Raw genomic sequence first — 57671 nt, 5'->3', positions numbered from 1 at the left:
TGGCCGACGGCTCCACCGCAGGCCAACAATGTGCGAAAACGTAACTCGTATGACGTCTGACGTCAACGGTCGGACGTACACTGACCACCGGACGTCGTGCCACGGCAAGCAAATCGGAGGGGACATGACGCCATCGCAGGAGACGACCGTGGATGCCACGGCCGCCCCGGCCTGGACCCGCCGGCCGCAGAACCTGGCGCGCGCCGTCACCGCCGAGCTGGTGCAGCGGATCGTGCGCGGGATGCACCCGTCCGGGTCTCCCCTGCCCCCCGAGCCCGTGCTCTGCGAGACCTTCTCGGTGAGCCGGACCGTGGTCCGGGAGGCGGTGAAGGTCCTCCAGGAGAAGGGCCTGGTGCAGGTACGCCAGGGCGCCGGCACCACGGTCACCGAGCCCTCGAACTGGGACATGCTCGACGAACTCGTCCTCGCCGCCACCATCGCCGAGGACGACAGCCTCGCCATTCTCGACGACCTGGTGGTCACCAGACGGCTGCTCGAATCGGACATGGCGCACGTCGCCGCCCGGCAGGCCGACGCCGAGACCATCGAGCGCCTGCGGGCCCTGGTCGACCGGATGGACGAACTCGTCGACGACACTGTCGCCTACCACGAGCACGACCGGGCCTTCCACGACACGGTGATGCAGGCGTCCGGCAACCGGATCGCCCGTGGGGTGGTCCGCTCGCTGGAGAGCCAGGTCGCCAACACCGCGCGGTACATGGGCCGCACCCAGCGCTCGCTCTGCGTGGCGTCCAACCGGGGACACCGCCGCATCTACGAGCGGATCGCCGCCCGCGACCCGGCCGGTGCCGCCGACGCGATGTTCACCCACATCACCGAGGCGTGGCTGGTCCGCCGCAAGGGCTCCGGCAAGCCGACCCGACTGCAACGCTGACACCGCCCCTCCACTCGCCGCCGGCAGCCGTCACCGGTCGTCGACCGGTGACGGCTGCCGTGGTGATCCCGCTGTCCTGTCGAGGTCAGGAGAACTGCGCGAAGAACCGCCAGATCTCACCCTTGGTCCAGGTCGTGATGCCGCTCTCGCCGTACGTCCCGTCCACCGGGCCGGGCATGTGCCCGTTGTCGAAGGCCGCCCACTGCACCGGGTAACCCGACCGGCAGCCGGAGTACGCGGTGGTGATGTGGGTGCGGCTGCCGCCACCGGGCTCGGGCGGGTTCTGCGCCGCGCACCCGTTGTTGCGGACGAACGTGTCGCGCAGCGCGCGTCCCTGACCGATGTTGAGCACGTTGTCCGTGATGCCGTGCAGCCCGAAGTACGCGATCGGCTGCGTGCCGCCGGAGCAGCCGCTGATCTGGGCACCGGCGATCACCGCGACGGCCCGGAACACGTCGGCCCGCGCGCAGGCCAGGGCGTAGCTCATGCCGCCGCCCCAACTGAAGCCGGTGGCGAAGCGCTGCCTCGGGTTGACGCAGAGGTCGGCCTCGATCCGCCGGATCATGTCGTCCACGAACGTGACGTCCTCGCCACCGGCGTTGCCCCAACCGTTGCCGAGCCCCTGCGGCGCGACCAGGATCGCGCTGTTGTTGGACTGCTCCTGCTGGCCGTAGTACGACCAGGCGGTCCCGCTGGTGCCGCCGTTGGAGATCTCCTGCATGGTGCCGCCCCGCCAGTGGAAGGCGAAGATCAGCCGGTACGGGTTGTTCGGCTGGTAGTTGGCGGGTACGCGCAGGATGAACGACCGGCTCTTGCCGCCGCTCTGGATCGTGTGGGTGCCGCTGGTCAGGGTCGGCGTACGGCCGCATCCGCTGCCGCCCGTCGGCGGCGGGGTGGGGTTGCTCCCGTCGACGCGGACGAGCTGCCACTGCTGGTTGCCGCCGTTCCAGTCCGCGTACTGGACGATGTTCGCCCCGTCGGCGGTCGACGCGCCCTGGACCTCGACGACCTTGCCGCTGTGCCGGCTGACCAGCCGGACGTGACCGCCGTCCGAGTCGGCCAACCGGAACTGCTGGTTGGCCCCGTTGTTGTCCGACCAAGCGACGATCGGGGCACCGTCGGCGGTGGACTGGTTCTGCACGTCGAGGACCTTGCCGGAGTGCCGGGACTTGAGCCGATAGAAGCCGCCGCCCGAGTCGACGAACTGCCACTGCTGGTTCGCGCCGTTGTTCCGCGTCCACTGACTGATCCGCGCGCCGTCGTTGGTGGCCGAGGCGTACAGGTCCAGCGCCTTGCCGCTGGTCCGGTTCACCAGCACGTACCACGCGGTGGTGTCGACCGTCGCGGCGGACGCGGGCGCGGCGTTCACCGCCACGACCGTGCCGGCCGTCATGACCACGGCGAGCGCGGCGGCCAGTCCGGATCGTCGACCGCGTCTCGGCGGGGAGGCGGGACGGGCCTCGCCGATGACTGTCATGGTCCACTCCTTCGGTCGGGGTCGCTCGCGGGCGGGACCGCCCGCGCGCGCCCGGCTGGGGGTGCCGGCGTCGGGTGGTGGCGTCAGCACGTCGGTGTGTCGTGGGGATGCCCGGACGGCGGCGCCCGATCCGGCGACACGAGCCCACGAGGGAGCGGTCCACCAGGTCGGGACGCCGTGTCGACGCCGGACGACCGGACCGCTCGCTCATCGAAATCTAACGATGCAAACGTCATACGTCAAACGACAGATGTAGGGCTGGCCCGGAAAGTGGCTGCACTACGCCTCGCCGGGGACCAGAATGGCGCGGTGCGGATCACCGAGATCGACCCCGGCGCAGACGAGACACTGGCCCGAACGCTGCTGTCGATCCAGCACGCGGCGTACGCGGTGGAGGCATCGCTCATCGGCGACGACCGCATCCCACCCCTGCACGAGACGCTCGACGCGCTGCGCGCCGCGCCGCTGCGCTGGCTCGGCGCCCACCACGACGAACGGCTCGTCGGCGCGGTGGCCTGGTCGGAGAACCCCACCGAGCTGGACATCGACCGACTCGTGGTGGACCCGACGGCCCACCGTCGCGGCACCGGCACCGCCCTGGTGCGGACGCTCCTCGCCTCGGCCGGCGACCGGCGGACCGTGGTCGCCACGGGCGCGGCGAACCTCCCGGCCCGCCGGCTCTACGAGCGTCTCGACTTCCGCCTGATCGGTGAGCGCGAGGTCGTCCCCGGCCTCCGGATCGCCGAGTACGTCCGAGAACCGGCGACCTGAACCACCCTCCCGTCGTCACCTGCTTCGCCCCGGTCCAGGGAGACGGGTGGCGCGTCGGGCTCCGGGACAGGAACGGGTGGTCAGACCAGCCCGAGGCTGATGGCGAGTTGGGTGATCGTCGTCGACGCGTCCTGGTCGCGGGCGACGTGGGCGACCATCTCTCGTACCGCCGGTCGGTGTCGGATCTCGGCGGGCGCGGTGGCGTCGGCCTGGATCAGCACTCGGGCGGCGTTGGTGGCGTCGTCGGTGTCCAGGTAGGCGCGAGCGGCGTCGACGAGGTGCGCGGCGCGATGCTCGACGGGCAGCCACCGCCACTGGTCGCGGCCGATCGCCTTCTCGTGCCGCGCGACGGCGTCCGAGGTGTCGCCGAGTGCGATGGCGGCGGTGACCCGGGCCAGTTCGACGGCGGTCGGCCCGAAGGCGGTGCGGTGGTGGTCGTGTCCCTCGCCGACCCGGGCGGCCATCTCGGCGGCTTCGTCCAGCAGGTCAGCGGCGGCGCGGTCGTTGCCGCAGGTCGCGGCGATGAGGGCGGCCTGCACGAGCAGGCTGCCGCAGAGCGACACCTCCGGTGGTTCGCCGGTGTCGGGGTCGGGTGGGGCGATCTGGTAGGCGGCGGCCAGCATCACCGAGCGCGCCCGCGCCGACGTCCGGAGCACCTGCCCGAGCTGGACCGACGCGCACGCCAGCAACAGCCGGTCACCGGTGGCGGCGGACATGGCCCGGTCGGCGGCCAACCAGGCAAGCTGATGCTCGTCCAGCTTGACCAACAACGCCGTGGTGACCCGGTACGCCTCCACCACCAGCGCCCGACCCGCCTCCGGGTCCTGGGCGTACGCCCGATGCACGGTGGTCAGCAGCCCCGGCAGCAGGTCGATCAGGTGCGGGTATCGAGCGTGCTGGTAGGTGGTCCACGCGTGCGCGACCTCCCGCGCCACCCGCTCCGGCGGCATCACCTCGCCGCGCGCCGACGGTCGACCGAGAGCCATCTCGTACGTCGACATCGCCGCCCTGATCCGCGCGACACCCTCGTGACGCTCGACCGCATCGGCGGGCTCGACGTCACGGCCGAGCAGAGTCGCGGCGTCCACCCGCAGCACGGTGGCGATGTCGCGGATGACCGACAGCCGCTCCAACGACCGCACGCCGCGCTCGACCTTGTCCACCCAACTCTTCGACTTTCCCAGGCGGTCGGCGAACGTCTGCTGCGACAGATTCCGCCGCGCTCGCAGGTAGGCGACCCGCCGCCCGATCGGTACCGGGTCACCGGGCACGACGCCACCGCCGATCCGGCACCGCCCGGGTGGTCTCCTCGACCGGTATCCGCTCCGCCTCAGCCTGCGCCAGGATGCGCTGCTTCGCGGCCTCCCGCTCCGCCGCTTCCGCCTGCTCGCCTCGACTCTGCACCGGCTCGCGCTGTACACCGTCCACCCGCTACCTCCTCGAAAGGCACGGCAAGGTGCGCTCGAAAGACGACCTTCGCTGTGCTGACAGAAGGGGCGCGGCTCACCTGTGAGCTGGAGGCGGCACCTCACGCGCCGGTCGCACCCCGTGATCCCATGTTCACGGGGCGCAATGAGGGTGGACAGGTACACGGCAGGCCACGCCATGCGACCTGCGGGAAAGGTGGTACGTGTTGTGCGACTACGCCCCGACCAGCGACGCCAACTCGGCCAACTCCTTGGTCATCGCCCGCCGACGCTTCTCGGCGATCGACTGGACGATGTCCCGGGCGTACCGCTGCTGCCGCAGCCAGGCCGGTGCCCGATCCCGGAGGTCCATCAGCACACCGGTCGCGTCCGCGTACGCACCCGTCTGGGCGTGTGACCACGCGACGTCCAGGTAGTGCCGCTGCCGCGATGACGGGGTCACCTGCGGAGACTGGTGCACCTGCTGCGCGAGAGCCAATGCCTCGTCGGGACGGCCCGCGATAACCGCCGACTCCACCCGCATCAGGTGCACACCCTCGGCCGAATAGTCGTTACCCGTGATGTCGGCGTCCGGATTCGGCCGGTCACCAAGCCGGTGCGCACCCGCCGCCGCCAGGTCGAGCATGTCCCGGGCGTCGTCGTGCCGGGCATCCCGCACCGCCGCCGACGCGCCCTTGATCAGCAGGAAGCCCCAGGCGGACAGGTGGGCAGGTGAGGCGGTGGACAGTTTCGGCTCCACCTGATCGGCGGTCCGTACCGCCAGCACCTCGGCCTCCTCGAACCGGGCCTGCCGCAGCAACAGCCAACACATCGGTGCCACCGCTGCGGCACCGACCATCTGATCCCCGCTGCGACGAGCGTGATCAAGTGCCGCAGTGAGCGCGACATGCGCAAGGTCAACACGGCGTAGCTGGATGAGGAGCCGACCCGCCAACTGGTGCGCCTGTGACGCCAGCGCATGCGCGGCCAACCGCTCATCACCGTCAGCGACGTCGACGAACGTCCGCGCCTCGTCGAGCAGGCCGGGGATCAACGTGAGGGCTGCCGCGTAGTCATTGGCGTGGTAAATCGTGTTCGCCGCCTTGATCGACCGCCGCACGTCAGCGGCAGTCGGTGGGCCGATCTCGGGGTCGTCCACCACGGAACGCCCATCGAGGCCCGAGACCGGCGTCAGAGCGCGACGGACATCGACAAGACCCAGCGGCGCGGCATCGGGCTCACGCATCGCCTGCGCCTGCGCAGCGGAACCCATCAGCGCGGACGTCGGTACGCCAAGAGCAGTTGCTAACTTGTTCAACGTCGACATACGGGCGCTGGTCCGCTCGTTTTGCTCCAGCTTCCGAATCGTCTCCACGCTGACGCCCGCCCGCTCCGCCAGCCGCTCTTGAGTGAGAGTGGACTCGCTGCGCAGTCTGCGTAGGTGATCACCGATCGTCGTGAGCATGGCAGCCTCCCCGGAGAACCGACTGAGCCCGAACCCGCCGACCGCCCGACGGGCCACCACTCCGGACGGTACACCTCATCGACTCGAAGGCCGGGACACCGAACACCCGGGGGCCACGCTGCCCGCGCGCGGGCTGATGGCATGGGCAGCTCGAGGATCAGGGTTTGAAGCGGAAGGTGCAGCCACGTGCGACAAAGCGACAGTCGAGCCGATCACGGCAAACTACTACGCGGCCAGACTCATCCGCTCGCACAGCCCCCGCAACTCGGGCGACGTCGCACCCTTACGCAGCAGCGACCGTGCCGTATCCCGCGCCGACACCGACGAGCGGGCATGCTGCGATCCGACCCGTTCCGCAGCAAGCAGCATCCGCACCGCATCCCGATCCCGGCCGACCGCCTCGGCGGCACGGCCCATGTCGAGCCAGAAATACACCTGCCGTACGGCAGGCAGGCCCGCCAGATCCACGCCCGACGCCGTCTGCAACGCCGCCTCCGGACGACCCGTGTCCAGCAGGAACGCCATCAACCACAACGCCACGTTCCGTGGCCCCCAGGCGAGGTCCCAACTGTCGGTCTCCCCGGTGTGCGCCGCGATCCGCCCCGCCTCGGAAAGGTGCTCCTCCGCACCCGCCTGATCCCGCAGCCCGGCGAGGTGATGCGCCCGCGCCAGGTGCAGGAATCCCAACACGTCCAACGCGCCATCAGCCGCGCTGCCCGCAAGATCGGCAGCCGCGACGTCACACAGCGCTTGCGCCGGACCGTACGCGCCCGAATAGGCCGACACCCGCGCCCGGTTCGCCGCCGCGACCCCGGCCGCCACCGGGTCATCGAGCAACCCGGACGCCTCGGCGCACCGCTCTGCCGCCAGCCACGCATGCGCCGGGTAGCTGACGTTCAGCAACGACCCCATCGCCACGCCGTACACCGGCACCATCTCCGTCAACGCCACTCGCCGATCGGTGAGGCCGTGCATCGCCGGCACCAGGTCGACAAGCCGCCGCAACGCACCCGCGTAATCACACCGCCCGTACAGACCGCGCACGAGCGCCGCCTCACGGCGGACCTGATCGACCGTCGCCACCGCATCGGAACGCTTGGACATCGACGTGTCCATCATGATCCGCCACACTCGCTCCGCGTCGATGCGCGCCGCGTCGAGCTGCCGATCAGCCGGTGTGTACGCCTGCCCGGTCAGGTCCACTACCGAGTACTCAAGAGCCGCCGCCAGATCCACCACCATGTACCGGTCGGTGCGCTGCTGGCCACGCTCGATCCGTGACCACGAGGTGTGGGAGATCCCCGCCCGACTGGCCGCGTAGCGCACACTCCAACCACGCAACTCCCGACGAGCACGAATACGATCACCAATCGAGGGATCAACAGGTATCGGCCGACGAGCCATCAGCGGGACTCCCAGTCATACGAGAACTCCTGCCGACCGTCTCTGGCAGGGCTGCCACTCCGGACGGTACACCGACCAGCACCGACAGCACCCGTTCCAATCTGCGCATAGCGATGCGCACACGCCCAAACTCAATGCATCGATGGGATTTGTATGGGTGTGTTCAACTAACATCAACCGCGACAACAACGTCATCGCATCACACGGAGGGCGCCCACCCTCGGCCACGACCGGCACTGGCCGATGCAGACACTGGCCGTGGCCGCATTGCTCGACTGTCTCGTGCTCACGACCAGCTCGCCTTTGACCGCCGCTGCCACTCCGCCGGGTAGGACTCTCCGACGTCAGCTCAGCCCAGCCCTCGGCTCCGGCAGATACGCCCCGTACTTCTGCTTGATAAGGGAGTTAAAGGCGTAGCCCCACAACCTCGTCCCGCGGAAAGTAAACACCTGACCGGCCCGCACATCTACGATCGCGGGCTGGGCCATCGCCGCGAAACCCGGCAGATTCAATCGGTATGCCTGCCCGGTGAGGGCTACGGCGGCGGAGTCCACCGAATCAGACACCAGGACGGGCAGCACTATGACGCCCGACTGCAGGCCGCGCCACTGGCCCTTGCGCGCCAGTCCCAGGTTCACCACGCCCTCGACGAAACCGCGTAGGAGTTCCTCGTCGACGCGCTCAAACTTCGCGGCTACCGCGAAGACGTGCAGCCGAGTCAGCGCCCGGAACTGCGTACGGTAACCAACCAACACCGGCATCGATCCGATGCTCTCATCGGTAACAGCACAACCGTCGGCGGCGAGCCTTCGCCGGAAGACTTCCAGATAGCCATCCTTCGAAATCATCTCACTGACTCTCCTTTCCGCCTCGCCACCTGTCGATCAACGCGAAGTAGGTTGGTACACCCACAACAACCCTGAACAGATAAACAAGGGCCACCACCAACAGGAAGAAGCCAACGGCGTTTCCTAGAATCCGGAACAGGCCGTAGGATAATGACCAGTGAAGGGCAACCGGCTTGCCGTAGTAGCAGCGGCTCGCTCCGGGGCCCGCACACGCTTCGCTCAACTCGGTCGTCATTCCGACGTCCTGCGGGCTGGCGACGGAACCACCGAGCACCGCTTCAGTCACTCGCCCGTCGTCATGCCTGACAGCGAACCGGCAGACCCACCAGTAACCCAGTCCTTGGTCGCTCACAGGGCCGACCTGACGGCATTCTTCCACCGTCGCCTGCACCGGCCGCTCGGTCGGGCCGTAAGGGCGGACGAATCCGGTACCGGGATAGAGAGTGGCGACTGTCAGGTACAGCAGCACCAGCACGTACGCGACAACGAGGGTGATCGCCATAAAGAACAACTGCCGGAAACGGTAGAGAACAGGTCCGCACCGTTGCCAGACCAGCAGTTCGCGGGACCGAAAATCCCGCGAACTGCTGGCCTGATCGGATCGATCGGTCACCTGAAGCCGCTCCCGAGCAGCCCACCTACGATCTGCGGCACTCCAGTCGCCGGATTGAAGGAGTAACCCTCATTCCAGAGTTGCACTAGATCATCTCTCGTCGTCGGGGCGACGGCGCCAATCGTTGCGGCCGCGGCACCGTCCATCGAAGCAGCACCCTTTATTAACAAACGGCCGGTATCAAGGGTGACCGCAGCGTGTCCGCTGAATCCTCCACCGGCGTCGGCTGCGTCATCTAACCACGTGCGCGCAGAGCCCCTGACGAACTGGCCGAGGTTCCTGTGCGACGTGCCACCGATCACCCGACTGATCGCCGCTGGCGTAGCCTGCTGCGCGGCGCCGAGAGTACCACGCCCCAAGGCGGTGAGGGCAGAGAAGGCCCCGGACCCTGCACCTCTAAGGCCTCCTCCGACGAGTCCACCCACGGCACCCCCGAGTGCGGCGCCTACGGCTCCACCTCCAAGTCCGAGTAGTGCGCCGACACCCGCGTCGAACGCCAAACTCTTGGCCGAACACCGACTCTGATCACCGCCGGCGCACTTGAGCCCACCACTGACCAGCCCGGTAACTACACCACCGAGAGCACCACACAGGAGTGCCCCACTGCCGCCAGTCACCACCGTGCATGTGAGCCCGACAGCGACGCCCGCCACCACGCCCACCACGTCGGCGTTCTGCACTGCCCAATTTCCGATGCCGGAGGCGACACTTCTAACCTTCTGGCCGCTTCGGCACCAGAAGCTGGCTTGGCATTCGCGTTGTTTGCGTTCTGCTTCGGCGCGTTCGTTGCTTGCTTTACGGAACGCTTCGCGCTGCTGCTGGCAGCTGGATCCGCAGGCCGGGGGGACGTACTTCTTGACGATCCTGGTTGTGGTCTCCCCGGAGGGAGTGGTGTCGACGTAGGCGCGGTCGCCGGTGTCCTCGTTGTTCTCCGTGAAGTACATGCCGGTGGGGTCGGCGTTGTCGATGGGGTTGTTGCCGCCGTACTGGTATGCGTTGTACTGGGCCGGATCGTCGGCGACGAGGACCGGGTCCACGGAGATAAACCGGCCCAGTGTCGGGTCGTACTGCCGGGCGCCGACGTTGGTCAGCCCGGTGGGGTCGATGTCTCCACCGACGAATCCCTTGTTGTTGACCCAGACCGGGTTCGCGCCGCGGGGCGCCCCGTATGGGGTTTGGCGGCGGATGGAGACGGCCTGGGTTCCGGCGTTGACGGCGGTCTGTTGCGTGCCCTGGTGGTCGTTGAAGAGCCAGGTCAGGTGGTCGCCGAGCCTGCCTTGCGGGATGCGCAGATAGTGCCGGCGAAACTGTAGTAGCGAGTACCGGTGTTGACGCTGCCTTCGCGGCGGATCTCCTGCCCGGGAAGGTAGAGGGTGGTGCCGTTGCTGTCGCGGCGGATGATCCTGGTGCCGTCGGCGTCGTAAATGTTGGTTTCGATGGTCTGGCCGCCGGCCGCGACCGTGGCGAGCTTGCCTTCGGCGTCCCATCCGAGGGTCTGGCTGTTGGTGCCGGTGCCGCAGTTGTTCGCGGCGGTGCCGGTCGGCCGGCAGAGGGTGTTGCCGGCACCATCGTAGGTGTAGCTGTTGACGACGCTGCTCTGACCTGGCGCCTGGGTCGTCATTGCGGTAACGGCGTGTGGGCGCACGACGTTCTGGCCGCCGGTCGGCACCGTGTAGGTGCGAGTGGTGTCGCCGCTGGCGGTGTGGCTGGTCTCGGTCAACCGGGAGCCGGTGCTGTTAAAGGTCCAGTCGTGCCAGTACGGTGCCGGGCCGCCCAGGTTCGCCACCGTCGGGTCGGCCTGGCAGTCCACCCCGGCCTTCGGCGTCCAGGCGGTGGATAGCCGGCCCAGCGGATCTTGCCGGAAGCACTGAGTGTCGGCCTGACCTAGCTGCGGCCTCTCCTCGATCGAGGTGATGTTGCCGCTGTGGTCGTAGCTGTAGTTGCGGTCGGAGACCGTATCGGCGGTGGTTTCCCGTTCAACGGTGGTGCGCTCGATGCGGCGGGTGGATTCGTCGCGGAACACGGTGTCCTGAGTCCAAACGCCGCCGGGCATCTTGTAGATCGAACGTCTGCGCTCGCCATAGGCGGTGTAGCTAGCGGTGGCCATCGTGCCGACCGAGCCGGTGAGGCTGGTGTCCAGCCGGACGGGCATCCCGGTGGTGGCGTGGTAGTCGGTGGTGACTTCCTCTGTGACCAGCCCACCACCAGCCGGGTAGGAGATGGAGGTCGGCGCGCCGGTCGCGGCCGAATAGTTGTAGGCGTAGATGTAGGTGCCGCTCAGGCCGGTCTCGTTGCCGGGGACGACGTAGTTGGCGCCCTTGGGCTGGTAGCGGTCATCGAAGCTGCGCACCTGCCACCGGTAGGCGTTACTGCTGCCAGCCGGCTCATAGCGGACCGCCTGGGTCAGTTGGCCCCTGAAGCCGCTCTGCCCGGTGTAGAGGGTGTCGTACCTCCATTCGGCGCGCAGCGCTCCGTTGGCGGAGTCGTCGCGCAATTCCTTCTTCCGGCCCAGCGCGTCGTAGACGTACCAGAGCACTTCACCGCGAGCGTCGGTGGTCTTGGTCAGTTCGTTTATGTCGTTGAAGGTGCTGGTCGTCGTGCCCTTGTCGGGATCGGTCGTACGCCACAGGCGGCCCTTGGCGTCGTACTCGTTGTCCCACCTGTTCCCTGCCGGGTCGACGGTCCTGACCAACTGGCCCTTGCGGTTGTAGACGTACTCCGTTTCCTGGTACGCACCGCCGACACCGGCGGTGGTGGTGTGCTGACGCAGCTTGGCTACGCGGCCCTCGATATCAGTCACGGTCGTGGTCGGGGTACCGCCCTGTGGTGGAGTCACCCTGGTCAGGTCACCCTCGTGGACGGTGATCGTGCGCCACTTCTCTACCAGGTTCGATACTCCATCACCGGCCAGGAATATCGTGTTCGTGGGGCGCGACCCACGGTCGAACACGGTCTTGGAAACGGCGGGGACAGACCATTCCGGCTCCCACCACAACGTGCCGGAGGGGGCCCCGGGTTCGGCGTGTGCCCCGTAGAAGGTCGCGGCGCGGCCGAGACTGTCGTAAATCGTGTCCGAGACCACTCGGTTTCCGGTGTCGTCTACCGCCAGGCTCTGCGTCTGCCGGGAGCGCAGCAACCCGTCGAGGATCTCGTACGAGGTGACGTAGTTGCCGTCCGCGTTCAGAACCTGTGCCCTGACGAACGGATAGGCATTCCTGCCAGCGGCGAACGTGTAGGTGTACTGCGCGGATGGGGTGGTCGGGTTGGCCGCCTTGGTCCAGCCCAATCCCCATACCTTGCTGACACGTCCGAGCGCGTCGTACTCGACGTCAGAGACAATTCTGTTGTTGGGATCGATGGCCTTGACGGTGGCGCCCCAGTAGGGATTGGTGTCCACGGACGAGGTCCAGTTGAACGGCTCGGGGCCCGTCGTCGTCACCTTCGTGACAGGGCCGCCCACGGCCGGCGTGTACGCGGTCGTGGTGACGTTGCCCTTGATGTCGGTCGCGCTCACCGGGCGGCCGGTGGTGTCGTAGCTGCCCTGTGACACGACCTGCCAGACCGTGCCCGTTCCCGCTGCCCAGTCCTTGAGCTGTTCGGTCCTCGTCACCAATCCGAAGGTCGGTGCATCGTCGACACTGCTGGCCCCGTCGTAATAGGTCCGCCCGTCGGAGATCACGTCGTCGATGGTCGACGGGTTCGTGCCGCAGGCCAGCGCGGTGGTGGTCGTCTGCTTCACCATGGTGGTGAGGTTCTTGCTGGTGTTGCGGTTGTAGCGGTAGGTGATGCACTTCTCGTCACCGGTGACGGCGACGTCGCCGTCGTCCTGCGACCAGTTGACCGTGCCGTACGTGTGATCCAGATTCTTGGTGCCCCGCGAGGTACGCCAGCCGCGGCTGCCGTCGACACCAAGAGCGGTCGCCGTGTAGGTGGTCTGCGTGTCGACGAACCTGGCCTCGACGGTGTCACCGTTGATGGTCCGGCTCGCCGTGGGGTTAGATCGCCACGGCACGTTCACCGTCTTCGACACCGGCCTGGTCTCGACCCCGTTGTAGACGACCTGCTCCCGCATCTGGCCGGCGAACTGGTCCTCGTCGTAGACGGTCTCGGTGCCCAGTGAGGCCGGAACCGTCACGCTGCGAGTGCCACCACTCGGGCTGGCCTTGTCGCCATGCATGCCCCGCATGAAGGTCGTCACCGCGAGCGTCTGGGTCGGCGAATCGTCACCGACACGGGTCTTGACCTGCGCGTAGCCACGCCATTGCGACCACGTCTTGCGTTCCGGCCTGGTCAGACCGTCGTCGTCGGCGTAGTGCCACGCCGGCGCTCCCACGTACTCGTACCAGGTGTGCTTCGAGGGCGCCTGGTGGCCGTTGGCCAACTGTACGTCGTCCTCGGCCACGTGCTCGACCCGGTGCTTGTGCCACCATTCGGTGATCAACCGCTGCCCGGTCGGGTCGGCCGGGTCCGGCACTCGCACCGGGTAGCACCGCTTGGTGTTCGTGTGCGGATCCAACCCCGCCACCATCGCCTCGGTGCACTCGGGCTCCGCGTAGTCCACCTTGATCCGGGCACCGGTCTCCGTCACGATGCTGGAGATACGCAGCCAGTTGTCGGTCGTGCCGTTCGCGGTCAACACCCGGTTCGGCAACGACACCGCCTCGAACGTCACCGGCGGTAGGTTGACGGTGCCGCCAACGTGCCCCGCGTGGTCGATCCTGTTGAGCCACAGCCCGGTGTGCGTCGAGTCTGCCGTCGCCGCGAACGTGTGCGAGAGGGTCCAAGACTCCACGTCCTGCCACGCCGGAGTGGTCTTCGTGGTGTCCCACACTCTCGCGGTGATCTTCTTCAACCGCTTCGTGGTCCAGAACGTCGGCGAGTACTGCTGCGGACACGACGTCGCCGACGCCTTGCACTCCTGGTCCCAGGGGGTGTCTTTCCACGATGCTTTCACCGGGTTCGACTCGGTGCCGCAGTTCGAGAAGCACCGCATGTCCGTCTCGAACAGAACCTGCCCGTACGGGGTGATGCTGCGCTCGGTCACCCCGTGGATGGCTGATGTGCGGTCGTACGTGCCGTAGTCGATTCGGTTCAGATAGCCGTCCCGGTCGTAGGGCGCGTCATCGGAGTCGGTGTCGTTGCGGGCATACTTGTTGGTGTTCTTGCCATACCACAGCGACATCGTGTTGCCGCGCACGTCGACGATGTAGTCCAGGTTCCACCGCCACGCCTGCTGGCAGTGTGAGTTGGCGAAAGCAGTCTGGTAACACGGTTCACCTGAGTGGTTGCCGAACACCGGCACCGACAACGTCGATCCGGTCTTCGCCGTATGGCCGGGCAACGAGTGCAGGCCGAAGAAGTACTGCGTGCCGTCGGTGGTGGTGACCTTCCAGTGCTCACCGTTGTTGTCGCCGTTGCCCGTCGCACCGATCAACTTCTCGATCTTTGAGCCGTCTTCTGAACGGGCGTGCCAGCCCTTGCCGGTCTCGAACACCAGCTCCGTGCTGCGGCCGTTCAGGTTCATCGTCGCGTTCTCTGAGCGCCAGCACAGGTCGCCGGTGTCGTTCGTGTTGTTCGCGCCGCTCTTCTTCCGGTCTTCCGCGCACGGCACATACCGCCGCTCGATGAACCCGGGCGAGTAGTCGAAGCCTTCACCGATCCACGACGGCTGGTTGTTCGTCACCTCCGACCGACCGTCAACGGAGGCTGAGGAGTACGCGAAGCTGACCGACGGTTCCGGGCCTGTCGCCGGAGGCGTACGCAGGGGGTAGCTCCACGAGAAGTCACCGGAAGACCCACCTGCGGACCACGTCGACGAAGGCGCGAGACTGGTAGCGGTGAAGTCCCCGTCCGCGCCCGACCCCGCTGCCGCCAGGGCGAGGAAGGGACCATTCGCCTGGGGCGTCAACTCCCCCGACAGCCGCGCCAGTTCCCTCGGTACCGCCGAGGTGGGACCAGCGACCACCTCGGCGGTCGCCACTCCGGTAGCGAGGTCGTTTGTCGTCGGCAACAGCACCGATCGGCAACCTGGCGCATCGGGTGTGGAGAGGGCACAGGCCGGAACCTGCCACAGCCGCAGCCGCGACGCCCAGGACCCGCCCACCGCATGCCGGAACGAGTTGTAATCCACCGACACCTTTGCCGTGCCGGCGCCAGCCCCGGCCGGCGTCGTCACCTTCAATACCAGACCGTCACGCCAGGTGTCCGGCAGTGATTCCCGGTCCACCACCTGAACGTCCACACTGCTGACGCGCGCACCGGCCGCACCAACACCGCGGGCGACCCATACCGGCAGCGCACCCGCCCTCATGCCCCGACCAGCCACGCTCTGCGAATCGAGCGTCACCCGAGCGGTACTGGCTGCGGGCCATACCGGTTTCGGAACCGTTGTCTCCTGCACTTGCTTTTGCGTCCACGCACGCCCCGACACCGGGCCACCGTGGGAATCGAGCTTCTCCACCGGCGGCCGTGCTGGTTCTGCCCTCGGAGCAGCGGCCTCAGCCGGCAGACTCACCAGCAGCGACGCCGCCACGGGAACCACCGTCAGGCCTGCGATCCATCGGCGAAGGCGGCCCGCTCGATGAGTACTCCGTCGAAGCTGCTGCAAATCGTGAACAGGGCGTGCAGACAACATGCTTTCTCCCCGGTAAGGACAGCCGCACGAAGCAAGGCGTAGGTAGGTCTTATCGGCGGTGCAGTATCTAGACGTCGGATCCATGCGATCGCCCCGAACCGACACAGGGCGTAAGCGACACCTCAGCCGAGTCAGCCGTGCCGGAACTCTGAGCGCACCGCTACCCGGGTTGGCCGGGTTACGAGTCGTACAGCAGATACACCGCCGTGTCCGTCAGCGCTCCCTGGAACACAGCGACCTCATCGATGCCGCCGATCCACGGATCGACCAACTGGCCTTGCCACAGGGTTCGGCCCACCAGCAGCGGGCCGGTCGATGTCATCGGGGTGAACGTGATGTTCTGCGTGATCGCTTCGAGCTCACCGTTGACGTAGAGGCGAATCTGCTTCCGCCCGGCGTCGTATACGCCGACAAGGTGCGTCCACACGCCTTCCTCCGCGGCCGATGTCGAGGTGGTGCTCGCCGTGGGGGTGGTGGTGTGGTCCTCGTCGCTGATGGCGAACTGCCACTTACCCAGCGTGGAGTTGAACTTGAGCCAGCCGCCGCTTGAATACTGCCCTCGCTGGGACAGCGCTGTGCGCATGCCGTCGAGCCGATCGAGCATGACCCAGGCCGACATCGTGAACGACTGATCGGTACGCACGACCGGTCGATCCTGCCACTGGGTGAATTCGAGACCATCGGTGTTCGGCGGTGTGATGCCCGTCTTCACCGCACTGCGCGCGTACTCGGCGGTGCTCTCGGTAAATCCCTCCTCTGGGAAGTACTCGTTGTCGAGCCACAGCCCGGAGCCGTCGGTGGAATAGCCTGCGCCGACTGCGGAACCTCTAGTCAAGGCAAGCCAACGCCCCCAGGCGGTAACCGTGTCCGGCGCCTCGCAGGTGTCCCTCAGGTCGGCCAGGTAGCAGGGGGTTGCGGCCTCGAAGTTCCAGTTGCCCACCTGCACCGGCGTCAGGATCCCTGGCTCATTAAACCCACTGGATATCGGGTCCTGCGCCATCTGGCCGGTGAAGTCATGCGGCACGAGCACCCGCTCGTACACCTGCATGTCGGCGACGTTGCCGTGGAACCAGTTACTTGCTCCGCCGGAGCTCCACCCCCGACCCACCGCAAACGCTCCTGTGGCGCTCCATGGCGTGGCACTTCGGTCGACCTCGGCGGCAAGTGCGCCGTCAACGTAAAGCCGGACCTTGCCAGTAGCCTTGTCGTAGACACCTGCGATGTGCGTCCAGCGGCCAACATCCGCAGAGGTCAAGGCGGTGTTGCTATTCGCTGCACGGGTGGTACTCGACTGGTCGTCGCTGTCCTTCATCAAGAAGGACCACCGTGGCGTCGACGGAGAACCGACCAACCGGGTGCCCAGGTGGAACCCGGCGGCGTTGATCCCGGCCTGGGATACGACGACGGTGTCGTGGGTACTGGGTAGTGAGCTGAGTCGGACCCAGGTGGCGACGCTGAAGGAGTTGGCCGTGTTGACGACACTTCCCGGCGTGGTCAGCACGGTGGAGGTGCCGTTGAGGCCTGCGGTCTTGCCACCGTTCAGGCGGGCGTCGTCGACCCAGCTCAGGTTGGACGTGGTGAGGTCGGTCTGACCTCCCAGAGCGGGTTGCTGGTCGGCGAGCGCGGCGTTCTGGTCAACTCCGGGGTATTGCTCCAGGCCCCACTTGGCGACGGCCGGTGAGGGTCGGGCCGCAGTGAAGGTGACGGAGCCAATATTGCCGAGGTTGCCAGTAGCGTCGATGCTGCGGGCCCAAAGGGTGTTCTGACCGAAGCTGGGCACCGTGAGGGTGACCGAGGCATTCTTCGTACCGAAGACGGTGCTGGCCACGATCTCGGTGGTAGGTGGATTGGACCAGCCATAACGGAACTTGGTCACGTCCGAGGCATGGGTCGCGAACGTGAAGTTGATCGGCTCACCCGGGCGGCGGGGAAGCAGAACGTGACTGATGGTGGGCGCTGGCGGGACGGTGGTGTCCACGGCGAAACGGCACCACGACGACCAGGGACCGGTAATCGAGTACGGAGCCTTGTCCGTGCCCTTCGCCCGGAACGCGTATGTAGGTCCCTTCGCGACCGTCACCGCGGCACTCTCGGCCCTGCTATTCGGGGTCAACCCTGTCCTTGCCGGCGGCGGGCTCTTACGGGTCGGGTGGGAGTTGGTCACCGTCCCCATCCCGCCGGCTGGCACCTCGATCCATTCGAAGGTGCCAGTCAGCGAGTCACTCGGGTCGGCGTCGGGGAACACGGCAGCCAACTTCGGTGTCAGCGTACCGACCGTCAATACCCCGGAGGTGCAGTCCACACCAGCGACCTGCAGGGTATGCGGAGCACCAGGTTTGCTGTCGTAGTCGACGATCAGCTTGGCGTCGTTGGGAAAGAACTTCTTCCATCGATCCTGCGTCGACTCCCCCGACCCGTCGGCGGCTCGCCCAGTGAACCCGAAAGTGATCGAATTCCAGCTGCCGTTCGCGGCAGCCAGCACCTGGCCGGTGGTGTTCGACCCCTGGAAGTTCATTATCCTGTCAGGTTGGATCGATGAGCAACCACCCGCCTCGTTCGCGTTTCCGGTTGCCGTATTCAGGAACGACTTCAGCTTCATCGTCGACCAACTCGCCTTCGGCGTCGCGTTGATCGCCGGGGTGTGGTACATCGATGTCACCGTAGGCCCACACGACCACGAGTGGTCCAACTTCATCTGCACGTAGGCCGACTCGATGTGCTTGTTCTTGAGTGATACGCCGTTAGCCTTCGTCGGGAACTCGAAGTACGACCGGTACACGGCACCGGTGTCCGGGTTCAGCCCGACTCGCGCGCGACTGGTGTCCGAGTTCGACGACCCGTTGTTAGTCCCGTAGGCCCACTTGTTCTTGAACACCGACCACGCCGGGTCCACGAACAGCGGGTACACGGCATCCGGGTTATCCAGCAATGCCGCGTCCGGCCGCAGCACCAACTCGCCCTCGGACACTTCAACGCCGACGATGCCGGTCCGCGCCGCGTCTCCGGCCGCCGTCGCCGTCGATTGCGGGCTTTCGCCCGACGGTGTACGAGCCGAGACGCCGTCCGCCGCACTTGCCCGGGAGTCCCACATCACCGCCGGCTCCGCCGAGGCCACGACAGCCGCGCCTGCCATCGCCCGCAGGCCACCGTCCGGACCCGACACGATGTCGGCGTCCCCGCCGATGCGGAACCGCGGTTCACGCACTCCAGGCAGCGTCGCCGCCGCCCGTGTCTTGACTACCAGAACATGCGTGAAGCCCGTGCGCGTCGCCCGCACCACCAGATCCACATCAGAAAGAACATTCGGATAGGTCAACGAGTCACCCGACACCGTCGGTGCTGGCAGCGTGCCTGGCCACGACAACGTGACCGTCCGCCCGCCCCGCGTCAGCGTCACCATCGAGCCGGTCCCGCCGCCCGAAAATGCCACATCCGCGACCGATACCACGGGTCGCCACAATCCGTCCCCACCCCGAGTCAGATTGAGGTCGACCTCCTCCCACCTGCCGGCCTTGCGCGCGCGCTGCGGCACCACTGCCGACACAAACTGCAGCCGCCCGTCCGGCAACGCGGTGACCTCGGCGAACTCCGTCCGCGACCCGTCCACCACCACCGGCTGCCCACACGAGGTCGCCAGCATGCTCGCCTCAGCCTCGGAGCCAGCGATGTCCTCGCACTCAAGCCCGGCCGCAGCCGCCCGCTCGTGCGCTGGAACACCGATCACTCCGACAACCACCAAGGCCGCCACCCCAGCAGACAACCCACGTCGCCACCGAACGCCCACCACACACACCCCCGACGAGAGCAAGCAGTGGCAGCGACAGTAGGGCCTTGATCGTCGCCTGACTGCCCCGCGGCGGCGCGACCAGGTCGCCTTTGATCACCAGACATTGATAGATAATGATTGGTTGATGAGTGCGACATCGCCTGATCACTCAGCGTGGCAAGAATCGATTCGAATATCGTCTATGTGTGACGTGGGACACATGCTGCTTCCTGCCTGATCAACCCCTATACTGCCGCCCCCTTGGTCCACCGACTTTCCAGATAGGGGCGGCTCAGGCCGCCCTTGCGGCGACCGTTGCCCACCTCCACTGCGCTCACCTGGGTGGCCATGCCCAGCAAGAGGGTGCGCGATCACCGGGCGGGACGACGACGCACGGCTCGGCGCTTGGCCGACTGGCGCACCGACGGAGACGCGCCGCTTGCCAACACCACCGTCCGGCAGCGACGGGATTAGGCACACCCCTACGGGCCAGCGCCGCCCTCCAATACGCCACGCCGCACCCCTCCTTCCTCCCGCAAATGAAAACCGTTACCATTGCCATCGCCTGTTGCCGAGTGGGGAGGCGCCGATGGCGCACGTGTTGTTGGTGGAGAGCTGGGTCGGGGCGATGAGCCACCTCCTGCCGCGAGCGGTGTTGGAGGCCGGGCACCGGTTCTCGTTCCTGACCCGGGACCTGCACCACTACCTGCGTGGTGCGCCGCCCGGCGGCACACATCCGCTGCTGGCCGCGCAGAACGTGTTGACCGTCGACACCAACGACGTACCCACGCTGTTGCAGCAGGCCGTGCGGCTGCACGCGGCATTGCGCTTCGACGGCGTACTCACCTCGTGCGACTACTACCTGGACACGGTCGCGCAGGTGGCCTCACACCTCGGGCTGCCCGGTGCGGATCCGGCGGCGGTGCGGCGGGCGTACCGCAAGGATCTGGCCCGGACGGCGATGGCCCGCGCCGGTGTGCCGCAGCCCCGGTTCGCGCTCGCGGACGGCTGGGCGGCCACCGCGCAGGCCGCGCGCGAGCTGGGGTATCCGCTGGTGCTGAAGCCGGTGGACCTCTGCGCCGGCATGTACGTGCGGCAGGTGGCGGATCCGACCGAGCTGCGTGCCGCGTTCGACGCCCTCGCCGCGTTCCCGGTGAACGCCCGGCGGCAGCCGAGGGTGCCGGTGGTGCTGCTGGAGGAGCTGCTGACGGGTCCGGAGGTGAGCGTGGAGACGGTCACCGTCGACGGCGTGACCACGGTCGTCGGGATCACCGACAAGAGTCTCGGCGGTGTCTCCGGGTTCGTCGAGACCGGCCACATGTTCCCGGCGGTGCTGGATCCGACGACCCGTGAGCGGGTCGGCGAGGTGGCGGTGGCCGCCCTGGAGGCGGTCGGGTTGGACCGTGCGGTCGGGCACACCGAGCTGCGGCTGACGCCCACCGGGCCGCGCGTGGTGGAGGTCAACCCCCGGCCCGCCGGTAACCAGATCACCGAGCTGGTGCGCCGGGTCACCGGCGTGGACCTGCCGATGGTGTACGCGCAGCTCGCGCTCGGCGAACACCCGGACCTCAGCCCGGCCGACACCGGCGTACGCAGTGCCGCGATCGCGTTCGTGCTGCCGCCGCGACCCGGTGTCGTAGCGCGGATCGACGGCACCGGGGCCTGGTCGACGGACCCCCGGGTGGTCGACTGGTCGGTGAAGCCGGACGGCCACCGGGCCGGGGACGCCAGCAGCAACAACGACTACCTCGGTCACGTGATGGTGGTCGACACCGCCGGTGCCGGTGCGCGGACGGTCGCCGACCGGCTGGCCGGGCAGGCCCGGGTCGGGTACCTCGACGAGAGCGTTCCGGCTGGTGCCGACGCCCGGGTCGGGGTCGGGGCGTGACCGCCACCTCGCCGGCCCGACCGGCGTACCGGTCGATGTCGGCGCTGGTGGAGGCCGTGCGCGCGGGACGGCTCGGGGCCGATCCGGCGCGGGCCACGGTCAGCGTCGGGTTCGTCACCCGGCAGGGCGTGCGGCACGCCTCGCGGGCGCACGGCTACCGCAACCACGTGCTGAGTCTGCGGGTCGACGCGGCGGTCGGATCGTGCGCGATCGAGCCGGGCGAGCTGCCCGACGAGACCGCGTACGACTGCGTCGGCGCGTCCGTGGCAGACCTGCTCGCTCACCCGCTGCTGCCGGTGCGGGTGGCCGCGCTGGACGCGTACCTGATGGCGGTGCGCCCGCACGCCGAGGCGGCGGACGCGACGGTCAGCGTGCCGGGCGGCGGGTCGCTGGCCAAGTCACGGGCGCGCGCCGAGGCGGTGGTGGAGCTGCTGCCCGCGAGCAGCCGCACGGTGCTGGTCGTCGGGGTGGTCAACTCCCTGTTGGAGCGGCTGCGGGCGACCGGTCGCCGGTATCTGCCGTGCGACCTGGCCGGGGGCCGCACCGAGTGGGGCGAGCCGCACCTGCCCGACGCGACGGCGGTGCTGGACCGCTGCGACGCGATCCTGGCCTCCGGCATGACGCTCGGCAACGACACGTTCGCGCCGCTGCTGGCGCACGCCGCCGCCGAGCGGAAGCCGTTCGTGGCGTTCGCGCAGACCGGCAGTGCGGTGCTGCCGTGGTTCCTGGGCGCCGGGCTGACCGCCGTGTCGGCCGAGCCGTACCCGTTCTTCTGGCTCGACGGCGGGACGACGACCCTCTACCGCTACGGGGTGTCCGGATGAGCGCGCCGCAACTGTTGAACCTGGTCGGACACACCCCGCTGGTCTACGTCGACGCGCCGCTGCCGCACCCGCACGGCGGCTTCTGGGCGAAGGTCGAGTGTGCCGCGCCGGGGGGCATGAAGGCCCGCGCGGCGGTCACCATGCTGGCCGGGGCGCGGCGTCGGGGCGAGTTGCGCGACGGCGCGCCGGTGGTGGAGTCGACGAGCGGCACGTTGGGGATCGGGCTGGCGTTCGCCGGGCACGCCTTCGGGCACCCGGTGGTGCTGGTGGTCGACCGGGAGTTGGAGCCGTCGATGCGGGCGCTGCTGCGCGCGTACGGGGCCCGGCTGGAGGTGGTCGACCGGCCGCATCCGACCGGCGGGTGGCAGCAGGCCCGGCGGGACCGCCTGACCGAGCTGCTCGCGACGCTGCCGGGGGCGTACTGGCCGGATCAATACCACAACCCCGACAACGTGGCCGGGTACGCGAGCCTGGGTGACGAGATCGCCGCCCAGGTCGACGCGGTGGACCTGCTGGTGTGCAGTGTGGGCACCGGTGGGCACAGCGCCGGGCTGGCGCGGGCGTTGCGGCGTTCCTGGCCCCACCTGCGGTTGATCGGCGTGGACACGGTCGGGTCGAGGATCTTCGGTCAGCCGGCACGTCCCCGGTTGATGCGCGGCCTGGGCAGCAGCATCCATCCGGACAACGTGGACTATCCGGCCTTCGACGAGGTGCACTGGGTCGGGCCGGCGGAGGCGGTGGACACCTGCCGGCGGTTGGCGCGTACCGGCTTCGTCACCGGGGGGTGGAGCACCGGGGCGGTGGCCCGGGTCGCCGCCTGGGCCGCCAGGACCCGGCCGGACGCGCGGGTGGTGACGGTCTTCCCGGACGGCCCGCACCGCTATCTCGACAGCATCTTCGACGACGGCTGGTGCGCCCGGCACGGGCTGCTCGACTCCGGACACGGACACCCGGTGGAGATCCCGCACCCCGGCGCGGTGGAGGTCACCCGGTGGAGCCGGTGCCGGACGGTGACCGATCCGGTTGCCGACCGGGGGCGGGTGCCGGCATGAGGCTGACCTGGCAGGCATACCCGCTGGTGCTGCGGGAGCCGCTGCGCATCTCCCGGTCGGTGATGGCCCGTCGGGAGGCGGTGCGCCTCACCGTGACGCACGACGGTGTCACCGGGCACGGCGAGGTCGTCACCAGCAACTATCTCGGACTCGACCGGGCGGCGATCGAGGCGTGCTGCGCCGGGTGGGCGGAGCGGGTGGTCGGCTGCCCGGACCCGGAGACGCTCCGGGCCGGGCTGGGCGGGTACACCGGGCCGCCGGGGGTGCGCGGGGCGCTCGACGCGGCCGTGCACGACCTGCTCGGGCACGCCCGGGGCGTACCCGTGCACCGGCTGGTGGGGGCGCCGCAACCGACGCCGGTGGCCACCGCGTACACCATCGGGCTGGTGCCGGTGCCGGAGGCGGCGGCGACCGCCCGACGCCTGGTCGCCGCCGGGTTCTCGGTGCTCAAGGTGAAGGCCGGCGACGCGGACGATCTGGCCCGGGTGGCGGCGGTCCGGGCCGCCGCGCCGCACGCCCGGCTGCTGCTCGACCCCAACGGCGGCTGGTCCGCCGAACAGGCCGTGCGACAGCTCGACGCGCTCGCGCCGCACAAGCTGGACGCGGTGGAACAGCCCATCCCGCCGGGCCGCCCCGACCTGCTGGCCTGGGTGGGTGCCCGCAGCGGCACGCCCGTCGTCGCCGACGAGGACGCCGCCGGTCCGGCCGACCTGGACCGGCTGGCGGGCGCGGTCGCCGGGGTGAACGTGAAGCTGGCGCGGTGCGGCGGCATCACCGCCGCCGGGGACATGATCGAGGCGGCCCGGCAACGGGACCTGGACGTGATGCTCGGCTGCCTGGTGGCCAGTTCGCTCGGCATCGCCCCGGCGGTGCACCTGGCCGGTCTGGCCCGTTGGGTGGACCTGGACGGCCATCTGCTGCTCGCCGACGACCCGTGGACCGGCATCGGCGGTCGGGACGGTGTGCTGCGCCTGTCGGGGGCGGCCGGGCTCGGGGTGGCACCGGCGGCGGAGGCACCCCGGTGAGGGCCACCTGGGCGTCGTGGCGCGGCTTCCCGGTGCCGATCCGGCTGCTGGTGGTCAACCAGCTCGGCGTCAACGTCGGGTTCTACATGCTGCTGCCCTTCCTGGCCGGCTATCTCACCGACCAGATCGGGCTCTCGGCCGCCCTGGTCGGCCTGGTCCTCGGGGTACGCAACCTGAGCCAACAGGGACTGTTCCTGCTCGGCGGATCGGCGGCGGACCGGCTCGGCGCACGCGGGGTGATCATCGCCGGGTGTGGGCTGCGGGCGGTCGGCTTCGCGGTGTTCGCGGTCGGCGGGTCGCTGGCGGCGCTGCTGGTCGCCTCGGTGCTGACCGGTCTGGCCGGTGCCCTGTTCAACCCGGCCGTGCGCGCCTATCTGGCCCAGGCCGCCCCGGACCGGCGGGCCGAGGCGTTCGCCCTGTTCAACGTGTTCGCCAGCGCGGGGGCGCTGATCGGGCCGCTGGTCGGCAGCGCGCTGCTGCTGGTCGACTTCCGGGCGGCGGCGACCGGGGCCGCGCTGGTGTTCGCCGCGTTGACCGTGGCGCAGGCGCTGGTGCTGCCGGCCCAGCCGGTGACGGCCAGCGGGCAGAGCGTCGGCCGGGACTGGCGGGAGTCGCTGACCGACGGCCGGTTCCTGGCGTTCACGGTGGCGTTGAGCGCGCTCTTCGCGTTGCAGACCCAGCTCTATCTGGTGCTGCCGGTGCAGGCGGAGGCGGTCACCGGCACGCCGCTGGCGGTCGCCGCACTCTTCGTCGTCTCCACCGTGGTCACCGTGGCGGGGCAGGTCCGCATCACCGCGCGGCTGCGTCGCCGCGTCGACCGGGGCACCGCGATCGCCGCCGGGATGGCGGTGACCGGCGCCGGTTTCCTGGTGCCGCTGCTACCGCTGGGCGGTCCCCCGGCGGTCCGCGTCCTGCCGGTGCTCGTCACCACGCTGGCGCTGGCGGTGGGGGTGATGGTGGCGCAGCCGTTCGTGCTGGAACTGCTGCCCGGGTTCGCCCGCACCGGGCTCACCGGCACCTACTTCGGCGTCTTCTATCTCGCCTCGGGCGTGGTGGCGGCGCTCGCCACCACCGCCGTCGGCGGACTCATGCAGACCGGATCGGACGGCGCGGCCGAGCGGGTCCCGGCCGGGGCGTGGCTGCTCTGCGCCGCCCTCGGACTGGCCTCGGCCGCGGCGGTGCGGATGCTGCACCGCCGGAACCTGCTCGGCCCCCGACCGGCCGCCAACACCGTCCCGGGCGACGCGCGGATGCCCGCCGTCACCCCTCGCCGCCCCGGCGCGGCCTGAACACCGCAACACCTTCGAGAGGAAACCCCATGTCGATCCACCTGTCCCGCCGCACGCTGCTCGGCGGCGGAGCCGCCCTGGCCACCGCCCTGCTCACCGGCTGCGGCGGCGACTCCACCGGCGGCCCCGGTGCCGGTGACACCCCGAGGCGGGGCGGCCGGTTGCGCGTCGCGTTCGCCGGTGGAGGTGCCACCGAGACACTCGACCCGCACCTGGCGAACCTGTTCAACGAGGCGTCGCGGGCCAAGGCCGTCTTCGACAAGCTGGCCGACTACGGCCCCGACGTGTCGATCCAGCCCCGACTGGCGCTGAGCTGGGAACCGAACGCGGACCTGACCCGCTGGCGGGTGGCGCTGCGCGAGGCCACCTTCCACGACGGTCGGCCGGTCCGCGCCGCCGACGTGCTCGCCAGCTACGCCCGCATCGTCGACCCGGACCGGGCGTTCCGGGCCCGCGCCAGCCTCTCCCTGATCGACCTGCGGGCCAGCCGGGCGGTGGACGACCGCACCGTCGAGTTCGCCCTGCACCGGCCGTTCGCCGAGTTCGGCAACGTCCTCGCCGCGTTCGGCGCGTACATCGTGCCGGAGGGTGCCGAGTCGTTCGACCGGCCGATCGGTTCCGGCCCGTTCACCGTCAGCAGCTTCACCCCCGGCCGATCGCTGCTGCTGGCCCGCTACCCGGACTACTGGGAGGGTGCCGCGCACCTCGACGAGCTGGAGTACGTGATCGCCAACGAGGAGTCGGCCCGGATCAACGCCCTGCTCGGCGGGCAGGTCGACTACGCGCACGACGTCAGCCCGACCACCGCGCGGACGCACACCGGCAACGACCGCGTCGCGATCACCCGGATGCCGAACAGCAACCTGCTCGGCTTCACGATGAAGGTGGACCGTCCCCCGTTCGACAACCGGGACCTGCGCGAGGCGATGTTCCTGCTCACCGACCGGGAACAGCTCGTCGAGACGGTGCTCTCCGGCACCGGGCAGGTCGGCAACGACCTCTTCGGCAAGGGCTTCCAGTACTACGCCGACGACATCCCGCAGCGCACCCGCGACCTCGACCAGGCCCGCGCACTGGTGGACCGGGCCGGTGCGCGCGGGCTGCGCATCCCGTTGGACACCGCGCCGGTCGCCGCCGGTTTCGTCGAGGCCGCCAGCGTCTTCGCCGACCAGGCCCGTCAGGTCGGGCTCACCGTCGAGCCGGTGCAGCGCAACAAGGACACCTACTGGCGGGACGTGCTCGACGGCGGGGTGATGGCCACCTTCCGCAGCGGTGCCATGCCGATCGAGACGCACATCTCGCAGCGGCTGCTGACCACCTCCACCACGAACGCCACCCGCTGGATGCGGCCCGAGTTCGACGCGCTCTACGGCACCGCCGTCTCCACCCCCGACGAGGCGGGTCGCCGTCGCGCGTACGGGGACATGCAGCGGATGCTGCACGCCGAGGGCGGGCTGCTGGTGTGGGGGTTCGCCGACTTCCTGGTGGCCACCGCCCCGACGGTGCGCGGAGTCTCCGCCGAGGCCCCCGCGAACACCCTGGACTGGGCCCGCTTCGACAAGGTGTGGCTGGCTTGAGTCTGACCCGCTACACCGTGCAGCGGCTGCTGCTCGGCGTCGGGCAGGTCGCCGGCATCACCACCGTCGTGTTCGTCCTCACCGAGGCGCTGCCCGGGGACGCGGCGGTGGTGATCGCCGGTGACCATCCCGACCCGGAGCGGATCGCGCTGATCCGCGCGCAGCTCGACCTCGACCGACCGGCCTGGTGGCGCTTCCTGGACTGGGTGGTCGGGCTGCTGCACGGCGACCTCGGTGCCTCGCTGATCTCGCAGCGGCCGGTGCTGGACCTGATCGTCGGCGGGGCCGCCGCGACCCTGCTGCTCGCGGTCGCCACGCTGGTGCTGCTGGTGCCGCTCGCCGTCGGGCTCGGCATGCTCGCCGCGCGACGCGAGGGGGGCCGGCTCGACCGGACACTCACCACCCTCGCGGTCGGACTGTACGCGGTACCCGAGTTCGCCCTGGCCATCCTGCTGGTGGCGGTCTTCGGCGTCCGGCTGGGCTGGTTCCCGCCCACCGCTGTCGGCGCCGACCTGCTCGCCCAGCCGGGGGTGCTGGCGCTGCCACTGCTGGTGCTGCTGGCCCGGCCGATCTGCTCGATCAGCCGGCTGACCCGCGCCGGCATGGTGGACGCCCTGCGTACGGAGTACGTCCACCACGCCCGACGCCTCGGTCTCTCCACCCGGCGGCGCTGGCTGGCGCACGCGCTGCCGACCGCCGCCGCGCCGGTCGTGCAGCAGGTCGCCCGCACCACCGACTGGCTGCTCGGTGGCGTCATCGTGGTCGAGGCGGTCTTCGTCATCCCCGGGCTGGGCACCGCCCTGGTCGACGCGGTCGCCGCCCGGGACGTACCCACCATCCAGGGGCTCTGCGTGGTCGTGGCGGTCACCACCGTGCTGGTCAACCTGGTCGCGGACCTGGTGGCGTTCCGGCTCGCCCCGCGTACGGTCGGTGTCCGGTGACGGCCCGACGGCGCAGACCCCGGGCGGTCGTCGGGATCGTGCTGCTCGCCGTGCCGCTGCTGCTCGCGGTCGCCGGACCGGTGCTGGTCACCGAGTCCGACGCGCGGACCCGACCGTTCGACGGCACGGGCCTGCTGGGCACCGACTTCGTCGGCCGGGACGTGGTCGGGCAGGTGCTGCTCGGCGGGTGGTCCGTCGTCGCGGTCGCGGTCGCCGCCACCGCCCTGGCCTATCTGTTGGGCGTGCCGCTCGGCCTGGTCGCCGCCCTCACCCGGCACCGCCCGCTCGACGAGGCGCTGATGCGCCCGCTGGACCTGCTGCTCGCCATCCCGTCGTTGCTGCTGCTCATCCTGCTGGCCGCCACCGCGCCACGCGGGCCGCTGACCCTGGTGGTGATCGTCGCGATCGTCACCCTGCCCGAGGTCACACGGATCACCCGCGCCGCCGCGTTGCCGTTGGCGCACGGCACCGTGATGGAGGCGATGCGGCTCTACCGGGAGACCTGGTGGCGGCGGGCGATGGGCTACGTCGCGCGGGGCATCCGCCGGGTCCTGCTCGCCGACGCCGGGGTGCGGTTCATCGGCGCCGTCTATCTCGTCGCCACGGCCAGCTTCCTCGGCATCGGGGTCGCCCCGGACGCCGCCGACTGGGCGGTGATGGTCGACCGCAACCGGGGCGGGATCTTCCTGCAACCGTGGGCGGTCGTCGTGCCCGCCGCGCTGCTCGTCGCGCTCGCCGTCGGCGTCAACCTGGTCACCGACGCGCTGTTGACCAGCCGGGAGCCGACGGTGGAACGGGACGCCGCGCGTGTCCGGGAGGAGGTCCGATGATCCGGGTCGACGGGCTGGACGCCGTCGCCGACGGACACCGGCTGCTGAGGGACGTGTCGTTCGCGGTGCCGGCCGGTGGGGTGCTCGCCGTCGTCGGTCCGTCCGGCAGCGGCAAGTCCACCCTCGGGCGGGCGCTGCTCGGCGAGGCCGGGCCCGGCGTACGCCTCACCGGCCGGGTCGAGATCGACGGTCGGGTGGTCGGTCCCGAAACCCCGGCGCCCGGTGGGCTCGTCGGGTACGTCCCGCAGCAGCCCTCGGCCGCGCTCACCCCGGTCCGCCGCGTCGGCCCCGTGCTGCACGAGATCGCCCGCCGACACCGTCCGGTCCCCGGCCGCCGGGCCCGCCGCGTCGCCGTCCGGGAGGCGGTCCGGGCGGTGTTGACCCGGGTGGGGCTGCCCGCCGACATCCTGCGGCGCTACCCGCACCAACTCTCCGGCGGGCAGCAGCAACGGCTGGTGATCGCGCACGCCCTGCTGGCCGGGGCCCGCGTCCTGGTCGCCGACGAGCCGACCACCGGGCAGGACGGCCTGCACCGCCGCGACGTGGCCGCCGAGCTGCGCCGCCTGGCCGCCACCGGGGTCACCGTCGTCCTGCTCAGCCACGACCTGCACCTGGTCCGCGCGATCGCCGACGACGCGATCGTCCTGGACCGGGGCGTGGTGGTCGCCGCCGGTCCGGCGCACGCGGTCGTCGGGGAACCCACCCGGTCCGCTCCGGCGGCCCGTCTCGACGCCGGGTCCCCGCCGCTGGAGGCTCTGCTGCGGGCCGAGGGGCTGACCGCCGCGCACCGGGGCGCCACCGTCCTGCACGGTGTCGACGTGACGCTGGGCGACGCGCAGTGCCTCGCGCTGATCGGTCGCTCCGGCAGCGGGAAGACCACCCTCGCCCGCTGTCTGGCCGGGCTACACCGGCCGGACACCGGCACCGTCACCCTCGACGGCCGTCGCCTGCACGCCTCCCTCGACCGGCGGGTCCCGCCCGACCTCGCCGCCGTGCAGTACGTCTTCCAGGACCCCCGGGCGAGCTTCCACCCGTACGCGCCGGTGCTGGCGCAGGTGACGCGGCCCGCCGTACGGCTGCGGCGACAGGGACCCGCCGACGTGCTGGCGGCGGCCCGTGCCCTGCTCGATCAGGTCGGCCTCGACCGGGACCTGGTCACCCGTCGGCCGGAGCGGCTCTCCGGGGGCGAACTGCAACGTGCCGCCCTGGTGCGGGCCCTGCTGACCCGGCCACGCCTGCTGGTCTGCGACGAGATCACCTCCGGGCTGGACGGCGTCAACCGGGACCGGATCCTCACCCTGCTGGACGAGCTGCGGCAGGCGCACCGCCTGGCGTTGCTGGTCATCACACACGACCCGGAGGTCGTCGTCCGGCTCGCCGACCGGGTGGTCGTGCTCGACCACGGTCGCGTCGTCGAGCACGGTCGGGCCGCCGACCTGCCCGCCGGTGCCCGGTCCCCGCTGACCCGCGCGCTACTGGATCCGGCGATCGCGCTACCCGCAACCACACCCGACACCGAGGAGATGAGCAGGACATGACCGACGAGACGACCGGACCGTACGACCTGCGCACCGCCGGGCCGCAACACCTCGACGGCGCCCGCAGCGTCATGCTGGACACCTTCTACCAGGTCTTCGGGTACGGCTACCAGCCTCGTTGGCACGCCGACGTCGTCGACCTGGCCGGCACCTACCTGCGCCCGGCGCGGCACGCCCTGTTCGTCGCCACCAAGGGTGACGAGGTGGTCGCCACCACCGCCGTCCGTGCCGCCGCGCCGAACAGCCCGCCGCATCCGCGCTGGCTGGCGGAGCGCTACCCGGCAGCGAGCACGGCCCAGCTCTTCCGGGTGTACGTCCGTCCGGAGCACCGGCGCAACGGGCTCGCCCGCGCCCTCGTGCGGCGAGCCGTCGCGTTCGCCGCCGATCAACCCGACTACCGGGTGGTCTACCTGCACACCGACACCCGGGTGCCCGGCGCGGAGGCGTTCTGGCGCGGGGTGGCCGACCTGGTGCACGACCCGCGCGACGGTGATCCACACGCCGCCCCCACCGTCCACTTCGAGATCCCGCTCCCCGGCCGCAGACCGGTGCACGGGGACCGGATCGCCGCCGATTCGGCACGGTCGGGGGCTTCCCCAAGGGCCACCTCCGTTCGATAGCATCGAACACGGGGGTCGGACGGGTTCCGGCCAGCGCGACAGGAGGTCCCCATGCGGTCCACGGGCAGTCATCCGGTCCCGGAGCAGGCCCGCCCCGACGGCGGGAGCAACGGCCACACCCCGGCCGACCTGGTCGGAGCCCGGATCCGCCAGTACCGCAAGGAGCGCGGGCTGACCCTGCGCGGCCTCGCATCCCGCTCCGGGCTGTCGATCGGCTTCCTGTCCCAGGTCGAGCGCGGCATCTCGTCGATCGGGCTGACCGCGCTCGGCAGCGTGGCCAAGGCGCTGGACCGGACGGTGGGCGACTTCTTCGACGCCAGCACCGCGCCGGTCGGGGGCACCGTCACCACGCTGCCCCACCATTTCTCGCTGACCAGGGCGGAGACCACCGCCACGCAGTACGTCTCCGGTCAGCAGACCTATCGGATGCTCTCCGAACGCGGGCCGGACCTGCTGCTCGAACCGATGCTGGTGCACATCGCCCCCGGCGGTCGGCGGGAGAACGCGTACGGCCACGCGGGCGAGGAGTTCGCCTACGTCATCTCCGGCGAGCTGCTCTACGAGGTCAACGGCGTCGAGCACCGGCTGCACCCAGGAGACAGCGTGCACCTGCGCTCCACGGTGCCGCACACGATGTACAACGACACCGACGCGGTGACCACCGTGGTCTCGGTCGTCACACCCCGACTGTTCTGACGACAGCCTCGGCTTGTTCACTGTGATGAAACAAGCCGGCAACTCCGGGCGGGCTCACCGCCCGAGGTAGCGCCCCACCTGCTCCATGGTGGCCTGCCAGATCGCCGAGGCGGGACCGATCACGTCGAAGTGGTCGCCGGGCAGTTCGAGATGGGTCAGCTCGTCACCGGCCGCGCGAGCCGCCACCGCGTACCGGCGGTTGATGTCGACCAGGTCCGGGCTGTCGCCCGCCCCCTGCACCAGCAGCGTGGACACCCCGATCGGCAGTCGCGCCATCGGGTCGCCGGCCGCGTACCGCTGCGGGACGGTCGTCGGGGTGCCGCCGAGAGCGGCGCTGACCGCGCCGTCACCGAGCTGGCGGCCGTCGGCCTCGGCCAGGTCCAGCACACCGGCCAGCGACACCGCCAGGGCCACCCGTGGCCCCTGGGCGAGGTCAACCGCCAGGTCCGCCGCCGCCCGCAGGGCCAGTTGCCCACCGGCCGAGTGCCCGAACACGACGATCCGGTCCAGGTCCAGCACACCGGCGTCAGCCACGTCGGGCAGCACCGCAAGCGACGCCGCCACGTCGGCGGTGGTGGCGTCCCAGCCGTGCCGGTCCGGACGCCGGTACTCCACGTTCCACGCCGCGTAGCCGCGCGCGGCCAGGTCCACGGCGAGCGCGTCCATCAGGTCGGCTCCCCAGACGGAGCGCCAGAAGCCGCCGTGCAGCAGCACCGCGACCGGCACCGGACGTGCCGTGTCCGCCGTGGGCAGTCGCAGCTCACCCCACTGGTCGGCGTCCGCGCCGTAGCCGACGCGTACCGCCGGGGACCGGTGCTGGTGCACCGCGTGGCGGATCGCCCAGGCCAGACCCCACACGCCCCGGCCGGAGAGGTGGCGGGCACCGGCGACGGCCGTGGCCACGGTGAGGTCGTACCAGACGACGTGCGGGGCGGCCCCGCTCATCAGGGCCCGCGCGGACACCGTCGGACCGGGCAGCACCACCACCGGCGCGGCGGTCGCCGCCAGCGCCGATTCCAGCGCGGCGGCCGAGTCGACGGCCACCAGACGACCGGTGCCGCCGAGGTCGGCGGCGGTGGCCGTGGTGAGCGACTCCAGCAGGGCGAGGTCGGCGACGAGGTCCGGGCCGACCAGCACGGTGACGTCCATGCGGCTCTCCTTCAGCGACGCAGCAGGGGCAGGACGGCGGTGCCGAGCAGGTCGACGCCCCGGTCGTCGGTCAGCCCGTGCGGGGTGCCGAACTCCACCCGCCGGACCCCGGCGTCGATGAGCTGCTGGGCCTGGGCGGCGACCTGCTCGGGGGTGCCGGAGAAGGCGAAACGGTCGAGCACCTCGTCCGGGATCAGCCGACCGGCGGCGTCGTGCTCGCCCGCGTCGACCAGTTCCCCGACGCGCGCCACCAGGCCGTCCGGCAGGGTGACCGTCGGGTCCAGGTCGGCGACCACCGCGAGGTACATGGCGACCTCGGTCCGGGCCTTGGCACGCGCCGCCTCGCCGTCGGTGTCGACCACCGTCACGGCACCGAGGACGATGCCGACCTCGTCCACGTCGCGCCCGGCGGCGCGGGCACCGACCCGGAGCCGGTCCCGGACGACCGGCACCATGTCGGGGTTCGCGCTGCCGCCCACCTTGATCTCGTCGGCGATCCGGCCGGCCAGGGCCGCGCCCTTCGGTCCCCACGCGCCGATCAGCAACGGCGGATCGGGGCGCTGCACGGCGTAGCGCAGCGCGGTCTCCGGGGCCAGCGTGAAGACCTGCCCCCGGTAGCCGTCCCGGTCGCCGCGCAGCAGGCGGTAGACGACCGCCGCCGCCTCCTCGATGGTGGCCAGCGGCTTCGGTTGGGGCAGACCGACCGCGCCGAACCAGGTACCGCGCGCCAACCCCAGGTAGGCCCGTCCGGCCGAGGCCAGGTCGAGCGCGGCGAGCTGACCGGCGATCTCGTACGGCGCCAGGCTGTACGGGTTGAGGCAGGCCGGGCCGAGGCGTACCCGGCTGGTGGCCTGGGCCATCTCCAGCAACGGGAAGATCGGCGGCTGGTACATCAGGTCGCCGAAGACGGTCAGCACGTCGAATCCGTGCGACTCGGCGGCACGGGCCAGCCGGGCGTACGCGCCGGCCGGCTTGTCGCTCTGCAGACCGAGTCCGATCTCGACCGTCATCAGGTGAGGTCCGCCGAGTTCATCCGGCGTCGGCAGGTGCGCTCCACCTTCATGATCAGCCGCTCCTCCGGGTCCGGGCAGGCGAAGTGCGAGTCCTGGTCGAGCCAGTCCCCGGCGGCCAGGTCCCGCTGCTTGGCGGCGAGGAAGGGCAGCACGGCGGCGAGGGCGTAGACGCAGAAGTGCTTGCCCTCGGGCAGCTTCAGGTGGGCGCTGTTGACCAGGTCGAACGAGTCGCCGACGGCCATGCCGCAGACCGAGCGCCCCTCGATGCGGTCCACGGTCACCGTCAGGTCGTAGATCTCCATGTCGCCGTCCGGGCTGTCGGTCATCCTCGCTCCTCCTCGTCGAGTCGTACGATGATCTTGCCGGTGGTCCGTCGGGCGGCCAGGTCGTCCAGGGCCACCGGGGTCTGCGCCAGCGACACCACCCGGCTGACCGGGGGCCGGACCGCGCCGGAGTCACAGAGGTCGAACAGCGCCCGGTAGGCGGCGGCGACCGCCTCGGGACGACGCCACGGATACTGCGAGCCCCAGGAGAGCCCGATCAGGTCGGCGTTCGCCGCGATCAGCCGGGCCGGGTCGACCGGCGGTGGCGGGCCACCGGCCGCGCCGACGCTGACCAGGCGACCCTCGAACGCGAGGCAGTCCAGCGACCGGGCGAGCAGGTCACCGCCGACCGGGTCGACGACCACGTCCACACCCTGCCCGTCGGTGGCCTCCCGGACCGCCGCCACGAAGTCCTCGCCGGTGTAGTCGATCGCCACGGAGGCCCCCTGGGCCCGGCAGACCTCGGTCTTCGCCGGGCCACCGGCGGTCGCCACGACCCGCGCGCCCCGCGCGACGGCAAGTTGGGTGACCGCGATGCCGACCCCACCGGCACCGGCGTGCACCAGCACCGTCTGCCCGGCGGTGACCCCGGCGCGTTCCAGGGCGAACCAGGCGGTCTGGTAGGTGACCGGCAGGGCCGCCGCCACCGTCGGGTCCACGGAGGAGGGACGGGGCACCACCACGGTCGCGTCCACCGTCACGGTGTCGCCGAGGGCGCCGCGCGGCAGCGCCGGGCAGGCGATGACCTCCTGGTCCAGCAGGTGCTCGGCACCGGCACCGGCCGCCACCACGCGACCGGCCGCCTCGACGCCCGGGGTCATCGGGGGCTCCGGCCGCACCGGGTACTCGCCCCGGCAGAGCGAGACGTCGAGATAGTTCAGCCCCACGGTGCGGACCGCGAGCTGGACCTCACCGGGACCGGGCGCGGGGTCGTCGGGCCGCTCGGCGACCGACAGCACCCGGCCGGGTTCACCGGTGTCGTAGGCGACCAGCCGCCGGATCATCGCGCCGCCACCGGCTCGCTGAGCGACTCGGCGTGGTGGTGCACGATCTGCCACCGGCCGTCGACGCGGCGCAGCACGTCGGTGACGCGGGCGGACGACGGCGGCTGCTCGGCGTCGGCCCGCGCGATCAGCAGGTAGCGGGCCAGGCCCACGTCGCCCCACACGTCGATGCGCTTGTCCTGCGCCGCGAGCACCGCCAACTGCGGGCGCTGACCGGCGGCATCGCGCTGGTCGCGGTAGGCGTCCAGCTCCGCCCGGGTCCGCAACGGCCCGGGCAGGTGGGTCTCCCAGGTGGTCACGTCGGCGTGCAGGTGCCCGTCGAAGCGGTCGCGGTCCCCGGCGAGGAAGGCCGCGTACAGGTCGTCGATGAGCGCGGCGATGTGTGCCGCGTCGGTTGCCACGATCGTCATGTCGTCTCCGTCCGGTCGTCCCGGGCGATCCGCCCGCCCTTCATCACCCAGCGCACACCCCGGAACGCCGAGGTGGCGGCGAGCGGGTCCTCGTCCATCGCGATCAGATCGGCCAGCTTGCCGACCTCGACCGTGCCCCGGTCCTCCTCGACGCCCAGCCAACGCACCGGGCCCCGGGTGCCGGCGTGCAACGCCCGCGCCGGGCCGATCCGCTCGGCCATGTACTCCAGCTCCCGGACCGTGGCGTTGGTGCCCTCGAAGTGCCAGAACGGCGGCATGTCGCTGCCGAGCAGCACCTCCACCCCGGCCTCGACGGCCATCGCGAAGCTCTCCAGGTGCCGAGGCCCGGCCCCCAGCGAGCGGCACTGCATCCACTCCGGTACGCCGAGCTCGTCGAAGAACTCCTTGCAGCGGGTCACCAGCAGCGTCGGCACCAGGGCGGTGCCCTGCTCCGCCATCCGCGCCACCACCTGCGGGGTGAGCTGGTAGCCGTGCTCCACACAGTCCAGTCCCAGCTCCACCGCCGCGCCGATCACCTCGGCGGGCCCGGCGTGCGCGGTCACCTTACGACCCCAGGCGTGGGCCGTCTCCAGCACCGCGGCCAGCTCGTCGGCGAACAACTGCGGGGTGTTGATGCGCTCGTGCTCCCCGGCGATGCCGCCGGAGATCATCACCTTGATCAGGTCCGCGCCGGCCTTGATCTGGCTCCGCACGCCCTGACGGAAGCCGACCGGTCCGTCGCACTCCAGGGTGTCGCTGCTCTCGTGGCCGTGCCCGCCGGTGCAGACCAGCGCCCGCCCGGCGGTGTGGATACGGGGGCCCTGGGCCCGACCGGCGGCGATGGCGCGGCGCAACGCGAAGTCGGCGTGGTCCTTCTCGGCGACGCAGCGCACCGTGGTCACGCCGCAGTGCAGCGTGCGCCGGGCCCCGTCGGCCATGTAGTACGCCAGGTCGTGCGGCCCCATCGTCTTCACGTCGTCGCCGCCGGCACCGGGCAGCGACAGCGAGAAGTGGGTGTGCATGTTGGCCAGACCGGGCGTCAGGTACGCCCCGTCCAGGTCCACCTCGCGGACCGCACCGGCGGCCCGGGCCTCCTTCGCCACCTCGGCGTACGGGCCGACGGCCGCGATCCGGTCGCCGCGTACCCAGACGGCGGCGTCCGGGATCGGGTCCACGCCGTCCACCACGCGCGCGTCCAGCACGGTGCAGTGGGCCAGCAGCAGGTTCGGCTCGACGGCGCTCATGCGATCACTCCATAGGTCTCACGGGCGGCGTCGGCGGAGACGTATCCCTCCGCCACGTCACGGCGTACCGCCTCCGGATCCCGCAGACCCGGATCACCATGACCACCACCACCAGCGGTCAACAACGACACCCGATCACCCGCCACCACCGCCGTCCGACGCGTACTCACCCGCGCCTCACGATCCGTCCCCGGAAACACCACCACCTGATTCGGCTCCGGCGACAACCCACCCGCCAACGCCCACGGCGCACTCCGCGTCTTCTTGATCACCGAAAGAAACTCCCCCGACGACACGAAACGAATATCCCGCCGCAACCCACACCCACCCCGGAACCGCCCCGCACCACCCGAATCCGTCCGAATCTCCACCCGCTCGAAGAACATCCCGGTGCGGGCCTCCAGGACTTCGACGGGGGTGTTGCGGGCCTGGGTCTGGCACAGGTGGTTCGCCGGGCCGATGCCGTCGTGGTCGACGGTGCCGCCCCAGCCCACCGGGTCGTTGTTGCTGACCGCGAAGATCTGACCGGTCTCCGGGTGCGCGCCGACCATCATGAACCCGGGCACGTCACCACCGCTGGACGCGGGCAACCGTTCCGGCATCCCCTGCGCCAACGCCTTGTAGATCAGCTCCAGGGCGACCGTCCCGGTCCACTGGGTGAAGGTCGCCGCCGGGTAGACCGCGTGGAACAGCGTGCCGGGCTCGGCGCGTACCCGCAGCGGGGCGAAGTGCCCGGCGTTGCTCTGCTCGGTGGGGGTGGTGATCGCCTTGAAGGCGACCCGGCAGGTGGCGATGGTGGCGCCGAGCGGGAGGTTGACCGGGCCGGGGACCGCCGGTGAGGAACCGGCGAAGTCCACGGTGAACGTGCCGTCGGCGACGGTCACCGTGGCCCGCATCAGGATCGGCTCGTCGGTGACGCCGTCGTCGTCGAGCCAGTCCTCGGCCGTCCAGGTGCCCTGCGGCAGGGCGGCGACCGCCTCGGCGGCGGATTCGGCGGCCGTGGCGATGAGCCGCTCGACCACGGCGTCCACAGTGGCCGTGCCGTGCCGGCGGTACACCTCGGTGAGGCGACGCTCGCCGGTGCGCAGCGCGGCGATCTGCGCGTGCAGGTCACCCAGCACCGCGTCCGGCATCCGGGAGTTGAACCGGATCAGCTCGTGGATCTCGCGCACCGGCTCTCCCCGGGACACCACCTTCGTCCCCGGGAAGATCAGCCCCTCCTGGTGCATGTCCGTCGAGTCCAGCACGTACCCCGGGTCCTTCGCGCCGAGGTCCATCCAGTGCGCGCGGATGCAGAGGAAGCCGATCAGCTCCTCCCCGTCGGCGCCTTTCGGGTCGGGCAGGAAGACCGGGGCGAACAGGGTGGCGTCGTAGCTGTGCGCGGCGTTCCAGTACGGGTAGTTGAGCAGCACCACGTCGCCGGGATGCAGGTTCTCCCGGCCCACGTACTCCACGCCTCTGGCCAGCGAGTAGTCGTTCGCGCCGAGGAACCGGGACAGCCCGGTCGACTCCGCGACCAGCCGCAGGTGGCGGTCGTAGACGGAGATGCCGAAGTCGTGCACCTCGTAGATGACCGGGTTGAAGGCGGTACGCACCAGCGTCACCCGCATCTCCTCGGCGGCGGAGGTGAGGTAGCTGCCGATCACCTCGACGGTCGCGCCGTCGACCGGGGGCTCACCCATCGACGTCCACCCCGTAGACCTCACGGGCGGCCTCGGCGGAGACGTATCCCTCCGCCACGTCACGGCGTACCGCCTCCGGATCCCGCAACCCCGGATCACCATGACCACCACCACCAGCGGTCAACAACGACACCCGATCACCCGCCACCACCGCAGTCCGACGCGTACTCACCCGCGCCTCACGATCCGTCCCCGGAAACACCACCACCTGATTCGGCTCCGGCGACAACCCACCCGCCAACGCCCACGGCGCACTCCGCGTCTTCTTGATCACCGAAAGAAACTCCCCCGACGACACGAAACGAATATCCCGCCGCAACCCACACCCACCCCGGAACCGCCCCGCACCACCCGAATCCGTCCGAATCTCCACCCGCTCGAAGAACATCCCGGTGCGGGCCTCCATCACCTCGATCGGCGTGCCCCGCCCGGTGCTGCCGGAGACGTGGGTGGCGGCCTCCATGCCGTCGTGCTCGGGGGTGCCGCCCCAGCCGACCAGGTCGTTGTTGCTCACCGCGAAGATCTGACCCGTCTCCGGGTGCGCGCCGACCATCATGAACCCGGGCACGTCACCACCACTGGACGCCGGCAACCGCTCCGGCATCCCCTGCGCCAACGCCTTGAGGATCAACTCGACGGCGACGATGCCGGTCCAGAGCGTGAAGGTCGGCTGCGGGTAGACCGCGTGGAACAGGGTGCCCGGCTCGGCGCGTACCTCCAGCGGGGCGACGGTGCCGGCGTTCGACGGCTCGTCCGGCGAGGTCAGCGACTTGAGGACGACCTTGCAGATCGCCTCGGTGGCACCGAACGGCATGTTGATCGGCCCCCGGGTGGCCGATGCCGAGCCGGCGAAGTCCACCACGAAACGTTCGTCGCTGACGGTGACCGTGACCCGCATCTTGACCGGGTCCTCGGTGATGCCGTCGTCGTCGACCCAGTCCTCGGCCGTCCAGGTGCCCTGCGGGAGGGTGGCCAGCGCGGCCCGGGTGCGGGCCTCACCGTCGGCGATGATGTGGTCGACGGCGGCGGAGACGGTGTCGCGGCCGAACTTCTCGATGATCTCCAGCAGTCGACGCTCGCCGGTACGCAGCGCGGCGATCTGCGCGTGCAGATCACCCAGCACCGCGTCCGGCATCCGCGAGTTGAACCGGATCAACTCGTGGATCTCCCGCACCGGCACACCCCGGGACACCACCTTCGTCCCCGGGAAGATCAACCCCTCCTGGTGCATGTCCGTCGAGTCCAACACGTACCCCGGGTCCTTCGCCCCCAGGTCCATCCAGTGCGCCCGGACACAGAGGAACCCGACCAGGTCGCCGTCGGCGTCGGCGTCCGCCGGGTCGGGGCGGAACACCGGCGCGAACAGCGTCGCGTCGTACGCGTGCGCGGCGTTCCAGTACGGGTAGTTCAGCAGCACCACGTCACCCCGGTGCAGGTTCTCCCGACCCACGTACTCCACGCCCTTGGCCAGCGAGAAGTCGTTCGCGCCGAGGAAGAAGGTCAGCCCGGTGGCCTCGGCGACCAGGCGCAGGTCGGCGTCGTAGATCGACAGGCCGAAGTCGTGCACCTCGTAGATGACCGGGTTGAACGAGGTCCGGATCAGGGTGGCCCGCATCTCCTCGGCCGCCGACAGCAGATAGCTGCGGACGACCTCGACCTGCGCTCCGTCCAGTGTGGTCATGCCGACTCCTCCAGGGTGACCAGCAGGTAGCGGTGCTCGTCGACGGTGACGCGCTGGCCACTGGGCACGACCGTGGTGGAGGTGCCCTCGTCGACCAGGGCCGGACCGCTGAACGTGTCGCCCGGCTCCAGCGCGGCCCGGTCGTACACCGCGAACGGGACCACCGCGCGCGAGCCGAAGTCGTACGCGTCGCGGTGGGTGAGCAGCGCCCGGGACGGGTCACCGTCGCCGCGCGGGTGGGTGCCCAGCTCCGGGCGGGTGGTCCGGCCGATGCCCCGGACCCGCAGGTTGAGCAGTTGCAGCGGATTGTCCATGGTGTGGCCGTAGCGGGCCCGGTGCACCTCGTCGAAGGCGCCGCGCACCGCGTCACGATCCAGCGTCGACCCGACGGTCACCATCAGGCTGTGCTCCTGGCCCAGGTAGCGCACCTCGAACTGGCGCTCCAGCACGGCCTGGTCGGCCGGCACGCCCTGCTCCACCAGCGAGGCGACCGCCTCCGCCTCGACGGCCTTGAACAGCTCCTCCAGCTCGTCCAGCCCCACCTCGTCGAGGCCGGCCATCACGGTACGGCTGAAGTCGTTCACGATGTCCGCCGACAGCATGCCCCAGGCGGAGAAGCCGGACGGCGCGAACGGCACGACGACCTCGCCGATGCCCATCTCGCGGGCCAGCAACGGAGCCAGCAGCGGCCCGGCACCGCCGAAGGCCAGCAGCGAGAAGTGCCGGGGGTCGTGCCCCCGCTCCACGGTGATCTGGCGGACCGCGCCCACCGTACGGGCCAGCAGCACGTCGAAGACTCCGGCGGCGGCGGAGGTGGCGTCGAGCCCGAGCGGCTGCGCCAGTTGCTCGTCGATCGCCGCCCGCGCTGCCTGGTCGTGCAGGCCCATGGTGCCGGCGAGGAACCGGTCCGGGTCCATGTAGCCGAGCACCACCGCCGCGTCGGTGACGGTCGGTCGGGTGCCGCCCCGGCCGTAGCAGACCGGTCCCGGGTCGGCCCCGGCGCTCTGGGGCCCCACCTTCAGCAGCCCCCGGTCCAGCCAGGCGATCGAGCCGCCACCGGCACCGATGGTCCGGATGTCGTACGTCGGGATCAGCAGCGGGAAGTGCTCCAACTGCGCCTCGTACGCGGCCACGGCGGTGCCGCTCTCGATGACGCAGGCGTCCAGCGAGGTGCCGCCGATGTCGAACGTCAGCAGCCGCTCCCGGCCCAGCTCCGAGGCGAGGTACGCGGCACCGACGATGCCACCGGCCGGGCCGGACAGCACGGTGTGCGTCGGTGACGTCTTCGCCACCGCGCTGGTCATCGAACCACCGCCGGAGCGCATGATCAGGAACTGTCCGGTGAAGCCCCGCTCGGCGAGACCGGACTCCAACTCGTCGACGTACCGCTCGAAGATCGGCCGGATGTACGCCTCCAGCACGGTGGTGCTGGTCCGCTCGTACTCGCGGTACTCGCGCACGATGTCGGTGGAGAGCGAGAGGCTGACCTCGGGGAACTCCTCGCGGATCAGCCGGGCCGCCTCGCGTTCGTGGGTGGGGTCCAGGAACGAGTGCAGGAAACAGATGGCGATCGAGGTCACCTGCTGGTCCACCACCAGCGTGCGGGCGGCGGCGCGGACGCTCTCCGGGTCCAGCTCCTCCACCACCCGGCCCCGGTGGTCGAGGCGACCGCGCACCCCGGCGGTGAAGCGGCGCTGCACCAGGCTCGGCGGGCGCTGGTACTGGAAGTCGTACATGTGGTCGGAGGGCACGTTGCCCCGGCCGATCAGGAAGATGTCGCGGAAGCCCTCGTTGGTGATGATCCCGGTCCGGCCGCCGCGCCGTTCCAGCACCGCGTTGAGTCCCAGCGTGGTGCCGTGCGTGAACAGCTCCACCTCGGCCAGGTCGGTGCCGAGCGCCTCGATGGCGGCGAGCACCCCGTCGGCGGGACGGGCCGGGGTGGTGGACGCCTTGCGGAAGCGCACCCGGTTGGTCCGGGTGTCCAGTTCCATCGCGTCGACGAACGTGCCGCCGATGTCGACGGCCAGCCGGATGGGACGACGGGTCATGGCGTGTCGGCCTGCTTTCCGATCAGGGCGGGAAGTTCCGGGACACGCCAGCAGGCGGCCCGGCTCGCGCCGTACGACTGAAGTTCCTGCGGCTGGGAGCGACAGGTGTCGGTGACGAAGGGGCACCGGGCGGCGAGCGCGCAGCCGGTGGCCGCGTCGGTCTCCTCCAGGTCCTTGACCAGCTCCACCCCCGCGACGGACGCGGGTGGCGCGCCGAGTCGCGGCGCGCTGGCCAGCAGTGCCCGGGTGTAGGGGTGGCGAGGGTCGTCGAACACGACGTCGACGGGCCCCTCCTCGACCACGCGACCGAGGTAGAGCACCGCCACCCGGTCGGCGAAGCCCCGGACGGTGGCCAGGTCGTGCGAGATGAAGACCGAGGCCCGGTCGGTGTCGGCGGTGACGTCGGCGATCACGTCGAGGATCTGGGCCTGCACGGTGACGTCGAGGGCCGAGGTGGGCTCGTCGAAGACGATCAGGTCGGGCTCGCCGACCAGGGCGCGGGCGATACCGATGCGCTGGGCCTGACCGCCGGAGAGTTCGTGCGGGTAGCGCCGCAGGATGGACCGGTCGAGTTCCATCCGGTCCAGCACGGCGGCGACCCGGGCCTCCCGCTGGGCGGCGGGCAGGCCGGCGGCCCGCAGCGGTTCGGCGATGGAGTCGCCGACGGTACGCCTCGGGCTCAGCGACCCGATCGGGTCCTGGAAGACGAGCTGGGCGCGGGTCCGCAGTCGACGCAGTTTCCGGCCTCGGGGTGCGGGGCGGCCCGGTTGCCGGACCAGGTGCTGCCCGGCGACGGCGACGGACCCGGAGGAGGGTGCGACCAGCCCCATGATGAGTTTGGCGAGGGTGCTCTTGCCGCAGCCGCTCTCGCCGACCACGCCGAGCGTCTCGCCGGGTGCCAGGCGCAGGCTCACGCCGCGCAGCGCATGGTGTCCGCCGGAACCGAAGCGGCTGCGGTAGACCACGTGCGCGTCCTCGATCTCCAGCACGGCGGACCCGGTCTCGGTCGGGCCGGGCTCGGCAGCCGGGGTGGGCGCCGCCTCGTCGGTGGTGATCGCGCCGGTCTGCGGGTGGTAGCAGGCCAGCGACCAGTCGGCGGCAGGCGCGTCCGTCCCACCGGCCGGCGCGTCCATCGGGGTGGTGGGCGGACGGCTGCTGGTGCAGGTGTCGTCGGCGTGCGGGCAGCGGGCCGCGAACGGGCACTGGTGCGGTGCCTCGCGCAGCAGCGGCATGGCGCCGGGGGTGGCCACCACCGGTCGACCGCCGACGTCGGGCACCGAGCGCAGCAGCGCCCGGGTGTAGGGGTGCGCCGGTTCCCGGAAGACCTGGTCGGCCGGGCCGCTCTCGACCACCGTGCCGGCGTAGAGCACCACCACCCGGTCGCAGACCTCGGCGATCGACGCGAGGTCGTGCGAGATCAGCAGGACACTGCGACCGTCCACCTCGGCGGCGTGCCGGAACTGGCGCAGGATCTCCCGGGTGAGCGTCACGTCCAGGCCGGTGGTCGGCTCGTCGGCGATCAGCAGACCCGGTGCGCAGCCGGTGGCCAGCGAGATCATCACCCGCTGGGCCATGCCTCCGGACAGCTCGTGCGGGTACGCCTCCAGGCGGCGTTGCGGGTTGCGGATGCCGACCGCCTCGAACAGCTCCCGCGCGGCCTCGCGGGCCCGTTCGGCGGACATGTCCTGGTGGGTGACGAGCCGGTCGGTGAGCTGGCGTCCGACGGTGCGGGTGGGGCTGAGCGCCCCGCGCGGGTTCTGGAAGCAGATCGCCGCCCCGCGTCCCCGGTGGGCGGCGAGGGCCGTCTCGTCCATCCGCAGCACGTCCGCGTCGTCGAAGCGGACCCGCCCGCTGGCGTGCGCGCCGGTGGGCAGCAGGCCGACCACCGCACGGGCCACCATGCTCTTGCCGCCGCCGCTCTCGCCGACCAGGCCGACCACCTCGCCGGGCCGGACGGTGAGGCTGACGTCGCTGAGGGCGGCCACCTGCCGGCCGGCACGGTGGATGACCACGGAGAGGTTCTCGATGGAGAGCATGGTTACCGCCGCTTCGCGTTCGCGCGTTCCTGCAGGCCCTCGCCGAGCAGGCTGAACCCCAGCACGGAGACGAACAGGGCCAGGCCGGGCGGCACACTGGTCCACCACCGGCCGCCGACCACGTCCGGTGCACCGAGGCTGATCATGGCGCCCCACTCGGCCTCCGGGATGCTGACGCCCAGTCCGAGGAAGGAGAGCCCGGCCAGGGTGAGCATCGCCCAGCCGCAGTTCAGCGGTGCGATCGTCCGGACCGGGGTGAGGCTGTTGGGCAGCAGGTGCCGCCAGAGGATGCCGGTCGTCGAGGCCCCGGAGGTCACCGCGGCGTCGACGAAGGGCAGTTCCCGCTGGGTGCGGACCTCGGCGCGGACCAGTCGGGCGTACGCGGGGGCGTTCACCGCCGCGATGGTGATGATGAGGTTGACCGTCCCGTTGCCGAGCAGGGCCGCCACCGCCAGGGCCAGGATGAAGGTGGGGAACGCCTGGAAGATGTCGACGACCCGCATGAGGACGTCGTCGATCCAGCCGCCCCGGTAGCCGGCCACCAGGCCGAGCAGCGTGCCGACCACCACCGCCAGGGCCACCGCGGCGACCGCGATGCCCAGGTCCAGCCGGGCCGCGTGCAGCACCCGGCTCCAGATGTCCATCCCGTTGGTGTCGGTGCCGAGCAGGTGCGCGCCGCCCGGGGCGGCCAGGGTGGCGTTCGGGTCGACCTCGGTGGCGCCCCAGGAGGAGAGCAGTGGCGCGGCCAGGGCGGCCAGCGCGACCACGGCCAGGATGGTCGCGCCCGTGATGATCAGGATGCGGGAGAAGCGGTCGTCCCGACTGCCGGTGACGATCACCGCGTCGGCGCCGGCGTCCCCGGGGCCGACACCGCGCAGGTCTGCCATCAGATCCTCACTCTCGGGTCGAGGATCGCGTGGACCACGTCGGCGATGAGGAACACCAGCACGTAGCAGAGCGCGATCACCACAACGGACGCCTGCACCACCGGGTAGTCCCGGTACAGCAGGCCGCGCAGCGCCCACTGGCCGAAGCCCTGCCAGGAGAAGACGTACTCGACCAGGACGGTCGAGCCGATGGCGGTGCCGAAGACCAACGCGGCCAGGGCCGGCAGCCGCAGCAGCGTGGAGCGCAGCAGGTAGCCGTAGAGCAGGGTCCGTTGCGGCAGCCCGTGCGCCGCCGCCGCGGTGTACGCCTCGGAGTTGAGCACCTCCAGCGCCGACGCCCGGACGCTGCGCAGCAGCGGTGCCATCACGCCGACGACCAGGGTCAGCACCGGCAGCGCCAGGTACGCGGCGGCGCTGGCCAGCGCCGGTCCGTTCCCGGTCAGCGCGGCGTCGACGAGGCCGGCGCCGGTCAGCGGGGTCAGGTTCGTGTCCGGGTCGACCCGTCCGCTGGGCGCCGGGAACCAGCCCAGCATGCTGTAGCCGACCAGCACGAGCACCAGGCCCAGCCAGAACTCCGGGATGGAGTTGCCGACCAGGGCGAAGATCCGGACGCCGTGGTCGCCGAGGCTGTTGGCGCGCCGGGCCGACCAGACCCCCAGCACGGTGGCCACCACCAGTGCGATGGAGACCGCGATGACCACCAGTTCCAGGGTGGGTCCGATCCGCAGCGCCATCTCCGCGCCGACCGAACCGCCGCTCTGGATGGACGTGCCGAAGTCGCCGGTGACCAGCCCACCGAGGTAGTCGAGGAACTGCCGCCACAGCGGCTGGTCCAACCCGAACCGGGCGCGGGCCGCCTCGGCGTCCGCCTCGCTGGCGTTCTGGCCGAGGATGCTCCGGACCGGGTCGCCGGGCAGCACCCGGACGATGAGGAAGGTCAGGACGACCACCCCGAGCAACACCGGGATGAGCTGGAGCAGCCGCCTGACGACGAAACGAAGGATTCGCATGAAGGGAGCCGGCCGCGCCTAGGCCGACCTGGTCAGGTAGCGCAACCGGGCGAGGCCGTCCATCGGCTGCACCCAGCCGGCCACCGCCTCGCGGACCGGGAGGTTGAAGTTGGGCTGGCAGATCACCACCCACGGCACGTCCTCGGCGAGGATCTGCTGGACCCGCTGCCACAGCGCGTTGCGGGCGGCCTCCTCGACGGTGGTGTGCGACCGCTCGTAGATCTGCTCGATCTCGGCGTTCGTGTAGTTCGAGTAGTTGAGGTTCGCGCCCTTCACGAAGCTCGTCGCGAGCATGTACTCGACGTCGTTGACCCAGAGCTGCCCGGAGGTGAGCTGGAGCGGGATGTTCTTGCGGGTCCGCCGCTCACCGAGGGTCGCCGGGTCCAGCGGGGTCAGCTTGAGGTTGATGCCGGCCTTCGCCGCCTCGCTCTGAACCTGCACCGCGATGCGCTGCTGCTCCTCGTTGTCGGCCTCGAAGACCAGTTCCGACTCGACCGAGGCCCGACCGGCGGCGTTCAACGCGGCGCGGGCCCGGTCCACGTCGTGGGTGAACGGGTAGCCGCTCTCGTCGTACCCGGGCATGTCCAGCGGCACCGGGCTCTTAGCGGCACGGGCGTCACCGCCGTACACGTTGTTGATGATCTGCTCGTACGGCACCGCCCAGGCCAGGGCCTTGCGGACGTCGACGTTGTCGAACGGCGCCGAGGTGACCGACATCTGGATCGCGACCTGGCGGTTGCTGGCCGCCGAGATCACCTTGACGCCGTCGGTGCTGCGCAGGTCCTCGATGTCGCGCTGGCTGACGCCGAGGGCGATGTCGATGTCACCGGCCTGGAGTTGCAGCCGCTGGTTCGAGGCGGCGGGCACCACGGAGATCCGGATGGTCGGCGTCTTGGGCGCGTCCGGACCCGGGTAGCCGGTGTTCGCCGCCAGCTCGATCTCCTGCCCCTGGGTGGCCTTGGCGACGTTGTAGTAGCCGCCGGTGGGGGCGTTCTTGGCGAACCACTCCTTGGCCCACGGGTCGTCGGCGGTGGCGTGCTTCTTGGCCTCCTCCGAGTCGAAGACGTACAGCGAGATCGCCTGGATCTGCCGGGTCAGCGCGCTGGGGAACGCCTGGTGGAACTCGACGGTGTAGTCGTCGACGACCTTGACCTGGTCGGCCTCGGTCAGGCCGATGGTGCGGTAGATGCCGGCCACGTTCGCCTGGGCGGCGAAGGCGCGGTCCTTGGACCACTTCACGTCGGCGGCCGTCATCTCGTTGCCGCTGGCGAACGTGACGCCCCGGCGCAGCTTCAAGGTCCAGACCTTCTGCTCCGCGTCCGGCTCGAAGGACTCGGCGAAGGTCGGGGTGACGTTCTGGGTGTCGAGGATCTGGCTGTCACCGGCGGTGGTGACGCCGTAGTCGATCATGTAGGGGAAGACGTTCTTGAACATCATCAGCGCGGTCAGGTCGAAGCCGACGAAGTCCTGATCCCAGCTGGACAGGTAGCTCGACACCGCGATCCGCAGCGTGCTGGCGGTCTGACCGCCGGACGTCGAGTCGTCCGAGTTCGAGTCGCTGTTCGCGGCGCAGGCGCCGGTGGCGAGCAGGAGCGCGAAACTGCCGCCCAGTTGCAGCACCCCGCGACGGGAGAAGGCGGGCGAGGAGGAGCCCACACCAGGTGTACGTGCCATGAAGTAGTCCTCCTAGAACTACGAGGCGGACGGGCCGCGCAGCGGACCCACTCGTGTTCTATCGGATTAAGTGGAAGTGAACAAGACCCCCAACCCTGTTCACGACCGAACTCCCGAAATTGTCAGCCAGACCCGGCCGAACGGCTGATGAAGTGCGGCGCAAGTGTTCACACAAGTTCACACAACTGATACGTACGGCTGTTCACCGCACCCCGCCCACCGGGTAACAGGGCCGGTCGACGCGCCCGACCCTGTAGCCAGGCTCCACGGACCCTCCAGCCCCCCGGGCGAGCATCAGGCACCACCCAGCGAGGAGGTTGCCCCGATGCCGACGCTCTTCGATCCGGTCCGGCTGGGTCGCCTACGGCTGCCCAGCCGGATCGTGATGGCCCCGATGGGCCGCGGACGTGCCACCCGGGACGGGACTCCCCTGCCCTACGTGGCCGACTACTACGCGCAGCGGGCCGAGGCCGGACTCATCGTCAGCGAGGCGACCAACCCGGCCCCCCGGGCGGTGGGCCACGCGTACAGCGTGCAGTGGCACACCCCCGCGCAGACCCAGGCGTGGACGGCGGTGGCCCGGGCCGTCCACGACGCCGGTGGCCGCATCGTGCTCCAGATCATGCACGCCGGACGAATCGGTCATCCGGCCCTGTACGGGCACCGGCCGCTGGCGCCGTCGCCGGTGCCGGCGGCCGGGCTGGCCCGGACGTTCGACGGGCCGAAGGAACACCCTGAGCCGCGGGAGATGACACCGGCCGACATCACCGACGCGATCGAGGACGTCGTGCGGTGCGCCGAGACGGCCGTCGCCGCCGGATTCGACGGCGTGGAGCTGCACGGCGCCAACGGCTACCTGGTCCACCAGTTCCTGTCGTCGGTCACCAACCGCCGCACCGACGAGTACGGCGGCGCACCGCACCGACGGGTGCGCTTCGCCGTCGAACTGGTCGAGGCGGTCGGCGCGGCGGTCGGCGCGGACCGGGTCGGACTGCGGCTGTCGCCCGGCTTCGGGCTCAACGACATGAGCGAGCCGGACGCCGCCGAGGTGTACCCCGCCCTGCTCCAGGCGCTGCGACCGCTCGACCTGGCGTACCTGCACCTGGTGCACGGCTCCGACCGGGACCTGACCCGGGTCGTCCGGGCCCGGTGGGACGGGGCGGTGGTGCTCAACCCGGGCACCGGCCACCTCGGGCCGGAGGCCACCCGGGCGGCGGTGGCCGATGCCCTGGCCGCCGGCTTCGACGCGCTCGCCTTCGGCAAGCAGTTCCTCGCCAACCCCGACCTGCCCCGCCGTCTGGCCGATGGCACCGCGTTCAACCCGCCGGACCCGACGACCTTCTATCAGGGCGGTCGCCGGGGCTATCTCGACTACCCCCGCACCGACGACACGGAAGGGAACACCGCGCCATGGTCGTATTCGTCAACAAGCTCACGCTGATCGGCGCCGCCGAGGACCTCGAACGCCACTACGCCAGCGTGGCCGAGTACATGCAGACCCGTCCGGGGCTGATCCGGTACGTGCTGAGCCGCTCGCAGAAGGATCCGTCGACGTACTACAACATCGCCGAGTGGACCGACGAGGAGTCCTTCCGCACGGCGTTGCACGAGCCGGAGTTCCGGACCCGGCTGGACCGGTTGACCGGCATCATCAAGGGCGAACCGCACCTGACCGAGCCGGTCTTCCAGTACGAGGCCGACCGCGTCACCGGTTGATGCACCAGGCGACGGCCGCCGGAGCGTGCTCCGGCGGCCGTCGCCTGTGTCAGTAGTTCCCGAGACCGCCGCAGACGTTCAGCGCCTGCCCGGTGAGCGAGGCGGCCGTGTCGGTGACCAGGTAGCCGACCAGCCCGGCCACCTCCTCCGGCGTCGAGTACCGGCCCAGCGGGATCTTCGCCTCGAACCGCTGCCGCACCGCGTCCTCGGTGGTCTGCCAGTGTGCCGCGTACCCCTGACGCACCCGGACCGCCATCGGCGTCTCCACGTACCCGGGGCACACCGCGTTGACGGTGACGCCGGTGCCGGCCAGCTCGAACCCGACCGCCTTGGTGAAGCCGACCACCCCGTGCTTGGAGGCGGTGTACGGCGCCGCGAGCGCGACGCCCTGCTTGCCGGCGGTCGAGGCGATGTTGACGATGCGGCCCCACCCGGCCTCGCGCATGCCGCCGGCCCGCAGCACCTCGCGGGTCACCCGGAACACCGAGGTGAGGTTGGTGGCGAGCACGTCCTCCCAGAGCGCGTCGTCCAGCTCGGCGGTGACGCCCCCGCCGGACCGGCCGGCATTGTTCACCAGCACCGTCACCGGGCCGAACCGCTGCACCGCCCCGGCGACCAGCCGGACAACGTCGTCCGGGGACCGTACGTCGGCCGCGACCCCGTCGACCTCCAGGCCGCGACCGCGCAGCTTGTCGACGACGGTGGCCACCTGCGCCGCGTCGCGGGCACAGAAGTAGACGGGGAAGCCCTGCTCGGCCAGCGTCTCCACGACGGCCAGCCCGATCCCGCTCGTGCCTCCGGTCACCAGCGCCGCGCCGGGACGCTTCGGTGTCGTCATCTCCGTTGTCCTCCTCGATCGGTCCATCACAGGGTGAGTACGACGCGGCCGGTGACCCGGCGCTCCAGCAGGGCCCGCACCGCCGTGGCGGCATCGGTCCAGTCCGCCTGCAACCCGACGTGCGGACGAAGCCGCCCGTCCACCACGAGCCCGAACAGCGTCGCCAGGTCCTCGTCGGCCCGGTGCCGTTCCAGCTCGTCGAGGAGGAACAGGTGCTCCAGGCGTACCCCGGCGCGGGCGTGACCCCAGTCTGGCGGCAGGACCAGGTCGGCGCGCACGGTGTTGCCGAAGACCACCGCCACCCCGCCTCGGCGCAACCGCACGAACGCCTCCCGGAACACCGGCCCGCCGACGCTGTCCACGACGACGTCGACCGCGCCCTGCGGCGGTGCCGCGTATCCGGCGTGCACCCGGTGGCCCCGCTCGGTCAGGTGCCGGCCGCGTTCCGGGGTGCCCACCCAGCCCAGGACGGCGGCGCCGCCGGCCGCCGCCAGGTCCGCCACGAAACCGCCGACGCCGCCGCTGGCACCGGTCACCAGCACCGCGCGGCCCAGCAGCCATCCGGCGCGCCGCAGCGCGTACAGGGCGGTCAGTCCGGCCACCGGCACCGCCGCCGCGACGGTCGGGGTCACCTCGGCCGGCACCGCCGCGAGCCGGTCGGTGCGCACGGCCGCGAGCTGTGCCCACCCGGTCGAGGCGGCCACGCCCGCGACAGGTGTGCCGACCGGTGGTCCGGTGCCGTCGTCGGCGGCGCGGACCACCGTGCCGGCGACGTCCAACCCGAGCCGGGCGCCGGGTGGCTGCCGGGCGGCGAGCAGAAGGTCCGCGCGGTTCACCGCGACGGCGTGCACCTCGACGAGCGCCTCACCGGGCGCCGGCCGGGGCTCGGGTACGGACTCCAGGCGGAGTCCGTCGGGCTCGTCCGCGGACGTGACCAGTGCTTTCACATCGACCTCCACCGGTACGACGGTTTCCCGCCCTTCGTACCGGCGGGTCCTGGAGTCCTGGTGGAGGGTCACCGGTGAGAGGGGAGTCACTGGGATATGCGTTGCCGGTGCCGCCCGACCCGAGCACCATGTCCGAGGCGGGCGACGGTAGTCGACCTGACACTGTGCGTGCGTTCCGCCGCTCGACGGGGGACTCGGTGACCGACTTTCGCATTCTCGGGCCGCTGCAGGTCACAATCGACGGACGACCGGTGCCGATCGGCGCCCCGAAACAACAGGCACTCCTGGTGACGCTGCTGTGGCGGGTCAACGAGGAGGTGCCGCTGGACGAGCTCTACCCCCGGTTGTGGGGTGACCGCCCACCGGCCCGACCCGCCGCCGCACTGCACGTGCACGTGGCCCGGCTGCGCGCGGTGCTCGGCGACCGGCCCGGAGTGCCGGCGAACTCGCCCCGCCCCCGGGTGCGGTCCCTCGGTGGTGGCTACGCGCTGCGTACCCCGCCGGAGACCGTCGACCTGCACCGGTTCCGCACCTCCGCCCACCGGGCGGAACAGGCTCGACTCGGCGACGACCCGGCCGGCGAACTCACCCACGTCCGGGCGGCGTTGGCGCAGTGGCAGGAGGATCCGGCGCTACCGTCCACCGTGGAGTCTCTCGCGGTGGTGCCCTCGCTCGCCGAGGAGGTCACCCCGGTGCTGGTCGAGGAGCGGTTACGGCTGCTCGAACGACGCTACGAACTGGAGCTGGCCACCCGGCCGCCCGGTGAACTCGTGGCGGAACTGCGGGCCCTGGTCGTCGCGTACCCGGTGTGCGAACGGCTGTGGTGCCTGCTGGTCACCGCGCTGCAACGTGCCGGTGACCGGGCGGCGGCCCTGGCCGCGTACGAGCGGGCCCGCGCGACACTGCGGACCCGACTGGGGCTGACGCCCGGGCCGGAGCTGGAGGCGGTGTACCGGCGGGTCGCCGGGGACGGCTGGCACACGCACACCGACCTACCGCCGGTCGACGCCGACCGGGAGCCGCGCGGCCCCGGCTGGACGGCCGTCGCCGCCGCGCTGGCCGGTCGGGAGGCCGGCACCGCGCTGCCCCTGGTGTGCCTCGCCGGTCCGCCCGGCCCGGACCGCACCGCCGACGTGGCGGCGCTGGCACGCCGGCTGCGCGCGACGTTCCCGGACGGGCAGTGGTACGTGCGCCTGACCGACCCCGCCGGTCGGCCGTGTGACCCGGCCGAGGTGCTCGCCGGGCTCCTGCGACGCTCCGGTCTGGCCGCCGACGCCGTGCCACGGCACCGCCGGGAACTGGTCACCGCGTACCGGGCCCGGCTCGCCGACCGGCGTGTGCTGCTGGTGCTGGACGACGTCCGCGACGCCGAGCAGGTGTACGACCTGCTGCCGGGCACCTCCCGGTGCGCGGTGCTGACCGTCGGCGACACGGTGGTGCCGGAGCTGGTGGCGCTGCACGGCGCCCGCCCGTTCGCGCCGCAGGCGTGGGGCGGCCCGCCCGCCTCCCGGCACGGTGGGCCCGGGGAGCGTCCGGCCGCCACCGCGCACGTCTCATCGCCGCAACAGGGTCCGTAGCACCTGCTCCAGCCGCGCCTCGGGATCGGGCAACGGGCCCACCGCCCGCCAGGCCACGAAACGGTCCGGCCGCACCAGCGTGGCGCCGTCGGGCCCGATGCCGTAGCGGGCGTCGAACTGGCCGTCCCGGTCGGCGTACTCCCCCGTCGGGCCGATCGTGTGCACGACCAGGGGCACGCCGAGCCGCTCGGCGGCCTGCCTCGCCGGTTCCGCCCAGGCGGCCCCCGCCGACCCGGTCAGCAGCACGAACCCGGTGCCGAACAGTGCCGTCGTCGAGGTGTCGGCGCCGTCCGGGCCGGTGAGCGGCAGGAAGGGCGCCCGCGATCCGGGCCGGCCGGTCGCCGTGGTCGGGTCCTCCACGAGCGTGCCGTCGTCGCCGGGTTCAAGCAGGACCGCACCGGCCGGGTACCGGTAGCCGAAGGCGAGCACGGCCGGTGGCAGCGGGGCGGGCACGCTGTCGTCGCGCAGCTCCGGCGCCACCCGCTCGACCAGGTTGCCGAACTGCTGCTCGACGAGCAGCCGGGCGTACGGCCCCCGTTCGGCCTGGTACGTCGAGAGCAGGTCGGGCCCCGCCCAGCCCTGGACCACGGCGGCGAGCCGCCAGCCCAGGTACCACCCGTCCATGATCGCCGTGTTGCCGCCGAGCCCGCCGGTCGGCGGCATCACGTGGGCGGCGTCGCCGGCCAGCAGCACCCGCTCCACCTGGAACCGTTCGGCGACCGCGCAGGCGATCGAGGTCTCGCCGTACTCGGTGATGTCCATCGGCAGGTCCGCGTCGAGTCCCAGGTCGACGGTGATCTGCCGGGCGATCGCTTCCCGGGACCGGTGCCAGCCCTCCGGCAGCTCCGGGGTGAGGTTGCGGAAGTAGCCGTACAGGCCGGGGATCTCGGTGTTGAACAGCACCGCCCGGTTGACGTGGAAGGCCGCGAACCGGGAGCCGTCGGCCGCACCGGGCGTGTGTGCCAGCGGCTCGCTGAGGTCGGCCTTGAACAGCACCCGCAGGACCTGCCCCACCACGCCACGCCCCTGCAGGGGTACGCCGAGCGACTCCCGCACCGGGCTGCGCCAGCCGTCGGCCGCGACCAGGTACGGCGCCCGCACCCGGTGACGCGTACCGGTCTCGGTCTCCTCCAGGAACGCGGTCACACCGTCGTCGTCCTGCGCCAGGCCGAGCAGCCGGGTGCCGAAGCGCACCTCGGCGCCGAGGTCACGGGCCCGCTCGGCGAGAGCGGCCTCCGCACCGGACTGGCTGGCCGTCCCCCACTCCTCGGGCGACACGTGCCGCATGGTCAGCTCCCGGCCGCTGACCAGCGTCCTGGTGACCGGGCCGCCCAGTCGGGGCGCGAGCACCATGGAGAATTCGGTACGGTCCGGACGGCTCAGGTCGCGGATCCGGTCCACCAGGCCGGCCACCCGCAGCGCCTCCATGGTGTGCGGGTACTGACCGGTGGCCTTGACCCCGGTCGACGTGCCGGCGCGGCGCTCCACGACCAGGGGACGCACCCCGTGCAGGCTCGCGAAGATGGCGGTGCTCAGACCGGCCGGGCCGGCACCGACCACCACCAGCGGCCGGTGCTCGACGGCGGTCACGGGACCAGCACCACGCGGCCGAGCTGGCGACGGTCCTCGATGAGCCGGTGTGCCTGCGCCGCCTCCTCCAGGGGCAGGACCGCGTGCACCGCCACCCGCAGCCGGCCGTCCCGGACCAGCTCGGTCAGCTCCCGCTGATGGCGTTCCGCCTCCTCGGGGGCGGCGGCGAGCCAGGCGTCGAACGCGGTGCCCACGATGCTCTTGAGACCGAGCAGATCGGTCAGGGCGACCCGCGCCACGTCGCCGTCGGCGCCCGCGAATCCGTAGTAGACCAGACGGCCGAGCGGTTTCAGCAACGCGAGGCTGGGTGCGAACACCGGCCCTTCGACGCTGTCCAGGACCACGTCCACTCCGGCGCCACCGGTCGCCGCCCGCACCTGCTCGGCCCAGTCCGGTGCGGTGTAGTCGACCACGACGTCGGCACCGTGGTCGCGGACGAACGCCGCCTTCTCCGGCGAGCCGACCGTGCCGATCACGGTCCCGGCGCCGCGCAGCTTCGCCAGTTGGGTCACCAGGTGCCCGATCGCCCCGGCGGCGGCGTGCACGAGCACCGACTCGTTGGGGGCGAGCCGGCCGACGCTGAGCACGTTCGCGGCGACCTGGGCGGTCGAGGCGAGCGCGGTGGCGACCGGCGCCGACACGTCGTCGGGTACGGCGACGGCCTGCCCGTCAGTGACGAGGACGTGGTCGGCGTACGCGTCGGCCACGCCCCAGGCGGCCAGCCGGTCGCCGACCGCGAAGCGGTGCGCGCCCGGTCCGGCCGCCTCCACCCGGCCCACCACGTCCCCGCGCGGCGCACTGGGCACCGGTGACGGGAACGGTGCGGTGCCGGAGCGCAGCTGGGTCTCGATGAAGTTGACGCCCACGGCCTCGACCCGGACGCGCAACTGGCCCTCGCCGGGCTCCGGCACCGGCACCTTGTCGACGGTCAACACCTCGGGACCGCCGTGCTCGGAGTAACGGATGACGCGCATGCGGGGGCTCCTCTTCCGTCGGCCGGCGGCGCGGTGCCGCCACCGCCGGTTCTAGCCGCGGGCACTCGCGGCCGGGTCGAGGACGCCCCCAGCGTCAGGCGGGTTGTCGTGGCGCGCGCAGCGGTCCGGGTACGAACGCGGCGGCCAAACCGGCCACGAGCGCGAACCCGACCACGAACCAGTACGTCCGGCCGTACGCCTCGGGTGCGAAGGTCCCGGCGGCGGCGAGACGGTCCTGGAGGGCGACCGCCACCACGGCGATGCCCAGCGCCCCGCCGATCTGGTTGAGGATGAACAGCGCGCTGGTGGCCCGGGGCGCGTCGGCGTCACCGACGGCGAGGTACATGAACGCCATCACGCCCGGCACCGTGAACCCGATCCCGAATCCGCCGACGCCGAACGCGACGGCGGTCACCGTCTGCGACGTGTCCGGTCCGACGCCGGAGAGCACCAGCGCGGCGAGTGCGGCGAGCAGCATGCCGATCGGTGCGGTGGCCCGCGCGGTGAGGCGGGAACCGGTCTTGCCGACGGCGATGGCACCGGCGGCACCGAGGATGCCGGAGGGGACCATCAGCAGGCCGGCGTGCAGTGCGCCGAACCCGCGCGCCTGCTGGTAGTAGAGCGGGGTGAGGAACAGCAGCGCGTTGGCGACCGCGCCGACGAGCAGCATGGTGACCACCGACATGGTGAACCCGCGCTTCTGGAACAGCCGTACGTCGATCAGCGGTGCGCTGGTACGCAGGGAGTGCAGCACGTACGCCACGAGCAGGGCCGCGCCGACGACGAAGGCGGTGACCGCCCGCCCGTCACCGAAGTCGCCGCGGTGCGCGGCGGTGACGAGGCCGTAGATCAGCGCGGCGAATCCGGGCGAGAGCAGGGCCAGGCCGAGCAGGTCCAGTTTCGGCGCGGTGGTGTCCCCGGTGGGACCGTCGGCGGGCAGCACACGAAGCGCGAGCACCAGCGCCACCACGCCGACCGGCATGTTGATGAAGAACATCCACCGCCAGCTGATGTCGTCGACGAAGAAGCCGCCGAGGATCGGGCCGAGCACCGGGCCGACGGTGAGCGGGATCGAGATGAGGCCCATCGCCTTGGTGACGCGGGCGGGGCCGGCGGCCCGGGCGATCAGTGCCTGCACGACCGGGAAGATCATGCCGCCGCCGATCCCCTGGACCACGCGGAACGCGATCAGGCTCTCGGCGGACCAGGCCAGACCGGACAGCAGCGAGCCGAGGGTGAACAGCACGACGGCGAAGATCCACACTCGTCGGCCGCCGAACCGGTCCACCCCCCACCCGGCGACCGGGGTGGCCATCGCGACGGCGAGCAGATAGACCGCGGTGACCCACTGGATGGTGGACAGCGGCGCGTCGAACACCGCGGTCAGGCGCGGCACCGCGACGTTGACGATCGTCTCGTCGAGAAGCGCCATGAGCAGGGCCAGCAGCAGGACCCCGGCCATCTTGAGGAAGGCCGGGTCGAGGCGGTCGTCGGTGACCGGGGTCGGGCCGGTGGGATCGGGCGCGTCGTCGGGTGCCCGCCGCGACGCGGCCCCCTCGGTTGCGGCCAGAGACGGCGTGTCACTGGACATGGTGTGGACCTCCGAGCCGGGTGATCGGGGATTGACGCTGGGATACTACATGCATGTGCACACATTATTCTGGCGCACTTCAGCGCGCCGTACGCGTGTTTCCCTGCCCCGACTCGCAGTCAGGCACGAAAAGAAGATGCTGTTACATTGAATGAGCAGCGACATGTAGGGTAGGGCGGTAGCAGACGAAGGGGGCCCGATGGCGGAGCGACGCGACGGACAGCCCGACCTGCTCGCCCTGTGGCGGCAGCTGACCGTCCTCACCGGTCGACTCGGGCAGACGCTGGACCGACGGCTCACCCGCGACTTCGACCTGACCCTCACCGAGCTGCTCGTGCTCGACGAGCTGACCCGGGGCAACCCTCGGGGCATGCGCATCCAGGACCTCAGCGACGCGGTCGCCCTCGACCAGTCCTCGATGAGCCGCCTGGTCACCCGCCTGACCGCCAAGCAACTCGCGGCCCGGGTGAGCTGCGCGCACGACCGCCGTGGGGTCTACTGCCAGATCACCGAGCCCGGCCTGGAACGGCACGCCCTGGCCGCCCAGGCATGCCGGGCGGAGCTGGCCACCGCACTGGACGCCGCCGCCTTCGACGAGCGCCTGGCCTCCGTCGTCGCGCGGCTCACCCGCCCCGTCGGCCTGCCCGCCGACGCCTGACACGCAGGGAGCACCCGTGCAGCTGTCGATCCTCGACCAGTCGATGATCCCCGAGGGGTC

Annotated in this window: 44 protein-coding genes and 1 pseudogene (1 of these 45 only partly in view); 18 read left to right on the top strand and 27 right to left on the bottom strand. The window is 71.1% G+C overall.

The features are described from left to right. Positions 1–124 precede the first annotated feature (124 nt). Positions 125–895 (top strand): FadR/GntR family transcriptional regulator, encoded by a 771-nt coding sequence (locus ABZ738_RS16555; protein ID WP_131052414.1) that lies wholly within the window; start codon positions 125–127, stop codon positions 893–895. 85 nt (positions 896–980) lie between these two features. Here the strand turns inward: ABZ738_RS16555 and ABZ738_RS16550 are convergent, their stop codons facing one another. After that, positions 981–2372, bottom strand: a complete 1392-nt coding sequence (locus ABZ738_RS16550; protein WP_357214052.1) for an RICIN domain-containing protein — start codon at positions 2370–2372, stop codon at positions 981–983. 309 nt (positions 2373–2681) lie between these two features. On the opposite strand from ABZ738_RS16550, the gene ABZ738_RS16545 reads away from it, so the two are divergent. Then, positions 2682–3143, top strand: a complete 462-nt coding sequence (locus ABZ738_RS16545; RefSeq protein WP_161594927.1) for a GNAT family N-acetyltransferase — start codon at positions 2682–2684, stop codon at positions 3141–3143. Between the two features lie 80 nt (positions 3144–3223). On the opposite strand, the gene ABZ738_RS16540 is transcribed toward ABZ738_RS16545, so the two are convergent. The 8 genes and pseudogenes from ABZ738_RS16540 to ABZ738_RS16505 all read right to left on the bottom strand — a co-directional run bounded on the left by ABZ738_RS16540 (position 3224) and on the right by ABZ738_RS16505 (position 19297). Beyond that, positions 3224–4414, bottom strand: coding sequence for a helix-turn-helix domain-containing protein (locus tag ABZ738_RS16540; protein ID WP_236145650.1), 1191 nt, complete (start codon positions 4412–4414; stop codon positions 3224–3226). Then, positions 4404–4571 (bottom strand): hypothetical protein, encoded by a 168-nt coding sequence (locus ABZ738_RS16535; protein WP_236145651.1) that lies wholly within the window; start codon positions 4569–4571, stop codon positions 4404–4406. The genes ABZ738_RS16540 and ABZ738_RS16535 overlap by 11 nt, the downstream gene beginning before the upstream one ends. Before the next feature lie 213 nt (positions 4572–4784). Further along, a complete protein-coding gene (locus tag ABZ738_RS16530; RefSeq protein WP_131052418.1) occupies positions 4785–6014 on the bottom strand; it encodes a helix-turn-helix domain-containing protein in 1230 nt (409 codons plus the stop codon). Positions 6015–6239: 225 nt separating this feature from the next. Continuing rightward, positions 6240–7385 (bottom strand): helix-turn-helix transcriptional regulator, encoded by a 1146-nt coding sequence (locus ABZ738_RS16525; RefSeq protein ID WP_236145654.1) that lies wholly within the window; start codon positions 7383–7385, stop codon positions 6240–6242. A 377-nt stretch (positions 7386–7762) separates the two neighbouring features. After that, positions 7763–8266 carry a hypothetical protein gene (locus ABZ738_RS16520; protein ID WP_131052420.1) on the bottom strand — a complete coding sequence of 168 codons (504 nt, stop codon included), beginning with the start codon at positions 8264–8266 and terminating at the stop codon, positions 7763–7765. A 1-nt stretch (position 8267) separates the two neighbouring features. Then, a complete protein-coding gene (locus ABZ738_RS16515) occupies positions 8268–8879 on the bottom strand; it encodes a DUF6346 domain-containing protein (RefSeq protein WP_131052421.1) in 612 nt (203 codons plus the stop codon). After that, a pseudogene (locus ABZ738_RS16510) lies at positions 8876–15189 on the bottom strand (RHS repeat-associated core domain-containing protein). Before ABZ738_RS16510 ends, ABZ738_RS16515 begins: the two are co-directional and overlap by 4 nt. A 502-nt stretch (positions 15190–15691) precedes the next feature. After that, entirely contained in the window at positions 15692–19297 is a 3606-nt protein-coding gene (locus ABZ738_RS16505; protein ID WP_357214045.1) for a LamG domain-containing protein, read from the bottom strand. A gap of 571 nt (positions 19298–19868) precedes the next feature. On the opposite strand from ABZ738_RS16505, the gene ABZ738_RS16500 reads away from it, so the two are divergent. Genes ABZ738_RS16500 through ABZ738_RS16450 form a run of 11 tightly spaced genes read left to right on the top strand, consistent with a single transcriptional unit; the run spans position 19869 to position 31559 of the window. Beyond that, on the top strand, positions 19869–21167 hold the full coding sequence (locus ABZ738_RS16500) for an ATP-grasp domain-containing protein (RefSeq protein ID WP_357214042.1): 1299 nt from the start codon (positions 19869–19871) through the stop codon (positions 21165–21167). Continuing rightward, complete coding sequence (locus ABZ738_RS16495; protein WP_236146025.1) at positions 21164–21991, top strand: DUF364 domain-containing protein; 828 nt, start codon at positions 21164–21166, stop codon at positions 21989–21991. Before ABZ738_RS16500 ends, ABZ738_RS16495 begins: the two co-directional genes overlap by 4 nt. Then, positions 21988–23043: a PLP-dependent cysteine synthase family protein gene (locus ABZ738_RS16490; RefSeq protein WP_131057302.1), complete on the top strand. Its 1056-nt coding sequence runs from the start codon at positions 21988–21990 to the stop codon at positions 23041–23043. The genes ABZ738_RS16495 and ABZ738_RS16490 overlap by 4 nt, the downstream gene beginning before the upstream one ends. Next, positions 23040–24068: a dipeptide epimerase gene (locus ABZ738_RS16485; protein ID WP_357214037.1), complete on the top strand. Its 1029-nt coding sequence runs from the start codon at positions 23040–23042 to the stop codon at positions 24066–24068. The genes ABZ738_RS16490 and ABZ738_RS16485 overlap by 4 nt, the downstream gene beginning before the upstream one ends. Next, positions 24065–25357, top strand: a complete 1293-nt coding sequence (locus tag ABZ738_RS16480; RefSeq protein ID WP_357214034.1) for an MFS transporter — start codon at positions 24065–24067, stop codon at positions 25355–25357. Before ABZ738_RS16485 ends, ABZ738_RS16480 begins: the two co-directional genes overlap by 4 nt. A gap of 29 nt (positions 25358–25386) precedes the next feature. Then, positions 25387–26934 (top strand): ABC transporter substrate-binding protein, encoded by a 1548-nt coding sequence (locus tag ABZ738_RS16475; protein WP_357214031.1) that lies wholly within the window; start codon positions 25387–25389, stop codon positions 26932–26934. Continuing rightward, entirely contained in the window at positions 26931–27875 is a 945-nt protein-coding gene (locus tag ABZ738_RS16470) for an ABC transporter permease (protein WP_357214028.1), read from the top strand. The genes ABZ738_RS16475 and ABZ738_RS16470 overlap by 4 nt, the downstream gene beginning before the upstream one ends. After that, entirely contained in the window at positions 27872–28705 is an 834-nt protein-coding gene (locus ABZ738_RS16465; RefSeq protein WP_357214025.1) for an ABC transporter permease subunit, read from the top strand. The genes ABZ738_RS16470 and ABZ738_RS16465 overlap by 4 nt, the downstream gene beginning before the upstream one ends. Continuing rightward, entirely contained in the window at positions 28702–30243 is a 1542-nt protein-coding gene (locus tag ABZ738_RS16460) for an ATP-binding cassette domain-containing protein (protein ID WP_357214022.1), read from the top strand. Before ABZ738_RS16465 ends, ABZ738_RS16460 begins: the two co-directional genes overlap by 4 nt. Beyond that, positions 30240–30863, top strand: coding sequence for a GNAT family N-acetyltransferase (locus tag ABZ738_RS16455; protein ID WP_217705999.1), 624 nt, complete (start codon positions 30240–30242; stop codon positions 30861–30863). Before ABZ738_RS16460 ends, ABZ738_RS16455 begins: the two co-directional genes overlap by 4 nt. 51 nt (positions 30864–30914) lie before the next feature. Beyond that, positions 30915–31559 carry an XRE family transcriptional regulator gene (locus tag ABZ738_RS16450; RefSeq protein ID WP_176093722.1) on the top strand — a complete coding sequence of 215 codons (645 nt, stop codon included), beginning with the start codon at positions 30915–30917 and terminating at the stop codon, positions 31557–31559. Between the two features lie 54 nt (positions 31560–31613). On the opposite strand, the gene ABZ738_RS16445 is transcribed toward ABZ738_RS16450, so the two are convergent. From ABZ738_RS16445 to ABZ738_RS16385, 13 genes are read right to left on the bottom strand one after another with little or no spacing between them, the layout of a single operon-like run. Continuing rightward, the gene (locus ABZ738_RS16445; protein WP_357214017.1) at positions 31614–32708 is read right to left on the bottom strand and encodes an alpha/beta hydrolase; all 1095 of its coding nucleotides are present in this window, start codon (positions 32706–32708) and stop codon (positions 31614–31616) included. Between the two features lie 11 nt (positions 32709–32719). Further along, positions 32720–33718: an LLM class flavin-dependent oxidoreductase gene (locus tag ABZ738_RS16440; protein ID WP_357214014.1), complete on the bottom strand. Its 999-nt coding sequence runs from the start codon at positions 33716–33718 to the stop codon at positions 32720–32722. Next, entirely contained in the window at positions 33718–34047 is a 330-nt protein-coding gene (locus tag ABZ738_RS16435) for a TIGR04076 family protein (RefSeq protein ID WP_357214011.1), read from the bottom strand. Before ABZ738_RS16435 ends, ABZ738_RS16440 begins: the two co-directional genes overlap by 1 nt. After that, positions 34044–35048 carry a zinc-binding dehydrogenase gene (locus tag ABZ738_RS16430; RefSeq protein ID WP_357214008.1) on the bottom strand — a complete coding sequence of 335 codons (1005 nt, stop codon included), beginning with the start codon at positions 35046–35048 and terminating at the stop codon, positions 34044–34046. Before ABZ738_RS16430 ends, ABZ738_RS16435 begins: the two co-directional genes overlap by 4 nt. Beyond that, a complete protein-coding gene (locus ABZ738_RS16425) occupies positions 35045–35458 on the bottom strand; it encodes a nuclear transport factor 2 family protein (RefSeq protein ID WP_176093717.1) in 414 nt (137 codons plus the stop codon). The genes ABZ738_RS16430 and ABZ738_RS16425 overlap by 4 nt, the downstream gene beginning before the upstream one ends. Then, entirely contained in the window at positions 35455–36702 is a 1248-nt protein-coding gene (locus tag ABZ738_RS16420) for an amidohydrolase family protein (protein WP_357214004.1), read from the bottom strand. The genes ABZ738_RS16425 and ABZ738_RS16420 overlap by 4 nt, the downstream gene beginning before the upstream one ends. Beyond that, entirely contained in the window at positions 36699–38384 is a 1686-nt protein-coding gene (locus ABZ738_RS16415; protein WP_357214001.1) for a hydantoinase B/oxoprolinase family protein, read from the bottom strand. The genes ABZ738_RS16420 and ABZ738_RS16415 overlap by 4 nt, the downstream gene beginning before the upstream one ends. Beyond that, complete coding sequence (locus ABZ738_RS16410; RefSeq protein ID WP_357213998.1) at positions 38377–40065, bottom strand: hydantoinase B/oxoprolinase family protein; 1689 nt, start codon at positions 40063–40065, stop codon at positions 38377–38379. Before ABZ738_RS16410 ends, ABZ738_RS16415 begins: the two co-directional genes overlap by 8 nt. After that, the gene (locus ABZ738_RS16405) at positions 40062–42113 is read right to left on the bottom strand and encodes a hydantoinase/oxoprolinase family protein (protein ID WP_131056860.1); all 2052 of its coding nucleotides are present in this window, start codon (positions 42111–42113) and stop codon (positions 40062–40064) included. Before ABZ738_RS16405 ends, ABZ738_RS16410 begins: the two co-directional genes overlap by 4 nt. Next, positions 42110–44149, bottom strand: coding sequence for a dipeptide ABC transporter ATP-binding protein (locus ABZ738_RS16400; RefSeq protein WP_357213994.1), 2040 nt, complete (start codon positions 44147–44149; stop codon positions 42110–42112). The genes ABZ738_RS16405 and ABZ738_RS16400 overlap by 4 nt, the downstream gene beginning before the upstream one ends. Before the next feature lie 2 nt (positions 44150–44151). Continuing rightward, complete coding sequence (locus ABZ738_RS16395) at positions 44152–45036, bottom strand: ABC transporter permease (protein WP_131054862.1); 885 nt, start codon at positions 45034–45036, stop codon at positions 44152–44154. Further along, the gene (locus ABZ738_RS16390; RefSeq protein WP_131054863.1) at positions 45036–46046 is read right to left on the bottom strand and encodes an ABC transporter permease; all 1011 of its coding nucleotides are present in this window, start codon (positions 46044–46046) and stop codon (positions 45036–45038) included. Before ABZ738_RS16390 ends, ABZ738_RS16395 begins: the two co-directional genes overlap by 1 nt. Before the next feature lie 18 nt (positions 46047–46064). Next, a complete protein-coding gene (locus ABZ738_RS16385) occupies positions 46065–47720 on the bottom strand; it encodes an ABC transporter substrate-binding protein (RefSeq protein WP_176092674.1) in 1656 nt (551 codons plus the stop codon). A gap of 325 nt (positions 47721–48045) precedes the next feature. On the opposite strand from ABZ738_RS16385, the gene ABZ738_RS16380 reads away from it, so the two are divergent. Continuing rightward, entirely contained in the window at positions 48046–49161 is a 1116-nt protein-coding gene (locus tag ABZ738_RS16380; protein WP_176092675.1) for an alkene reductase, read from the top strand. Beyond that, entirely contained in the window at positions 49131–49436 is a 306-nt protein-coding gene (locus tag ABZ738_RS16375; RefSeq protein WP_131054866.1) for an antibiotic biosynthesis monooxygenase family protein, read from the top strand. The genes ABZ738_RS16380 and ABZ738_RS16375 overlap by 31 nt, the downstream gene beginning before the upstream one ends. A 49-nt stretch (positions 49437–49485) precedes the next feature. Here the strand turns inward: ABZ738_RS16375 and ABZ738_RS16370 are convergent, their stop codons facing one another. Then, on the bottom strand, positions 49486–50274 hold the full coding sequence (locus ABZ738_RS16370) for an SDR family NAD(P)-dependent oxidoreductase (RefSeq protein ID WP_357213988.1): 789 nt from the start codon (positions 50272–50274) through the stop codon (positions 49486–49488). Positions 50275–50300: 26 nt separating this feature from the next. Further along, a complete protein-coding gene (locus ABZ738_RS16365; protein WP_357213985.1) occupies positions 50301–51221 on the bottom strand; it encodes a zinc-binding dehydrogenase in 921 nt (306 codons plus the stop codon). Positions 51222–51418: 197 nt separating this feature from the next. On the opposite strand from ABZ738_RS16365, the gene ABZ738_RS16360 reads away from it, so the two are divergent. Continuing rightward, positions 51419–52798, top strand: a complete 1380-nt coding sequence (locus ABZ738_RS16360) for a BTAD domain-containing putative transcriptional regulator (RefSeq protein WP_357213982.1) — start codon at positions 51419–51421, stop codon at positions 52796–52798. On the opposite strand, the gene ABZ738_RS16355 is transcribed toward ABZ738_RS16360, so the two are convergent. From ABZ738_RS16355 to ABZ738_RS16345, 3 genes are all read right to left on the bottom strand, one after another. Then, positions 52775–54388, bottom strand: coding sequence for an FAD-dependent oxidoreductase (locus ABZ738_RS16355; RefSeq protein WP_357213979.1), 1614 nt, complete (start codon positions 54386–54388; stop codon positions 52775–52777). The two genes, ABZ738_RS16360 and ABZ738_RS16355, sit on opposite strands and share 24 nt — an antisense overlap. Next, positions 54385–55362 (bottom strand): zinc-binding dehydrogenase, encoded by a 978-nt coding sequence (locus ABZ738_RS16350; protein WP_357213976.1) that lies wholly within the window; start codon positions 55360–55362, stop codon positions 54385–54387. Before ABZ738_RS16350 ends, ABZ738_RS16355 begins: the two co-directional genes overlap by 4 nt. 94 nt (positions 55363–55456) lie before the next feature. Continuing rightward, a complete protein-coding gene (locus ABZ738_RS16345) occupies positions 55457–56953 on the bottom strand; it encodes a DHA2 family efflux MFS transporter permease subunit (protein WP_357213973.1) in 1497 nt (498 codons plus the stop codon). Positions 56954–57152: 199 nt separating this feature from the next. Here ABZ738_RS16345 and ABZ738_RS16340 point away from each other — a divergent pair, with 199 nt between their 5' ends. Both ABZ738_RS16340 and ABZ738_RS16335 read left to right on the top strand, forming a co-directional pair. Then, complete coding sequence (locus ABZ738_RS16340; protein ID WP_131053973.1) at positions 57153–57611, top strand: MarR family transcriptional regulator; 459 nt, start codon at positions 57153–57155, stop codon at positions 57609–57611. 16 nt (positions 57612–57627) lie between these two features. Further along, positions 57628–57671: the beginning of an LLM class flavin-dependent oxidoreductase gene (locus tag ABZ738_RS16335; RefSeq protein ID WP_357213969.1), read on the top strand. The gene runs 988 nt beyond the window's last position; 44 of the gene's 1032 nt are visible here — the first part of the coding sequence; its start codon is at positions 57628–57630; its stop codon lies off the right edge, out of view.

Origin of the sequence: Micromonospora sp. NPDC047793 (assembly GCF_040642635.1) — a bacterium.
In the GTDB taxonomy this organism is placed as follows: Bacteria; Actinomycetota; Actinomycetes; order Mycobacteriales; family Micromonosporaceae; genus Micromonospora.
This window is presented reverse-complemented; position numbering and strand designations above follow the sequence as displayed.

Bases quoted from the DNA above. Each gene is read 5' to 3' on its own strand.
- ABZ738_RS16555 (WP_131052414.1), top strand. From the start codon at position 125: ATGACGCCATCGCAGGAGACGACCGTGGATGCCACGGCCGCCCCGGCC.
- ABZ738_RS16550 (WP_357214052.1), bottom strand. From the start codon at position 2,372: ATGACAGTCATCGGCGAGGCCCGTCCCGCCTCCCCGCCGAGACGCGGT.
- ABZ738_RS16530 (WP_131052418.1), bottom strand. From the start codon at position 6,014: ATGCTCACGACGATCGGTGATCACCTACGCAGACTGCGCAGCGAGTCC.
- ABZ738_RS16520 (WP_131052420.1), bottom strand. From the start codon at position 8,266: ATGATTTCGAAGGATGGCTATCTGGAAGTCTTCCGGCGAAGGCTCGCC.
- ABZ738_RS16500 (WP_357214042.1), top strand. From the start codon at position 19,869: ATGGCGCACGTGTTGTTGGTGGAGAGCTGGGTCGGGGCGATGAGCCAC.
- ABZ738_RS16490 (WP_131057302.1), top strand. From the start codon at position 21,988: ATGAGCGCGCCGCAACTGTTGAACCTGGTCGGACACACCCCGCTGGTC.
- ABZ738_RS16485 (WP_357214037.1), top strand. From the start codon at position 23,040: ATGAGGCTGACCTGGCAGGCATACCCGCTGGTGCTGCGGGAGCCGCTG.
- ABZ738_RS16475 (WP_357214031.1), top strand. From the start codon at position 25,387: ATGTCGATCCACCTGTCCCGCCGCACGCTGCTCGGCGGCGGAGCCGCC.
- ABZ738_RS16460 (WP_357214022.1), top strand. From the start codon at position 28,702: ATGATCCGGGTCGACGGGCTGGACGCCGTCGCCGACGGACACCGGCTG.
- ABZ738_RS16455 (WP_217705999.1), top strand. From the start codon at position 30,240: ATGACCGACGAGACGACCGGACCGTACGACCTGCGCACCGCCGGGCCG.
- ABZ738_RS16450 (WP_176093722.1), top strand. From the start codon at position 30,915: ATGCGGTCCACGGGCAGTCATCCGGTCCCGGAGCAGGCCCGCCCCGAC.
- ABZ738_RS16445 (WP_357214017.1), bottom strand. From the start codon at position 32,708: ATGGACGTCACCGTGCTGGTCGGCCCGGACCTCGTCGCCGACCTCGCC.
- ABZ738_RS16440 (WP_357214014.1), bottom strand. From the start codon at position 33,718: ATGACGGTCGAGATCGGACTCGGTCTGCAGAGCGACAAGCCGGCCGGC.
- ABZ738_RS16435 (WP_357214011.1), bottom strand. From the start codon at position 34,047: ATGACCGACAGCCCGGACGGCGACATGGAGATCTACGACCTGACGGTG.
- ABZ738_RS16430 (WP_357214008.1), bottom strand. From the start codon at position 35,048: ATGATCCGGCGGCTGGTCGCCTACGACACCGGTGAACCCGGCCGGGTG.
- ABZ738_RS16425 (WP_176093717.1), bottom strand. From the start codon at position 35,458: ATGACGATCGTGGCAACCGACGCGGCACACATCGCCGCGCTCATCGAC.
- ABZ738_RS16420 (WP_357214004.1), bottom strand. From the start codon at position 36,702: ATGAGCGCCGTCGAGCCGAACCTGCTGCTGGCCCACTGCACCGTGCTG.
- ABZ738_RS16415 (WP_357214001.1), bottom strand. From the start codon at position 38,384: ATGGGTGAGCCCCCGGTCGACGGCGCGACCGTCGAGGTGATCGGCAGC.
- ABZ738_RS16410 (WP_357213998.1), bottom strand. From the start codon at position 40,065: ATGACCACACTGGACGGAGCGCAGGTCGAGGTCGTCCGCAGCTATCTG.
- ABZ738_RS16405 (WP_131056860.1), bottom strand. From the start codon at position 42,113: ATGACCCGTCGTCCCATCCGGCTGGCCGTCGACATCGGCGGCACGTTC.
- ABZ738_RS16400 (WP_357213994.1), bottom strand. From the start codon at position 44,149: ATGCTCTCCATCGAGAACCTCTCCGTGGTCATCCACCGTGCCGGCCGG.
- ABZ738_RS16395 (WP_131054862.1), bottom strand. From the start codon at position 45,036: ATGGCAGACCTGCGCGGTGTCGGCCCCGGGGACGCCGGCGCCGACGCG.
- ABZ738_RS16390 (WP_131054863.1), bottom strand. From the start codon at position 46,046: ATGCGAATCCTTCGTTTCGTCGTCAGGCGGCTGCTCCAGCTCATCCCG.
- ABZ738_RS16385 (WP_176092674.1), bottom strand. From the start codon at position 47,720: ATGGCACGTACACCTGGTGTGGGCTCCTCCTCGCCCGCCTTCTCCCGT.
- ABZ738_RS16380 (WP_176092675.1), top strand. From the start codon at position 48,046: ATGCCGACGCTCTTCGATCCGGTCCGGCTGGGTCGCCTACGGCTGCCC.
- ABZ738_RS16375 (WP_131054866.1), top strand. From the start codon at position 49,131: ATGGTCGTATTCGTCAACAAGCTCACGCTGATCGGCGCCGCCGAGGAC.
- ABZ738_RS16370 (WP_357213988.1), bottom strand. From the start codon at position 50,274: ATGACGACACCGAAGCGTCCCGGCGCGGCGCTGGTGACCGGAGGCACG.
- ABZ738_RS16350 (WP_357213976.1), bottom strand. From the start codon at position 55,362: ATGCGCGTCATCCGTTACTCCGAGCACGGCGGTCCCGAGGTGTTGACC.
- ABZ738_RS16345 (WP_357213973.1), bottom strand. From the start codon at position 56,953: ATGTCCAGTGACACGCCGTCTCTGGCCGCAACCGAGGGGGCCGCGTCG.
- ABZ738_RS16340 (WP_131053973.1), top strand. From the start codon at position 57,153: ATGGCGGAGCGACGCGACGGACAGCCCGACCTGCTCGCCCTGTGGCGG.